We start from the raw sequence: 57,671 nt of genomic DNA, 5'->3' as shown, positions 1-57,671 counted from the left end.
GAAGCCCGCACCTGCCAGGCGGTCCGGGACCACCTGGTCCGGGAGCGCGGCTGGTCCCGCCGGCAGGCCGTGGTCAAGCCGTTCTGGGCGCCCGGCCGGCGGGGGCTCGACTGAGCGACCGATGGGTCACAAGGACGCCCGGGTGCTGATGCCGGACCTCCCGGGACCTGTGTTGGCAGCGGCAGCGGCAGCGGTCGGTGCCGGCCTCCTCCGTCGTCATCCGGTCAGTAGCCGGGGAAGACGCGGCGCAGGTCGTCGAGGGTGAGCGGGCCGGTCACCGTCACCCCGTCCGGGGTGTGCGCCGGTCCGAGTCGACCGGCGGCCAGGCGCAGCCACGTCTCGGCCGGCATCGTCGCCTCGCCGTCCGGCTCGTCGGGTGCCCCGGTCAGCTCGATCCGCTCGCCGAGGCGCAGGCCGAAGGTCTGCTCCGGGTCGTGCAGCCGTACCGCCAGCTCGGCCTGTCGGCCGTCCAGCGCGTCCGGCCGGCCGACCCAGCCGAGCAGGGCGCCGACCTGCTCCAGCAGCAGCGGCACCGCCTCCGGCGCCACGGTCGCGTACGAGTTGAAGCCGACCTCGACATCCCACTGGTGCAGGGCGAACTCGCTGAGTCGCATCCGGGCGGCGGTCGCCAGGTCGACCGGTTCGGGCAGGAATCCGAGGTCGATCCGGATACTCTCCCGGGTGGCGGCGTCGAGGGACTCGTACTGCTCGACCAGGCGCCGGTTGGCGTCGAGAAAGCCCTCGGCGTGCCCGGTCGGGTCCATCGCGTCCCAGCGCGCCCAGACCGACCGGTTGAAGTCCTGGTCGGGGGCGGGCCCGCCGGTCACCGCCGCGGTCAGGCTGGCCTGGTTGATCTCGGCTCCGCTGCCCAGGTGGCTGAGTACCTGCGATATCTGCCACTCGCTGGCCCCGGAGGGACGGGTCAGGTCCGTCGGTCCGAGGTCCCGGACCAGTGCGGCGAGTTCGTCGTGCCCCGAGCGGAGCGCGGCGATGACCTGGTCGGCGAGCACAGCCATGGCGTTTCCCTGTCGTTCGGCGGGCGGGAGCCGGTCGTACGGCCGGCGGGTGGCCACCCCTCCCGGAGATGACCACCCGCCATCATGCCCCACCACCCACCAGCCGTGCCCGGGGCCGACCCGCCTCTCCGGTCGGCCCCGGACGTCCCGGTTATCCGAAGATTCCGGTCAGGGTGCCACCGGCCACGGCGAGACCCTCGACCACCTTGCGGGCCTCGTTCCCCTCCGTGCCGGCGGCAAGGCCGCTGCGCGCCTTGAGGGCGTAGACGTGGAACTGGTAGCGGTGCTCGCCGCTCGGCGGGCAGGGCGGCGCCCACGCCGCCCGGCCGGACGAGTTCTGGCCTTCCAGGACGCCGGCCGGCAGGTCACCGCCGGACAGCTCCCGGGTTCCGGCCGGAATGTCGAAGACCACCCAGTGCAGGTAGGAGCCGCCCGGCGCGTCCGGGTCGTCGACCACCACCGCGTACGACTCCACGCCGTCGACCTCGCCGGACCAGGCGAGCGCGGGCCGCTCCCCCAGTCCCCGGCAGCTGTACCGGGTCGGGATCCGTTCACCCTCCTTGAACGCCGGGCTGGTCACCGTCAGGCTCGCCCGGGCGCCGGCCGGCGTCTCCGGTTCGTCGTCGCCGCAACCGCTCAGGGTCGCGGCGAACAGCCCGAGGGCGAGGAGGGCGACGCCCCGCGGTCCCGGCCGGCGTCTCCCGACCACCCTAAAGCCGTCCACAACAGACAGAACTGTCATCGTCATCCCTTTCTGGGCACCCCGTGGGAGCGCTGCCAGTCAGGGAAACATGCCGCCGAACCTCCGGAACAGCCCTGGTCACAGACTCTGCCGATCCCGCCAACCGATCCCGGACCAGCCAGTCCCCACGATCCGGACGGACAGCCAGAATATCCATGATCATGGAACCTGGCGGCGCCCGGGCCGGTCACTCCCCGGCCGGCTCGGTCACTCTCCGACTGGCTCGGTCGCTCTCCGGCGGGCTCGGTCACTCTCCGGCGGGCTCGGCGTCGAGCCAGGCTTCCAGCAGCAGCCGGTCGATCGAGTCCGGGTTGCCGAGACGTCCCCGCGCCGCGCGGCGGGCCCGCAGTTCGGCCCGGCTGAACCAGCGGGCCTCCAGCAGCTCCTCGCCGTCGACCCGGGTCTCCTCGCTGCCGGCCCGGGCGAAGAAGCCCACCATCAGCCCGGACGGGAACGGCCACGGCTGTGAGGCGACATAACGGACCGAGTCGACCACCACCCCGGCCTCCTCGAACGCCTCACGCCGGACCGCGTCCTCCAGGCTTTCCCCAACCTCCAGGAACCCGGCCAGCAGGGCGAAGGAGTCCCGGTCCGCCCCCGCGTGCCGACCGAGCAGGCACCGGGCCGGGTCCCCCGGCAGCTCCACCAGCATGATCACCGCCGGGCTGATCTGTGGGAACAGCTGGCGTCGGCACCCGGGACACTCCCGGGCCGCCCCGCCCTCGGTCAACCGGGTCGGCTGGCCGCAGGTGGCACAGAAACGCTGGTGCCGGTGCCAGTAGCAGAGGCCCCGGGCGTATCCGAGCAGTGCCGCCTCGGCGGGGTCCAGCCGCTGCACCAACTCGCGTACGTCACGGGTCCGGTCCGCACCGGCCGCCCGGAGCGCTTCGGTTTCCGGCAGCCCGCTCAGGTCGACCGCGAAGACCGGCCGGGTCCCGTCGAGACCGAGGAAGAACGGGCCGGCATCGACGGTGGCCGGCAACCAGACGCCGTCCCCGCCACCGAGGCGGACCACCGCCCCGTCCGCGACCAGGCACCGGTCCCGCCACAACGGGATGATCTCGGTCTGCCCGGCGGTCAGCGCCGTCTGCAGCCGTACCGGGTCGCGGCGGAGTCGGGCGGCCCGATCGAGGCGGCCGTTGGCGTACGTGACGAGGCCGGCCGGGTCGAGGGTCATCGCCGCGCCACCCGACGGCGGTTGTCCGCACCGCCACGGCGGCGAGCCGGACCCCGAGGCAGGGGTGGACGGGGTGACACGCGTGAGCTGATCACCGGCACCCTCGCATGCTATGCGTCGTGCCGTCCCGTCGGCCTGGTGCCGCCGCGTCCGCCACGTCACATCCTCGGCCCGACACCGTCCCGCCCAACCGGCCGGAAGGAATGATCGGCCGGTGAACGTCACCAGACCAGCGACCCTCGACGACGCGCCCGCCCTGGCCGAGCTCTTTGCACTCAACCGTGATTTCCTCGCCCCGTGGGAACCGCTCCGCACCGACGAGTGGTTCACCGTCGCCGGTCAGCGGGCCGACCTGGCGGCCGCGCTCGAGCGACGGGACCAGGGCACGGGCCTGGTGCACCTCATCCTCGACGAGTCCGGCCAGGTGGTCGGTCGGATCGCCCTGAACAACATCATCCGGGGTGCCTTCCAGTCCGTCAGCCTGGGCTACTGGGTGAGTGGCAGTCACAACGGTCGTGGCTTGGCCACCGCAGCGGTACGCGAGATGGTCCGACTGGCCTTCACCGAGCTGGGCCTGCACCGTATCCAGGCCGAGGTCCTGCCACACAACGCCGGTTCCCGACGGGTGCTGGAACGTAACGGATTCGTCCGGATCGGCATGGCGCCGGACTACCTGAACATCGCCGGCAGGTGGCAGGATTTTGTCCTCTACCAACTGCTCAACGCCGGCTGGAGCCCACCCGGCCAGCCCGCCGGCCGTTGACGGACGCCGCATGCCGTTCCCCAGAGTCACCTTGGTGACTCTGGGGAACGTGGCTCCAACGCTGATCGAGTGGCCGCTCCGACCGCCGACCCGGCCGGCCCGTCGACGGGCGGACCAGCCGAGCAGACGACGGCAGCCGGAACCGGCCTAGCTGCCGAGCAGGGTGACCAGGCCCTGGTCAAGGTCGTAGCGGGCGCCGACGACCGCCATCTCTCCGGAGTGGACCCGTTCCGCGATGATCTCGCTGGCGGCGGTGAGGTGCGCGACCTGGGCGAGCACGTTCGCCCGTACCCCGGCCTCCACGACGTCACCGGAGCTGCCGATCAGCGGCTCGACCACCGGGCGTAGCGCTTCGACGATCGCGCCGATCGAACCCGGCGCGTGCCCGCCGCTCTCGATGGTCTCGACGGCGGCCGAGACGGCGCCGCACCGCTCGTGGCCGAGGACGAGCAGCACCGGCGGGACGAAGTGCTCGACCGCGTACTCGATGCTGCCCATCATGATGGTGTCGACGATGTTGCCGGCGACCCGGTTGTCGAACAGGTCACCGAGGCCCTGGTCGAAGAGGACCTCCGGGGAGACCCGGGAGTCGGCGCAACCCACGATGATCGCGAACGGGTCCTGGCCGTCGGCCAGGTTGCGGACGTCACGGGGTGACTGGTGGGGGTGCCGGCTGCGTCCGTTGACGAAACGCCGGTTGCCGTCGAGCAGTCGACGGATCGCCTGCGTCGGGGTGGTCGGGGTGGCGTCGGCCGGCGGTTGGGCGGCGGCCGGGCCGGCCAGGCCGACCGCGCCGACGGCGGTCATCCCGCCGGCGGCCAGCAGAGCCCGCCGGCTGACCGGACGAAGTGGAGTGTTCTTCACAATCGGCGAACCTAGCGGAGCGCCGACGATCACCACGACAGATGAGCGACAGTGGATGAATGATGAGACCCGAATCACCCTCGGGTCTCATTCGCGTACCCCGGCTACGGCAGCGGCGCCCAGGTCACCCCGATCTCCGGCTCCCGGTCGGCGGGTGGGCTGAACCGCTGCAGCCGCTCGTCGAGCACCGTCAGCCGGCCGGTCGGGATGTCGAAGAAGAGCCCCTGTACGGAGACCTTTTCCTCGTCCACGCCCCGCGCGGCCAGGAACTCGCGCAGCGTGGTGACCTGCAACGCCACGTTGACCATCGCCAACTGGTCGACCTCGGTACGGCCCTGGCCGGCGGCGGTACGCCCGATCGGGTGGCCGGCCCGCCACGCCTCCAGGCTCGGCCGTCCCCAGCGCAGCCACTGCCCGAGCGGGCCCTTCTCGTCGCCGAGCCCGCCGAGCTCGTCACACCCCTCCCGCCCGTCGAGCCCGCCCAGCAGTCCCTGCATGGCACCGCACCCGGAGTGCCCGCAGACCAGCAGGGCCCGCACGTCGAGCACCTCGACCGCGTAGCAGACAGCGGCGGCGACCGACGACTCCGCGTCCGGGTCCGCCGGGATCAGGTTGCCGATGTTGCGGACCGTGAACAGGTCACCGGGCCCGCTGCTGGTGATCACATTGGGCACGATCCGCGCGTCGGCGCAGGTCAGGAAGAGGGTCCCCGGCCGGTGCCGGCCACCGAGCTCGCTGAGGTAGGGCAGCAGCCGCGCGGCCGAACGCCGGTGGTACTCGCGTACCCCGGCGTGCACGGGGCGCAGCGCCGCGTGCAGGGAGGCGTGGTGGTCGGCCTGCAGCGCACCGTTCGGCTCGACATGCCGGGCCTGCCAGCTCGACCAGGGCGAGAACCAGCGGGGTGGCACCAGTGCGTGCACCCGCCGGGCCGGCCGGGGCTGGTCACCACGCAGCGCCGCGGGGCCGACCTCGTCGAGGCGTACGCTGCCGCCGGTGGCCTCGTGCTGGCGTACCCACCAGTCCAGGTGGTCGAAGGCGGCGTGGTCGAGGAAGTCGGTGGCGAGTTCGAGGTCGACCACACTGCCCGACGGCACCTTGCCGAGTACGGCGGACAGCCGGGGAATGGCCAGGAAGCTCAGAGTTCCCTCGACGTGCACGGACCAGTGCTCGGGTGCCGGTGGTCGGGTCGACAGCCGCTCGGCGTGCACCCTGGCCCAGACCACCCGCCGCAGGATCAGGCAGATCGCCAGCACGAGGCCGATCAGTACCCCCTCGAGCAGGTTGAAGACCACCACGCCGAGCGCGGTGACCACGTACACGGCGAGTTCACGGTGCCGCCGTACCCGTTTGATGTCGGAGATCTTCACCAGTTGCAGGCCGACGACCACCAGGAGCCCGGCGAGCGCGGCCATCGGGATCCGCTCGACGAGGACCACCAGCAGGACGGCGAAGAGCAGTACCCAGATGCCGTGCAGGACGGCGGAGGCACGGGTCCGGGCCCCGGCGTGGACGTTTGTGGAGCTGCGCACGATGACACCGGTGACGGGCAGTCCGCCGCACATGCCGGAGACGGTGTTGGCGAGGCCCTGGCCGACGAGTTCCCGGTCCAGGTTGGTCGGCTTCGTCGGCGGGCCACCGGGGGTGCCGGCCCCGGCGTCGGTTTCCGCCGCGCTCGCGCCGCGGCCCGCGCGGCCATTGGCCTCGGCGGTCAGCCGGTCGACCGCCGTCGCCGACAGCAGACTCTCCACGCTGGCGATCGCGGCCACGGTCAGTACGGCGGCGGCGATCGCCGCCCAACTCGCCTCCGGCAGGGCCGGCAGGTGTACGGCCTCCAGCAGCGACGCCGGCATCTCGACCCGGGCCAGGTCGACGTCGTCCCAGACGACCGCGGCCAGGGTGGCGAGGGTGACGGCGACAAGCGGGCCGGGTATCCGACGCACCGTCGCCGGCAGGCGGGGCCAGAGCACCAGGAGCCCGATCACCATCAGCCCGATCAGCGTGGCGTGGTCGTGCCGGCCCGCCAGTTGCCCGGGCAGGTCGACAAGGTTCTGCACGGGGGCGGTCCCGGGCTCACCGCCGAGCAGGACGTGCAGTTGGGCGAGGACGATGGTGAGTCCGATGCCGGCCAGCATGCCGTGCACGATCGCGGGTGAGAGCGCGAGGGCGGTCCGGGCGATCCGGCTGAGGCCGAATCCGATCTGCACCAGCCCGGCGGCGGCGGTGATGGCGCAGGTCGCCGCCCAGCCGAACCGGCCGACCAGTTCCGCCACCACCACGGTCAACCCGGCCGCCGGGCCGGTGACCTGCAGTGCCGAGCCGCCGCAGAGTCCGGCCAGGACACCGCCGACCACGGCGGCGATCAGTCCGGCGGTCACCGGCGCGTCGGAGGCGGCGGCGATCCCCAGCGACAGCGGCACCGCGACCAGGAAGACCACCAGCGAGGCGGGCAGGTCGTAGCGCAGATCCCGACGGATCCAGGTGCTGATTCGGGCCGATGCGCTGGCCAGGCTGATCCACGTGGGCGACATGCTGCCTCCTCCGGCTCCGCCGGATGTGTGGCGGCGGAGAGTTGACACCGGGCGGTTTCCGCGACGGATACATCCGGTTACCAGTGATACGGGGGGAAGAGGGGTGATGCACCATTCGCCAGCATCTTATCGGGGCAACCATAAATTCCCAATAGTGAATAACTACCACTTTGGAGAGATGCATCCGCCCAGCACGCGCGCCCGGGATGGCCCACGGACCGCTGCGCAAGTCAACACCTGACAGTCGAACAGACGACAAAATCACGAGATGCCGGACGAAACCGCTGCAACGATTGATAGATGGAGGGAGATTCGTTCGAATTCCGGATTCTGGGCAGGGTCGAGGCATACCGGAGCGGGCGTCGGATACCGCTCGGTCGGCGACGGGAACGCTGCCTGCTCGGGATACTGCTGCTGGAGGCGGGACGGCCAATCCCCACCGACCGACTCATCACCCTGCTCTGGGCGGAAGACCCGCCGACGGATCCCCGGTCGAGCCTGCACACCCACATGTCCAGGCTGCGCCGGCATCTCACGCCGCCGGAACGGAACCGCCAACCGCCGCCGGCGGAACGGAACACCCGCCGTCCGGTACGGCTGCTCGCCCGGCACTCCGGCTACCTGGCCGAGGTGAACTCGGAAGCGGTCGACGCGCACCGGTTCACCGAACTGACCGCGGAGGCCCGCCGGCTGGCCGATCCGGCGGAACGCGCCTCCCGGCTGCGGGACGCGCTGGCGATGTGGCGTGGGCCGCTGCTCGCCGACGTCGCCGACGAACGGCTCCGGAAAAGGATCGGTGCCGGGCTGACCGAGCTGCGTCTGGCCGTACTCATGGAGCGCATCGACGCCGACCTGGCCACGGGCCAGCACCAGCGCCTGATCGGGGAACTGACCACGCTTGCCGCCGAACACCCGGACCGCGAGAGTTTCACGGGTCAGCTGATGGTGGCGCTCTACCGGTCCGGTCGGCAGAGCGAGGCGATCGAAAGCTACCAGCGGCTCCGACAGTGGCTCGCCGACAGCCTGGGCACCGACCCGGCACCCGAGCTGCAGGGTCTCTACACCGCGATTCTCCGCCAGGCCCCCGAACTGGCCGCGGTGCCGGCGCCGGCCGCGATCACCGTCGCCGTCCAGCCCCGGGAGACCTCCCCGGACAGCCGTCCGCCTCCGTCGACGCCGCCCGTGCTGCGGCAGCTTCCCCCTGACACGGGCGAATTCGTCGGACGCGAACGGGAACTACGCACCCAGCATGCTGCGGTCCGGGAAGGGCTGACCCACCCCCGGACGGCCAACAACCTGCTGATCTTCACGATCGAGGGCATGGCCGGGGTCGGCAAGACCCGGCTCGCGATCCGCCTCGCACACGAACTGGTCGCCGACGGGCACTATCCGGACGGGCAACTCTACGTCGACCTGTGCGGATTCACCCCGGGCCAGGGTCCGGCCGATCCGGCACCGGTGCTGGAGGAGTTCCTCAGCCAGCTCGGCGTCGACCGCGCCGAGATTCCCGCCGGGCTCTCCGAGCGGTCCGCGATGTACCGTGACCGGCTCGCCGACCGCCAGGTCCTGGTGCTGCTGGACAACGCCGCCGACGAGAAGCAGGTGCAACCTCTGTTGCCGGCCGGCCCCGACAGTCTGGTGCTGATCACCAGCCGCCGGACGCTCGCCCTGGACGGCGCCCGACCGATCACCCTGCGGACGTTCGGTCGACCCGAGGCCCTCCGGCTGCTGGCCAGCATCGCGGGCCGGCACCGGGTCGAGGCAGAGCCGCAGGCCGCGGACGAGGTGATCACCCGCTGCGGCGGCCTGCCGATCGCCGTCGCCCTCGCGGCACACCGGCTGCGGGCCCGTCCCGCGTGGCGGCTCGCCGACCTCGCCGCCCGGCTGGACGACGAGCGGGGTCGGCTGAGCGAACTCTCCGCCGGGGACCGGGCGGTCGAGGTGGTCTTCGCACTGTCCTACCGGGCGCTCGACTCCGACCAGAGGCGGATCTTCCGCCGACTCGCCCTGCACCCGGGCACCGGATACACCGCCGAGGCCGCCGCGGTACTCGGGCAGACCACCGTCCAGCACGCGGAGGCGCTCCTCGGCCAGCTTCTGTCCGAACACCTTCTGCTGGAGACCACCCCGGGGCGTTACCGGTTCCACGACCTGGTGCGGGCGTACGCGCTGCGGCGTGCCCAGGCCGACGAGCCGGAGGGGGCGAGGGCGGCGGCGCTCGACCGGCTGCTCCGCTGGTACCTGCACACGGCGGACTCCGCCGACCGGGCTCTCGACCCGTCCCGCCGGCGGACCGACCCGACCGCCGCCGACGACGCCGGGGCACCGGTCCCCCTCGACCACCCGGAGGCGGCGATGGCCTGGTTCGAGGCGGAGCGGACGAACCTCGTGGCGGTGGCCGAGACGTGTGTGTCGCACGGTGCGGACGACGTTGCCTGGCAGCTCTCGTCCGCGATGCTGACCTTCCTGTACGTCCGCAGCCACTTCACCGAGTGGCTCGCCGTACACCGGACCGCGCTGGGCGCCGCCCGCCGCTCCGGAAACCGCGTCGCGGAGGCCGGCGTACTCAACCGGCTCGGCGTCGCGCACAGCGGCCTGCACCGCCAACAGGAGGCGATCGCCTGCTACCGGCGGGCACTCCGGCTCCAGCAGGACGCCGACGACCGGCCCGGGCGGGCCTGGACGCTGAACAATCTCGGCGTCGCGTACAGCGACCTGGCCGAGTACCGGGAGGCGCTCGACTGTTTCCGGACCGCCGTCGCGCTGTTCGCCGAGACCGACGACCACCGGGGTGAGGGTCTGGCGCTCGCCAACCTGGCCGACACCCACCGTCGACTGGGTCGGGGCGACGACGCCGAGGACTGCCTTCGGCGGGCGCTGGCCGTACAGACACGTTCCGGAGACCGCCCGGGGCTGCGCTTCACCCGCACCTTCCTCGGCGACCTGCGGCACGACCGGGGCGAGTACGGCCGGGCGGTGGCCGAGTACCGGGCCGCGCTCGATATCCACCGCGAACTCGGCGACCGGCGGGGCGCCGCATCCCTGCTGGTCAGTCTCGGAAGGACGCTGCGGCGCGACGGCCAGGTCGAGGCCGCCCGGGAGTGCTGGCGACAGGCGCTCTCCGGGTACGACGAGATCCGTGACCCCCGGGCCGCCCAGGTGCGTCACCTGCTCCGCGAGGAGTTCGTCGGTCCGACCGGGTGACACCGCGCGCCGGCAGCCCGGCCGGCGGGGTGGTTGGCAAGGTCTCCGGCAAGGTTCCTGGCAGGAGTTCTCCGGGATCGTCCTGTGCACAGGGACCGGAGTCCACAGCGACTCCACACACACGAGGGGACCCCGATGAAACGTACCTTCGCCACACTGGCCGCGCTGCTGGTCACCTTCGGGGTGGCACTCTTCGCCACCGCGTCGCCGGCCAGCGCACACACCGGCAATCCGCCGTCCGGCTGCCACTACACCGACTTCTTCACCGGTGGCGGCACGAACTACGGGCGGGCCTGCTTCGAGTGGGAGGGCGACGACCACTGGGTCGCCGACCTGCAGGGCAACGGCCGCCGGGTGGGCGTCGACATCCAGACCAACTACGGGAAGTACCGCAACTGCGAGAACACCCACGGTGCCGGAACCTGGCACGAGTGCACGTTCGACCACCTCGAGGAGGAGTGCGTGCGCTGGCGTGGTTACGAGTACGACGGTGACACCGGCTCGTTCTACAACATCACGCCGTGGAGTTCGTGGCGCCGGATCGACACCGGCGGCGCCTGCTAGCCGTAGCTACCGGCCCGATGGCCCGTACCGGAGCACCCGACCCGACGTCCGGGTCGGGTGCTCCGGCCTGCTCAGCACGGCAGCCCGGCCCGGCCGTCGGTCGGCGCCTCGCCGTCCTCGCCGGTCTCTGGAGCGTTGCCACGGAGGCCGTCGAGGATGGTGTGCGAGATCGCGGCGAGCTGGTCGATCTGGGCGGGCGTGAGCCGGTCGATGACCAGCTCGCGGACGTGCCGGCTGTGCGCCGGGGCCGCCTCGGCGAGGGCGGCGTGTCCCCGGGGGGTGAGCGCCACGTGGATGGCCCGGGCGTCGCCGCGCTGCCGCTCGACGAGGCCACGTCCGCACATCCGGGTGATCTGGTGGTGCAGGCGGCTCTTCTCCCAGCCCAACGCGGCACCCATCTGGAAGATCCGGAGTCGCCGGTCGGGCGCTTCGGAGAGTACGGCGAGCACGGTGTAGTCGGCGTTCGAGAGTCCACCGCAGGCCTGTAGCTGCTGCTCGATCCGGGCGCGCACGACCTCCTGCATCAGGAAGAACGTCTGCCAGGCGTCGAGTTCGCGCTCGGTGAGGCCACCCTGCTCGTGATCCACGACTCCCATCGTACCGATCAGTTGATGCATCACCTCGTGCTCGCTATCGTCGAGGTGACACGTCAACCCATGGTTGGCCGTGGAACGGGGAGGACAGCATGAGTGGCAGCGGACAGCGCGTGGCGCGACGTACGGTCGCCCGGGTCGAGGCCGGAAACCGGCTGGGCCCGAACGCCCAGGTCGACGACCACCGGCTGCTGATCGCACCGACCCGGCCGGCGCTGACCGACCCGTTCCTGCTGCTCAGCGAGGACTGGTTCTCCGAACCGGGGTTCGAGTGGCACCCGCACCGTGGGCTGGAGACGGTGACGATGGTCCTCGACGGCGTACTCGAACACGGCGACAACATCGGCAACGCCGGTGCGCTCGGCGCCGGTGACGTGCAGTGGATGACCGCCGGACGCGGGGTCATCCACCGCGAGCTGGCGTTCCGCAACGAACGGGCACACACCCTGCAGCTCTGGGTGAACCTGCCGGCCAACAAGAAGATGGTCAACACCCGCTACCAGGACCTCGTCGCCGACCGCCGGCCGGTGGTCGAGCGCGACGGCAGCCGGATCGACGTCATCTCCGGCCAGGTCGCTGGGGTCAGCGGCCCGGCGCGTACCCACTGGCCGATCTCCGGAGCGGTCCTGACCATCGAACCGAACAGCCGACTGGACCACACCCTGCCCGGCCACGACCGCGCCTTCCTCACCGTACTCTCCGGCCGGGTCACCATCGCCGGGCGGAAGATCGGCGAGGGGCAGACCGCCTGGTCCGACCCGGTTCCCCGGGCGAACCTGTCGACAATCGCGCTGGAGACCCCGGAGGGCGACAGCCCCACCGTCGTGATGGTCTTCGGCGGGCGGCCGATCCGGCAGCAGGTCGTGATGGGTGGCCCGTTCGTGATGAACAGCAATGCGGAGATCCACCGCGCGTTCGCCGACTTCCACGCCGGAAAGTTCGGCACCGTCCCCCGCCAGGCCCGGCTGAAGTACCGCTGACCCCGGCCCACCGGTCGCCGGGGTCGCGGTCACCGGTCCGGGGCCGGGTTCACCAACCGGGCCGTGAGGAACGGGCTGGGGGCACCGTGCCAGAAGACCGCCAGGCTGTCCCGGGCCCGGGTGGCGGCGACGAAGAGCAGCGACCGCTGCCGCTGACGTTCCCGCTGGTAGCGCTTCGGGTCGGTGTCCCGATACCGGCCGATCATCTGGTGTGGGACCAGGCCGTCACTCACCCCGGCGATGATGATCCGTTGATACTCCAGGCCCTTGAAGCGGTGCATCGTGCCGATGTGCACACCGTCCCGCCCGTTCGGCCCGTCCGGACCGATCTCCACCGCAGGCGTACCCGCCGCTTCCAGGCGGGCGACGACCTCGGTCACCAGTTCGTGCGTCGGCACCGCGATCGCCACCGACCCGTCGGTCGGGTTCCCCCACTCCACCAACTGTTCGACGATCAGCTCCCGCTCGTCGTGCCACGAGGTGGCGCCCCGGAACGTCGGCCGGCCGCCCCGCAGCAGCGACCGGTAGCCGGCGAGATTTTCCGCTCCCCCGTCGAGGTCGTCGTAGGTCTCCCCACTCATGATCTCCAGGGCGGCGGCCAGGATCTGCCGGGTGGTGCGATAGCTGAGGGTCAGTCGGGCCGACCGGCCCCGGATGTGTACGCCGAGACTGCCCAGCGTCACGTGGTTGTCGTAGATCCGCTGATGGGTGTCACCGGCCAGGAACAGGTCGTCCGGGCCGGGGGCGACCATCGCCCGGAGCATCTTCCAGTGGGCGGCGCTGAGGTCCTGCGCCTCGTCGACCACGATGTGCCGGTAGCGGTGCCGCAGGAACCCTCCGGAGTCCTCGGCGGGCAGGCCCTCGCTGCGGGCCGCCCGGTCCATCTCCAGACGCGCCGCCCGTTCCGCCACCTGACGCCACGTCCACTTTCCCTGGTCGTCCAGCCACGTGCTGAACCGCTCGGTGAGCTGCCACACCTGGTCCCGCTCGGCCCGGTTCAGGGTACGGCCACGGCCGGGTCGGCGGGCTTTGAAGTAGTCGGATCGGGAGCCGAGCACCTGGCCGAGGATCACCTGGGCCCATTCGGCGGCCAGGAACTCCGCGTCCCACCCCGTCTCCCCCGTCTCGACCAGGAAGTCCTGCCACAACCCGGACACCCTGTTGTCGTCGATGATCCGCTTGCCCACCCCGGCCTTCGCCTCGGCGACGACCCGGCTGGCCAGCCGGTCGATGTTGACGATGTCGACCCGGGCGACGAGTTCCTGCCCGCCGAGGGCGATGAGCCGGGTCCGTAGGTCCGCGGCGAGGTTGCGGTTGAAGGTGGTCAGCAGGATCGGCTTGTCCGCACCGGGAGGCAGGTGCCGGACCAGGTGGGCGACCCGGTGCAGCGCGACGATCGTCTTGCCGGTGCCCGGTCCGCCGCCGACCCGAGCCGGCCCCTGGTAGCGCCGCTCGACCAGTTTGCGTTGGGTGGGGTGCAGGAAGATCTGCCAGCGGTCGAAGGACTCGGCGAGCATCGCCTGCAGCGCCTCGTCGTCGGAGAAGACCTGGGTGGCCGGGCGCTCGGCGGCGGCCTGGTAGTCGTCGAGGTCGACCGGTCCGTTCTCCCGTACCGGCTCGGTGACGTGGGCCAGCACCTCCTCGTACGGGCGGCCGTCGTAGAGCGACAGCAACACGTCGGTGGTGAGCTGCGGTGCCCGTTCGGTCAGCTCCAGCAGGGCGGTCTCACCGGTCAGCTCCCGGATCTGCGGCAGGAGCGGCTCGGCGACACCCAACTCGACAAGCTGGGCGTCGGTGAACCGGGCGAAGAGCGGCGCAGGCACCGGAGGCGGTTCCTCCGGCGCCGGCACCGCGACCGGCTCGTCCGGTGCCGGCACCGGAGGCGGCTCGTCCGGTGCCGGCACCGCGACCGGCTCCTCCGGCGACACCACCCGGCCGACGATGCTGTCGCCGACGGGGGCCAGGTCGATCACCTCGATGCCGCCGGTCACCCGGTTGATCCGGTACGAGTAGCGGTCGAGGTTGTCGTACACGTCCTTGCGGTGCCGGACCGCGACGAGCAGGTAGTCCTGGTCGGCGACGTGCAGCAACAGTGCCCGGTGGTCCTGGTTGATCCGGGCCGACCAGAGGCGGGAGTCGCCGCTGAGCTGCTTGAGCCGTAGTCCCGGGCTGTGCGGGTTGTGCCGGAACTTGTGCATGAACTCGTAGACGGCGCCCATCTCGGCGCGGGAGAGTTTCATGACCTCCCGGTCGGCCCGGTCCAGCATCCGCAACGTCGCGGCCTTGGCGATCACTGACCCTCTCCCCCACTCGACTGCGCGAACCGGCGGACCAACTCGTCCGCGGACCACTCCCGGGCTGTCCGGACCGACCAGCCGGCGTTGACGTACGCGTCATCGCGGTCGGCGATCTCGGGATCGTCAGGGGCGCCGGACAGCACCACCGCGATCCGCCGCTCGGGCCAGGCAAGCTCGGCCGGCCAGCCCTGGTCACCGAGCTCGTAGCCGACGACCGGCGCCGGCAGGCCCCGCCGGACGAGGGACTGCACCAGCGTCTCCAACGCCGACTCCTCCCGGTTGATGTACCGGAGGACCTCCTGCCACGGCAGGTCGACGTCGAGGGCTTCCCCGGCCGGCGGTGTCGGCTCCGGGGCGAGGCCGAGCCAGTTGGCCGTCTCCGGGTCGACCGGCATCGGCCGCTGGGTCAGCCGCAGACCGGTGCCCTCGCAGACCGCCATCGACGCCGGGTCGAACCCGTCCAGTGTGGAGAGCGCCAGCTGTGCCCCGTCGCCGCCGCCGGGGGCGAGGAACTGGACGAGGTTCGCCCAGCGCAGCCACGCCGCCCACCGGTGGCGGTGCCGCTGCTGCCCGTCCCCGGTCGGGGCGCCGACCGTCTCCGGTCGGTCGTCGACGACGACCAGCGCCGACCAGGTCGGCTCGGCGTCCCGCCCGTCGAGGACCAGGGTGACCGGACAGCCGTCGGTGTCCACCGCCCGGACCAGGCTGATCCGTCCCGGCACGGGCGGCGGCAGCGGCGAGCCGTGCAGCGAGGCGAGGATCCGCTCCCCGATGCCGCTGGAGTCGGACCGGGTCGGCTTCCCGGTGGCCTGGACCAGCAGTCCGGCGAGCGCCGCCTCGGTACGCCGCCGCCACAGCTCCGGGTCCGGTTCGGCGAGGAACCGCAGCAGCAGTTCGACGGGGTTGGTCCAGACGTACCGTTCCAGGTCGCCGGGGTCGGCTTCCGGCAGCAGCTTCCGGTGGTGGTCGCGGGCCCGCTGCTTCGCCAGCCCCTGGTACGGTGCCCAGCCGTTCCCGCCGTTCCCGCCGTTCCCGCCGTTCCCGCCGTTCCCGCCTTCGCCGCCGGTCCGCCAGCCGTCGACGTCGTCCCAGGTGAGGGCGAAGACGTAGAAGTCGTGGGCGCGCAGCCGGTTGCGTTTCTCCGCGTCGTCGGCGAGCCGGTTGTACTCGGCCGACGCGTGGTACTTGAAGCCGTCGAGGTAGACCGCGATCTCCGGCGCCGGTGTGTCGAGGCGCCGGAAGTGCACGTCCGGCCGGGTGCCCCGGATGGTGTTCTGCAGCTTCATCTGCCAGTGGACGACGCCGCCGCCGTCCGGTGCGGTGATCCAGAAGTCGCGCAGCCGCGCGCCGTCGTGGTCGGTCCGCTTCTCGACGCGTACGCCCGAGCCGGGCTCGCCGGCCCAGGCCAGCAGCTTGTTGAGGAACCGGGCCTCGAGTTCGCTCTCCACCTGGGCGATCAGCGAGATGTCGTCGGTACGGATGCCGGAGTCGACCGCCCAGGTGTCGAGGAGCCGGCTCAACATGCCGAGCGCCTCCTCCCGGCTCATCAGGGCGAACTCGTGGTTCCGGGCGTACCGCAGCAGGCAGCGGTGGCAGGCCGACCGGCCCTCGTGCTGGCAGACGCAGTTGCCGATGATCTGTCGGGCGTGTCGGAGGATCTGCCGGAACTGTTCCGGGTCGGCGAGCCGGTGCAGATAGCCGGTGCCCTGCGGCTGGGTGTCGTACACGACGACGTGGTTGCGGGTCGCGCCGCTGGCCCGGTCCGGCATGGTGGCCTCGACGACCTGGATGTGTGCCGGGTCGCCACCGTACTCGGCGGCGATGCCGAGCCGGACGGCGGCGGCGAACGAGACCAGCCGCTCGCGTACCAGGGCGGTGACCGCCGGGACGAGGATCCGTAGCGCCTCGGTACGCAGCTCGTGGGCGAGGATGAGCGGTACGTGGACGGCGGTGCCGGGTGACCGGCGGTGCGGGCACCAGGGCCGGTGGTGTTCGGCGTCCCGGCTCACCACCGATCCCGACAGGTAGGCGGCGACCTCCTGGCTCGGCGTGGGCTGCCCGTCGATCGTCGTCCCGCCGCAGGAGTCGCAGGTGTGGAACGGGTTGAGCCGTACCTCCTGGCCGGCGAAGTACTCGGTGGCCCGGTCGTAGCGTTGCACCCCGAGGTTGTAGTGCCGGACGGCCGCGTCCCGGGTGTAGTCGACGCCGAAGGTCTCGGCGGTGTGCCGCCAGGCGGATTCGATCCGGTCGGGGTCGACGTCGACGGTGGCCGGGGTGACGTAGAACCGGCGTTGCCGGTCGTCGCTGTCGTCGCGGATCCGTGCGTCGTCGCGGCGGTCCCGGCTGAGGACCCGGGTCGGGCGGAGCACGGTGAAGACCCGGCTCTGGTCGGCGAGCCCGGTGTCGGCGCAGCGGGGGCAGGGCCGGGTGTCCTCCTGGGCCAGGTGGGTACGGGCGTAGCCGCACCGGGCGCAGATCCGCCACCGCTCGTACGCCGGCCGGTTCACCGGTCCGAGGTCGAGTCCGGAGATCTCGTGCTGGTAGCCCCGGACGTAGTAGACGTTGCCGGGGGCGAGTTCGACAAGTGCCGGCCGGGCCGGGCGGTCGTACTCGCGCAGTTCGGTGTGGAAGCGTCGGCTGCCGTCCGGCAGCTTCTCCTCCCAGGTGAGGGTGGCGTCGAGCAGTGTGCGGTGGTCGATCAGCGCGTAGTTGGGCAGCAGTCCCAGCTCGACCAGGGTGGCGTGGGCGGCGGCGCCGGCGAGCCGGTGCAGGAGTTTGCGGACCTCGCGGGCCTCCGACTTCAGCATCCGCAGTTCGCGGGCGTGGTCGGGGTCGCCGCTGATCAGGGTGGCGGCGACGGTCTCGATTCCGGCGAGCCGGCGTCGCAGGTCGTCGCGGCGGGCCTCCCAGTCGGCGTCGGCCCGTTTGACCCGGTCGACCAGGCCGGTGTCGGCGAACTGGCGGAGCTGGTCGGCGGCGGGGGCGGAGACCTTGTCGCCGAAGAGGGTGAGGAAGTCGCCGACGAGTCGTACCGCGTCGCGCTGGCCGGCGTCGGCGAGGGCGGCGAGCCATCCGCCGGGGCCGAAGAGCAGGTGGGCGCGGCGGGGCAGCGGCCGGATCCCGGGCAGCCGTCCCCGGGCGGCGAGGTCGATCAGGTGTGCGAGGTACTGCCGGCGCAGGATCTCGACGGCGGAGAGGAAGCAGCCGGGCGGCACGATCTGCCCGGCGATCATGTTCGTCGGGTCGGTCAGGTAGTAGCGGTCCCGTTCGGTGCGGCCGACCAGGGTGAGCACCAGGGCGTTGCCGCTGCGGCGGCCGGCCCGGCCGGCCCGTTGCACGTAGTTCGCCGGACCGGTCGGCAGGGAGGCGAGCACCACCGCCGAGAGGTCGCCGATGTCGATCCCCATCTCCAGGGTGGGGGTGCAGGAGAGCACGTTCGGGTCGGTGTACCGCTCGCCGGTCCGGAACCGCTGTTCGACAATCTCCCGTTGGGGGCGGGTGAGCATGCCGGTGTGCTCGCCGGTGACCACCCGGAAGACCGGACTGTCGAGGTAGAGCCGCCGGTAGTAGTCGTCGGCGGCGGCCTCGTCGCGGACCGGCCGCAGCCGGCCGCCGCAGCGGTACTGCCGGCAGGGCTGGCCGGTCCAGTCGGCGACCCGGTCCGGGTGTTCGGTCTGCTGCCAGTGGCAGGTGTCGCAGCCGACTCCGGCGATGATCGCGGCGTTGTCGTCGAGTCGGGTCACCCGCAGGTGGCCGGGGAGCAGCCCGTACACCCGGTTGCCGTCCTCGGTGTCGCGGGCCGCGACGATGCCGGCGGTGGCCAGCGCCGGCAGCAGCCGGTCGAGGTAGCCGGCGGCGGCGGGCGGGTCGAGGCCGAGGCAGCGGCCGGTCCAGTCCTGGTACCAGTTGCCTTTGGCGCCGATGGTGTCGAACTCGGACCGTGACTTCGGGTTGGCCAGCAGGAACGCCGGCCCGGAGAGCCCGTGCGGGAAGGCCGGCATCCCCTCCGGGCGGCCGCCCCAGATCTGCCAGCGGGTGCCGCCGCGCCGCAGGTAGGGCGCCAGCCATTCGTGGTAGATCGCGCCCCGGGTGCGGAGCCGTTCGAGCAGGCCGCGCAGGTAGGCGAGGTAGCGGGCGTCGTCGGGTAGCGGGCCGCCGCCGGGGCCGGGCCCGGTCAGGTGTACGTCCCGGCAGAGCGCCGCCGCCCGGTCCGGGTCGTCGAGCCCGACCTCGACCGCGACGGTACGGGTCAACTCCAGGGTCCGGCCCTGCCGGGTACGCAGCCCGGTCTCCAGGATGGCGGCGAAGGCGAGCCGTTCGCCGACCAGGGTCCAGGTCTTCCGGTCGCCGGGGCCCTCGCCGGCGAGCAGGCTGTCGACGCCGGGCTGGTCGTGCAGGTCGGGCGGGACGACGGTGGAGAGGATCTCCGGCTTGACGGCTTCGCCGATCATCTTGACGATCAGTTCGTCCAGCCCGACCGGCACCCCGGGGCGGAGTTGCCGGGCGAGCAGGGTACGCAGCGAGAACGCGTACGACCGGTTGGCGACAAAACCGGCCCGGTGGGCGGCATCCTGCACCGAGTCGTTGAAGAGCAGGGTCTTGCGTTCGGCGGCGTCGAGTTCACCGCCGGTGAAGAGGTGGGTGATGGCGACGGAGGCGAGGGTGGCCAGGCCGGCGCCGAGGTAGCGGATGCCGTGGTCGAGTTCGCAGGAGGGGCAGCGGTCCTTGTCGGCGGCGTCGAGGCTGGAAAGGTCGCCGAGGACGACCACGGACTCGTCGCCGAGTCGGCCGCCCCGGTCCTTGTGCGGGTCGAACGGGCGGACCCGGTGGCCGTACTCGAGAACGAGCAGGCCCCGGTCGCGGTGCTGGATCTCGTCGGCGGTGGCGGCGACGAAGGTCCGGACCCGGCGCTTGTCCCGGCCGACCGACGCCCGGTAGATCCGGTCCGGGTCGGTCTCCAGCTCCTGCGGGTCCTTCTCCGGGGAGAGTGCCGCCCAGCCGGAGCGCCCGCAGTGCCGGCAGTAGACGGCGGGCAGCAGTGGGTGGTTCACGTCCGCGACCACCCGGTCGGCCTCGGGGGCGAACGGGTCGGCGGCCCGCTCCGGCTCGCCGTACCAGCCGAAGGTGACCTCGGGGCCGACGCCGCGCAGCAGCCGGGAGACGGACCGGGCCCAGAGGTGGGTTTCGATGTTGAGCAGCGGTCGGCCGGGGAGGTCCGGGTTCTCGGCCGAGGCGAGCAGGCCGACGAACCGGGCCAGGGCCCGGGCGGTGATCTCGGGCCGGGTTTTCATCGCGCTGCCCCAGCCGGTGGCGTTCTTGCGGGGCAGGACCTCGATGACCTCGTCGAAGGTCCGGGGTGCCGGACCGAGTGCGTCGAGGACCGCCTTGGTCAGCGGGTGCCGGCGCAGCAGCGCGCCGAGCCGGGCCGGGTCGGTCGCGTTCCGGTCGGTCGCGTTCCGGTCGGTCGCGTTCCGGTCGGTCGCGTTCCGGTCGGTCGGGGGCCGGCCGAGCAGGAGGGTGGCGAGCCGGGCGTTCGCCGTGGCCGGGTCGGGGTCGTCGACCGCGGCGAGGGTTTCCGGAGCGGGCAGGGGCAGGCCGAAGTCGGGGTCGGGGATGAACTCGGCGGGTTCGTAGCGGTCCTCGCCGATCAGCGAGTCGGGTGGGAACGGCACCCCGAACACCTGTTCGGCGACCTCGCGGATGGCGGTGCTGCTGTCCCGTCCGGAGCCCTCGCCGAGGGTGGCGGAGGTGGCGACCGGGCAGATCGGCCCGAGCGGTCGCTGCGGGGTGGCGAGCCCGAGGGCGATCGCGAGGCGGCGGAGCAGGATCGCGACGTCGGTGCCCTGGGCGCCGTCGTAGGTGTGGAACTCGTCGAGGACGACGTACGCCGGGGCGGCGTTCTCCCAGAGCGGCAGGTCGTCGGCGCGTTGCAGCAGCAGGTCGAGCATCTTGTAGTTGGTGATCAGGATGTCGGGCGGATTCCGCCGCATTTCCGATCGTTTGGTCAACACCCGGGGATACTCGACCTCGGCCACGTCGCCGATGTAGAGACCGGCGGTGACCTGCTGCAGTTCGGCATTGTCGGCGAGCAGTGCGTTGAGCCGACCGGTCTGGTCGGTGGCGAGCGCGTTCATCGGGTAGAGCAGGATCGCCTTGATGCCCGGCCCGTGCCGCAGGCGGGCCCGCCGGCAGTGGTCGAGGATCGGGATCAGGAACGCCTCGGTCTTGCCGGAGCCGGTGCCGGTGGTGATCAGCGTCGGTTCGGCCGCTCTGTCCAGGGTGGAGAGTCGGGCGAACGCCTTCGCCTGGTGCAGCCAGGGGTTGAAGCCGGCCGGCGCCCAGTCGAGTGTGGAGCGCCAGGCGCCGGGCGCGGGCCGGAACGGGGTACGGATCCGCAGGTACGGCCCCCGGAAGATGCCCTGTTCGGGGTGCGTGAGAAAGGCTTCCAGGCCGCGTCGTACCGGTTCGTCGGTCAGCCCGAACGTGGTGGTCAGGTACTGGGTGAGCGTACGGCGAAGGGTGTCGGCGGCGATCGTCGGCCTCATGAGCAACTCACCGCAGGCATGCTACTCGGACTAAGCCATGATCAATCTGTCGTGAATTTGTCCACGGTAGCCGGACAAACGGCGACAGGTCAGTCCGAGTACGCACACACGTCGAAAACGACGGACCAAACGCCGCGCCGGAAGCTGTCGGCGGCATACGAACCTCCGCGATGGTCACCGGTGGCCCGACCACTTCCGTAGCGGGTCAGGCAGGGGCTTGGCGTGCACAACGGCCAGCTCGCGGTTCGGCCGGGTGAGTGCCGTGTAGAGCGGTCCGTGCCGGCCGAGGTTCTGTGGGAAGTCGGCGGGCTCGACGACCACGACCGCATCAAACTCCAATCCGCGGGCGGTGTCCGGGCGGGCCACCGTCACCTCCCGGCCCGAGTGCCGCCAGGTGTAGGAGCCGCTCTTGACCGTTGCCCAGCCCGCCTGTCGCAGCATGGCCTCCACCGCTTTCGGGTCAGCGGTGATGACGGCGAGCGTGCCCTGTGGATGGGCGGCCTGCAGCCGACCGACGTGGTTGAGCACCACGTCGGGAAGGTCCGACGCCCGGCACTTCTCGACGGTTGGTTCAGGACCCTCCTCCTGGAAGGCCACCACCGCGCGTTCGGTGGCGGGAAGAAGCCGGTTGGCGTACTCGAGGATCGGTCGGGTGGACCGGTAGCCCCGCTTCAGCCGGCGGATCGGCGGATCGGCGTAGGGGATGTCCAGCAGAGGCAGGACCTGTGCCCAGGACGCCGGCGTGTGGTCGGATCGCCGTTGGTTCAGGTCGCCGACGAGCGTCCACGCGCGGGCCTCGTTCATCGAGCCGAGCAGAAACCATTCCAGCGACGTCACGTCCTGGGCTTCGTCGACGATGATGTGTTCGATGCCCACGAGGTCGCGTGGTTTGCCAACCTCCCACTGGATGATGGCGAGCAGTGGGGCGTGTGCCCGCATGTCGAGCGCGTCCCGGGCCGGTCGGAGTCTGTGCAGATAGCTGATCCATTCCGGGTCCCTGGTGAGGGGGTGTTCACTGCTGCCGTTGCGACGCAGGTAGTCGTAGACGTTGTCGCAGTTGACCTTCGTGCCGCTGCTCCGCAGCCGGGTGACCGCCGCCCGTACGAAGAGGCCAAGGTCCTTGTCGACGTCCTGCCAGGAACGGGAGATTCCGCCCCGGAGGGCATGCCCCATGCCGAGGATGCGCAACATCAGCTCGGGCAGCGAGAGAACCAGAACCCGATCCGACCCGCCGGTGAGTCGGTCGACGACCGGCCGTACGTGCTCCGAATAGCCGCTTGTCGGCCCCACGACCAGAACCTTGCCGTCGAGGCTGTTCTCCGGAGGTGTCTCGTCGTTGACGAGGTAGGCCGCCCGGTGGGAAGCGATGATGGTCTTTCCCGTACCGGGTTGGCCTTCGATGATCATACTGTCCATCGCCGGCACGGTGACGAGGTTGTACTGGTCCGGCTGGAGTGTGGCGAGCACGGGGGCGAGACTCTTTGTGCGTGGCGCGGCGAGCCGCGCGCGCAGCAGTGCCTCCGCGCGTGTGGTCGGCGCGGCGGGCGGCCCGACCCGGGAGGCCGGGGACGGGGCGGGCGTTTCGGGTCGTACGGCCGGAGGCGCGGGTTGGGCGGGCGGCGGCGTGGGAACTGTGCCGGCAGCCGGCATGAACACCAACGGTGGCGCCTCGGGCTGCCGCCCCACCGGGGGTCTGGAGCTGACGACCGGAGTCTGCTCCGCTGGCTTCTGCGGTGTCGTCGGCTCCCGCGACGGGGACCGTGCTGGTGACTGTGCCGCCAGCCGAGGTGCTGTCGGTGGGCTCAGGGTGTTCCGACGCTTCGGCGCGGCGGGCACGGTGAGTTCGCGCTTCAGGAAGGGCTGTGCCGGCACGTCGTCGGCCACCTGCTCGTCGTGGAAGGCGACGATGTCCTCGCCTCGGTGCTCGAAGGCGCGGATGACCGCGACCTCCTCGCAGAACTCGTGGTGACGTGACCCGCGAAAGAACGTGCAGGCGACGGGGGCGGCCCAGCTGAAGACGTGGACGCCGTCGAGTTTGGCGTAGGTTTCGCCGATGTAGAAGTCGTTACCTCCGGCGAACAGGTCCGGATGGGGCTGGCGGAGGGCCACGCGGCCGACGAGAGCGCCGAACGGCATGACGGAGTTCTGTGGTAGCCCGGTTCCGGTCCAGAAGTTGTTGCGTGGTCCCTGATGGGTGACGGGCTGACTCGCCCTGTCACGGACCACCCGGCGGTAACGCCGCTGCGCGGTCCTCTCGTCTTCGAGGTCGAGTTGCGTCCTATTCAACATGCTCCGTCCCGTGAGTGATCGTGACAACGCATGCGGCGAGCGGTTCCAGCCGGATCTCGGGTTGGCCCGCGGTACGGATGCTCTCCAGCAGTGCGATGAACCTTTCCTTCGCGCGGCGTTCCTGGCTCTTGAACAGCTCGATGCTCCTGGGCCCACGGCCGCGTGACCGTGCGGTCTCCATGCGCTTACGGATGGCCGCGAGCTTGCGTTCGTGCTGCGCGCTGACGGTGAGGATCCGCGCCTCCTGCAGCGCCTCGAACTCGCCGTCGCGGCGTCCCTGCTCCGTTATGTGCCGCAAGTGCAGGCGGTCCATCGCGCGCTCGGCGAGCGTGGGAAGCCGGCTGATGCTGGGCATCGGCTCGTCGACGAGTCTGCCCTCCGCCAGGGCGGCCAGCAGCGCGTCCACCGGTCCGTCGCCGGCGTCTCGCCCGGTCGCGGTGACGGCGGCGCCCCAGATCTCGTCACCACGCGGGGACGCCGTCGCCGCTGTGGCGAGGACAACAACGTAGCTGCCGGGCGCGACCTCGTCCGGAGCGCCCGAGATCCGCAACGACGCGAATCGCGCCTGCCGGTGTCCGGGGATCGCGGCCGCCGCCATGGTGAGCGGGCTTGTCGCGGTGAGCAGGGTGCCGCCGTGGGTACGGGCGTGCTCCTGTTCGAGGACGAGCGTTACCGGTAGTTCGTGGCGTAGTTGCGCGGAGATCGACCGGATCTCGGTGCGGGAGCGCTGCGCGGACCGGGCGAGATCGTCAACGCGGCCGGCCATGGCCGCGTTGCCCCGCAACTCCAGGGTGAGCCCGTCCGGCGCGACTCTCACACCCGTCGCCCCGTCGGTGCGCGCCCAGTCGTCGAGCAGCAACGCGAGTTCGCGCTGCCCGATGTAGCGGCCCGTCCGGACCAGGTCGTCCTCGAGTCCGGTGACGTCGACGTCGTTGCTCACCAGCAGCGCGCTCGACGCGTCGGAGACGTCCCGGAGGCCGGCGCGCTGTTCCTCGATCGCGGTCAGCGCCTCGTGCAGCTTCTGTTCGCGCTGTTCCGGGGTGAGCGTGAAGTCGAACCCGGCCTGCAGCACCTTCGGCGCGTACGCGGAGATGATCGGCTCCAGCGCGCCGATGGAGGACTCGAAGATCCGGATGCGGTCCAGGAGGCGGGCAAGGATGCGCTCGTCGATGGTGGCCTCGTTGACGAAGTTGACAACGAGGATGGTTTCCTCTTTCTGGCCGATCCGGTCGATACGGCCGATACGCTGCTCGACCTCCATCGGGTTCCACGGCAGGTCGTAGTTGATCACCGCCGAGCAGAACTCGAAGTCGAGACCCTCGCTGGCGACGCGGTTGGCGAGTACGAAGTCGTAGCCGCCGGCACGGAAGTCCGCCATGATCTGGCGGCGTGTCTCGCGGCTGACCCCGCCGTGCATGACCGCGACCTTGAACTCCATACCGAGCCGGTCGGCGAGGTACGCCAGGGTCGGGCGGGAGTGCGTGAACAGCAGGGCGCGACGCTCCTGCCGGTGCAGTCGCCGCAGCACCCTCCTGAGCAGGTCGAGCTTGGTGTCGACGTGCTCGGGCAGGGCCTCGGCCGCCTTGACGAGCTCGGGATGCGGGTCGAGTCGGTAGGCGCGCGAGTCGGAGTCGGCGTCGGTGACGTCGCCGAAGCCGTCCGGGTCGAGCACCGCGTACCGGGCCATCGGCAGGCACGCGCTGGCCAGTCGCAGCGGCATCTGCATCGCGAAGTGGAGCGGGGAGTTCATCGCGGCGGCCCGGTCCCGGCACCAGCGGAGGTACTCCTGGTAGAGGACCGACTCGGCGGGGTTCCAGGTGACCTCCTGCCGGTCCTCGGTACGCGTGGCCTTGCGGTCGTCGACCTCCACCTTTTTGGTCCGGGTGATGACGGTGGAGAGCGTGTTCAGGGTGGCCAGGTAACGCTTGGCGTCGACGATGTCGCGGGGGCCCAGCTCGTCCCTGTCCAGCAGGTCACGCAGCAGCGCGAAGTCCGGCCGGCGCATGAGCGCCGCGCCGAACGACGTGTCCTTGAGTCCGTTGAGCTGGCGGAGCAGTTCTCGGCCCCGGACCCCCTTGTCGACGAGCCGCGCCGTGACGGCGTTGATGACCCGGTTCGGCTCCAGCCGTAGCTGTAGGTCCGCCATGCTCCCGTAGTCCTCGGGCGCGAGCAGTTCGAGCAGGTTGAGGAGGTCCTGCTCGCCGAGGTTGATCGGCGTCGCGGTGAGGAAGACCAGGTTCGCGGCCCACTCCGCCAGCTCCGTACCCAGGGCGTAGCTCTTGGTGTCCTGGTTGCGCATGGCGTGTGCCTCGTCGACGATCACCAGGTCGAACTCGGGAGGCACGGCGCGCAATTCGTCCAGCCCGTCCCAGGTGCGCAGGCGTTCGAGGCTGCAGATGTAGGCCTGCCGGCTGGGCAGCCGGTTCTGCTGGTGGCGGGTGAGGAAGGACTTCAGGCTGGTGTTGTCGAGTTCCGTGAGTTCGAACTCGAAGCGGTCCTCCATCTCCTCCTTCCACTTGCCCAACAGGCTGGACGGACACACGACCAGGACCCGGTCGGCCTCGCCACGGGCCTCCAGTTCGGTCCAGATGAGGCCGGCCTCGATGGTCTTGCCCAGGCCCACCTCGTCGGCGATGAGCAGCCTCGCCTTGCCGGTCTGCAGCAGCTTCAACACCGGCTTGAACTGGTAGGGCCGGAAGGTCGTCCGCGTGGCCCGGAACGAGTAGAGCGTGTTGGCGAACTTGCCCAGCAGCTTGGCGCGGGTCAGGGTCGCACCGAACCGGCTCGCCGGGGTCGGCTCGCGCGTCACCCACGTCGGCGGTGCGTCGATCTCCGGGCGCGGACGCAACCGCGACTCCACGACGTCCTGCTGGCGACCTTCGACCATCACGGAGTAGGACCAGTGCTCGCGAAGGAACTTGCGGTCGCGCACCACCACGTCCACCCCGCCGGGATAGGTGACCGCGGCCTCGTTGACGGCGAACGCCGGGGACGGCACCTGCTCGGCCCTGCCCCACAGTTCCTCAGCCCATTCCCAGGCGGCGAGCAACGGGTGGTCGGCGTCGAGGCCGTACGGCGACTCCACCATGGCCCCACCCGGTGGTGCGCCGACCGCGACCTGCAGGATGATCGGGCCGTCGTCGACCCCCTGGAACCAGTAGATGCCCTCCGGGAGGTCAACCTCGGGCTGCCACAGCACCCGGCACGTGCTCACCTGGTCGGCGAGCAACCGTACGGGGGTGTCCAGGACGAGGGCTCGCTCGAACCGTCCCCGGTCGAACGCGACATCGGTCCGCTCGTGGTCGGGGAAGTAGCCGAACGTGACATCGTGGGTTGAAGGGCTGGGAGTCACTGCGCACGCGCTCCTTGCCGTCCCGCCGGATAGCAGCTGACGGGATCCGGGGTGGAACCTATTGGTCGTCGCGGAGTTTATTTATCCACATGCCACCGGACCTGGGGCGAACAGCCCAATGTGAATGGACGTTACGGCGGCTCCACGCCGGCTAACGGTTCTGAGGACTTCCCGGCCCATGCCTCAGTAGAAGCCGCCAACCGATGGCCTGACCACAGGCGGGTGACCCGCTCGCCGAGCCTTTGCCGGGAGGTCGTCTGCGGGGAGCCGCCGTGCGGCCATCGGACCGAAAACGCTGGTCGGACAGGGTTTCCCGGCTCGACGGGTACCGGCCTGGTTGCGAGAGTCGTCTATAAATGCGTCTGTACTGCCGCACCGGAGGCCGAGGCCCTGGCGACGTGAGGAGCATCCGCGTGGCTGAGGACGAGTCGGACGCCCGGAAGAAGTTCGCCGTCGGCCTCGGTGCGGTTGCCGCCGCCATCAGTGTGCTCACGTTCCTCGGCTGGGACGACGAACTCAAGCAGGCACTTCCGATCGCCGACCGGTCGACGACCGCGCCCGCCGTACCCAGCAGGCAGGCCGTCGTCACTCCGCCGGCTGTCACCCGCCCGGATCCTCAGCCGACCCGGCCGCGACCCCGGCCCACCCCGGAGGAGACCACCCCTGATCCGGAGGACGTCCGCCGGGCGTACGTCAGGCAGGCGGACGAAGCCTGCCTGACGGCCGTTGAGGCACGTCCGGGCCCGGTCAGCGTGCTCAACTACGAGTGGATGATGGACGTGGCCGCGGCACGTGAGCGGATGCTGGCTGACTGGCAGACGGTGTCGGTCCAGCCGTCGGGCGGGTCGAACGTCAACCGGGTGCGGGAGATGTGGCAGGACTTCCACGAGGCGACCACGTACTGGCGCTACATGGCCAACAACCTGCTGGCCCGCAACAAGGACGGGTACAACGCCGAGCTGCGCCGCTTCCAGTACGCGAACACCTCGTTCCTCCAGCGGGCGAACCGGTACGGCTTCCGGGTGTGCAACTTCCAGTGGCCGACGGCGGCTCCGGCGCGCTGAACCCGGACGCGGAGCGCCCCTGCACGACGCACCACCCCACCTGGCAATTCGCCACGCTACTGCGCAGCGTCTTCATGCACCATGGCGTTCAACGGCGGGTCTCGGCCACCGTTTGGGCGGAGGCATGCCACGATGCGGGAAAGCTCAACCGACCGGGGCGCGTCCGGCGGCTAGTCGGGCGAGCACGTCGATGGCGTTTCGGGCCGAGTAGTTCGACAGCCAGGTGCTTACCGCGAACGTGCTGCGATCCGCTTCCTGCTGATCCGGTGGGCGTAGCGTGGTGGGAAGGTCCTTTACCCGGACGACCACCGTCCAGGGGCCGCCCGAGAGGCCCATACGACTGGTCTGGATCGCGAAGATGGACTCGACATGGCTCCAGGGCACCCGGATCGCGAAGGCGTCCGTGCCGGTGCGACTCCGTGCCCGCACCCAGATTCCGCCCGGATCAGCGGCGAGCCAGACTCCGGTCACCTTCGGTACAACGCGGAGGATGGCGAAGAGGACCACGGTCAGGAATGGAAGCACGAACACCAGCAGGGTCCATGGCACCCCAGACGGGGCCACGGCCGGGACGCACAGCGGCGACAGGACGCCCAGCCACACGACCGGCTGCAGGGCCAGTACCCACACGAGCGCCCTGCGGCGTAGGACGAACGGTTGCCCCTCGTCGGGGATGCTCGGCGCGCTCCGAATGATCTGGTCGTCAGGCACCGAACATCTCACGGGACAGTCGGCCGAGCGCTGCCGGGCCGTCGCGGCCGTTCAGAGCAGCAGGATCAACAGTCAGACCAGTGATCCGTTGGTACTCCGACTGGGCGGTCCGACCGAACTCGGCCTGCGCCTCGGCGATGAGTGAGAGGACCGTCTGGGCGATGGCGCGGCCGTCACCCCGGCGGAGCGCCGAGTCGGCGATGTGGAGATCCAGTACTGCACGATCGGGGCCGATCGTGACCTCGACCAGGCGGTCGTCGCTCTGTCGCGTCACCCGTAGCCGAGCCACGGCGTCACCGGCCTCCAGGATGCGAGCCCGGGTTTCCTCGAAGGCGTTCACCATCTCGTCGAGCCGGGCAGCGAGGTCCTCGCGCACAACTTCTCCTAGCTGTAGGGATCCGCGGTCTTCGGGGTCCAGCCCCACGCACGACCGTCAATGCTGGGCAGTGCGTCGACTGGTGAGTTGGAGTTGCGGCCGACACCGTCGAGCGAGCTCTCATGCTTGGCGAGCAGCGCGACACGGGGTCTCGCCATCGACAGGTAGGTGATGACTCCGGAGGCGAGTCCGCCGATCAACCCGAGCAACGACACGATGATGTTGCCGGCTCCGACCAGGCTCACCACGCTCAGAATCAGGCCGACGGCGGTCAGCACCGCACCCACCATCTCCAGCCAGGTGAGTTCGATACCGTCCGCCACCATCACGAGAGCGGCACCGACGATCGGGAGGCTGTCGGCCTCCTGGTGCAGCGCCGCTCTGACCTCGCCGAGGTAGCGTTCGTACGCCTCGCTCGCGCTGCCCTGCCAACGGTTTTCAACCGTACGGAGAAACTCGTCCACCAACTGCTCGGCATGGACGTTCACGCCGGTGAGGTTGGCGAGGAGGTAGGACTCGTGCCCCACACCTCGGTTGCGGCACGCCGGAATTCGTCCGTGTCGACAAACTGCTGAAAGTCCTTGAGCATCTTGATCGGATCGTCGACGCCGACCAGTCGGGCGACTCCGCTGAGGACGTAGGCCGCCTCCGGGATTGCGAGAGTCATCGGCCGACCGCCCCGGTCCGGCCGGCAGCGCCCCGGTCACTGCTGTCGTACTCGTCAGCCGCCTCACCGAGCAGGCGACCGGCTTCCCTGATCGCGTCCCGGATGCGGCGCAGTCGCCACTCCGTCCCAGACTGCGCATCCCCATAGGCATCTCTGAAGGCTCGAAGTTCCTCGGCCATCAAGTGAAGCCAGCCGGTACGACTGCTGAATGCGTCGATCGGGATCGTCGCCGGCCCTCCGATGGAAAACCGCTCCTGTAGCGGCTTGAGTTCCTCTGCGACCTGATCCAGGTGGACCGCATACTTCCGCAGGACGTCCGTATCAGTGACAAATGCCTCTGGCTTCGCCGTCTCGGGCCCCTCCCCCGCTATCCCACACCCGACGATAGTAGTCAATTTATAGATCATCTGGGCTCCCGATTCTCAGCCTGTCTCACGCCTCAACCCTTGGCTGGTCGGAAAGATCGTCGCCGCGGGCAGGGCCGCTGCAGGCCGGGCCTGCCGCGATCCGGGAGTGGCCGTTGGCAGCCAGGCAGGCGGCATGTGCCGTACGCGCAAGGGGTTGACCCGTTGAAGATCGAACCCGACGATGGGTGCCCGACCACAGAGAGGCGCTGAAATGCGACGGGTGGCAATGTGGTTCGTGTCGATGGCTCTGCTTTCGGGAGCCGTTGCGTGCGGGGGCGGTGAGCCGGAAACCTCCGGCTCGTCCGCCAGCCCGTCCGCGGCGGCGGTCCCGGGGCCGGGGCAGCACGAGTTGACGTTGGACCATGGCGGCGTTACCCGCAGATACCGGGTACACGCACCGCCGAGTTACCGGGCGGACCAGCCGACGCCGCTGGTGATAGCCCTGCACCAGTACCCCGGCAGCGGCCAGGGCCTGAGCCAGGCGATCGGCCTGGACGAGGTGGCCGCCCGGGAGAATTTCCTGGTCGCCTACCCGGACGGCGTCAACCGCGGCTTCAACGCACTGGTCTGCTGCGGCACGGCCGACGACGTCGGCTTCCTGTCGGCGCTGACCGAGCACATGGTCACGACCTGGCGGGTCGACCCGGACCGGGTCTTTCTGACCGGCATCTCCAACGGCGGCGACCTGAGCTTCCGGGCGGCGGTGGAGGCCACCGGACGGTTCGCCGCGATCGGGGTGGCCAGCGGCGGCTTCATCGGCGAGCGCGCGGCCGCGGCCGACTACGCGCCCAAGAGTCCGGTCTCGGTGATCACGTTCATCGGCGGCCGGGACGGGTACGCCGACGATTTCAAGGACGGAATCCAGGCCTGGCAGAAGCGGCTCAAGTGCCGCCCGGTGCAGCCGGCGCCGGCCGCGCCCAGCGCGTCGATCTCACTCAGCCGGGCACGGTGTGGCGATGGCAGCGACGTCGAGGTCTACGAGGTGGCGGAGATGGGGCATGCCTGGCCCGGCGCCCGCAGTGGCAGCATCGCGGCGCCCGACGCCGGGATCATGGCCACCGAGCTGATCTGGCAGTTCTTCGCCGCGCATCCCCGACAGCGCTGACCCGTCGCCGATCGGCCCGATCACAAGGCGTCAGGCGCGGGGCAACGCCACGTGCGGGTCCGTGTTAGGACTGTTCCGTGAACCGGACTGCATACCGACTCGCCGTGGTACTCGTCGCGATGGCAATGGTCAGCGCGCCTCAGCCGGCTATGGCTGACAGCGCCACGGCGACGGTGTACGCCGGCACCGGCGAGCCGGGCTACTCCGGTGATGGCGGCCCCGCCGTTGCCGCAGCGCTGAACAGGCCGGGCGGGATTACGGTCGGGCCGGACGGAGTCGTTTATGTGGCTGACACGGAGAACTGGGTCGTCAGGGCGATATCCACGGACGGCGTGATCCGTACGGTCGCGGGCCGGGGACGGTCAGAAGCGAACACACCGGAAACACCGGTGCGGGCGAACGCTGCCGTCCCCGGATCCGGGGTCACCCTGCGCTACCCGCTCAGTGTGGATGTCGACGCGGCCGGCACCGTCTATATCGGAGACAACGGGAACGCTCGCATCCTCTCGCTGTCGCAGGGTGGCGATGTCACCCTGGTGGCGGGAGGTAACGGCGCCGGGTTCTCCGGCGACGGTGGGCCGGCGGTCGAGGCGCGGCTTCGGGACGTCGCCGGCATCGACGTCGAAAGCGACGGCGCCCTGGTCTTCGGCGACCTGCGGAACTACCGGATTCGACGCGTCGACGCCAACGGCCTCATCAACACCGTCATCGGCAGTGGTGACGTCGGACTGGTGGCGGGGGGTGAGGCCGGGGCGTTCACCTTCCCCTACGCACCGATCTCCACGGCGGCCGGCCCTGCCGGGGACCGGTGGGTGGCGAGCACCCTGCTGTATGCCCTGTCCGGCTCGCGGATGCGCGCGGTGGTCCGGGACGGTGACGGCCGCTGGTCCTACTCCGAGTCGCAGAGCGCCTCGATCCCTACCGGCGCCTGGCTGGGCAACCTCTACGTGGCCGCCACCAAGAACGCGGTCTACCTGTCGGCCGACGACGGGCTGTACCGGCTGTATCCGGACGGCGGCGTGGAGACCCTGATCGCCAATCCGCCGTTCGTCGGTCCCCTGACCATGCTGGACGACAAAACCGGCTACCTGACAGATCCTCGGCTGAACAAGGTGTACCGGCTGGATCTTCCGGGGCTGTCTGACGCGGATCCGATCGGCGGTGGTGAGTGGTGGCGGCAGTGGTGGGCGCTGGCGATCGCGGTCGGGCTCACGATCGCCGTGGCGCTCGTGGTGACGGTGGTCGCGGCACGCCGCCGCAGGTCATAGCCGAGTCGCTCGGCGCAAGCTTCCTTGGGCGGTCAGGATGCCCGGCCGCAACACTTCTTGTACTTCGTCCCTGATCCGCACCAGCAGGAGGCGTTGCGCGGCGGCGGCCAGGCGATCACGTCCTGCCCGGTGATCGTTTTGCTGTACCGGCTCTTCACCGCCGAGTCGAGCGGTGACTCTCCGAGCCGCTCCGCGAACTCGCAGAGCCCCGCCACGGTAGCGGGAACCACCCGGATCGACGGCACGCCCTGGGCGGCCAGCCCTCGCCAGCGGCGCTCGGTCGCCGTGTAGTACTCCTCGTCGGTTGCGTCGTAGGCGTCCGGCCACCGCCGGCATGCCTCGGCCCGCTCCGCGCGCTGGAAGACCAACATCCGGACCTGGCGCGGCACCCGGCCGGACGCCACCGCGTCGCTCACGTCGGCTACGTCGAAGACGTTGTCCCGTGGGTCGGGCGGGCCCAGGGTACGGTCTCTTTGCCGGTTGGCACCGACAACGATTTCGTCCGTCGCGTCCGGTGGCAGTCCCAGCTGTTGCCGGACCTGCATGCGCCCACGGAGCGTGATCAGCGACGGCCACAGCCAGCCGTCCGGTCCCCCCAGCTTCGCCAGCTCATCGGCGGACAGCCGGGCGACCGTGCGGTCGTACCACCGTAGTGCTCCTTCGAGATCCTCACGCTCGGCGAGCAACTCGGCGGCCAGGGCGCAGTGTCCGTCGTGCAGGGCGGCGTCGTGGGCCAGCCGGTCCAGCTCGGCGTACGCCTCATCGGCAGCGTCCTCGGCGAACCGGTCCTCGGCGAGCTGCAGCCGGGCGTAACAGCCGTCCTCGCCACCGTCGACGATCAGCCGCCGCAGCGCGGCGTCCGCCCGATCCGGCCGACCCGCCTCGCGCCACGCCCTGGCCGCCTCCAGCAGGATCTCGCCACGCTCGTCTGGATATTCCTCCGCCTCGGCCTCAAGCGCCTCGGCCTCATTCATCGCACGCAGAGCCACGCCGACGAACCTACCCCTGTCGCCCGCCTAGCAAGCGCACGCCACGTCCGTCCGGTCGTCAGGCGCGGGAACGCGATGGTTTCGGCTTTGCCGGGACAGACCAGCCCAGACCCGGAAGCCAGAGCGTGCAGAGCGGGTGTGGTTGGCCGCGAAGCCGCTCCGGGCGTACTAGCGTCAGGGGCGTGACGAGTCCTGGTGCGAGGTACGAGCCGCTGACGGTGGCGCGGCTCGGCGCCCTGTTTGTCGGAGCCGACGAGACGCAACGCTGGCGGTTGGTGGCGGAGTTCCTCGAGGAGTACCGCTGGGAACCGCCGGAGAAGCGTGGTGGTCTGCTGGACGAGGAGCCCGCCCCAACCGGTGACGAACACTGGGATGTGTTCCTCGCGGCGTTGACAGAGCACCTGGCGGCAAAGGACGGGCGTGGCGCACCGTCATGGGTTGAGACACGCTCGCTGCGGCGGTTCTGGTTCCCGTTCAACACCCGTGCGGCGCGGGTCGACGCGGTGGTCCACGCCCCGGCGGCGTTCCGACGACGTGGGGTGTTTGTCGCAGCTCAGGAGTTGAACGTCGCGTGAGCGCTGACGATCCGCTGTTGGACCGTGCCGCGATCGAGGAAGCCTTCCGGCGGCTCGGCAATCGACTACAGAGGCGAGGCGTGGTCGCTGACCTCTATGTCTTCGGTGGAGCGGCCATGCCCTGGCCTATGAGGCACGCCGGGCGACGGCTCGTCCCGGGCGTGACCCGTCGGAGAGGATCGGTCACCACCGCTCGGCGAATCCGCCGAGTTCGTCGAGTTCTTGACGGGTCATACCCGTCAAGAGGGCAACAGACGCGGTGACCGAGCCATCGAGCTGCCGGAGCGTACGGCGGACTTCCGCCTGTAGTTCCGAGCGATGATCCTCGACGTACTCGCATGGCGACCTTGGATCAACAGCGGTGGGGGTTGAACGGTGATCACCATATGGCTGGGCGGTCAGCGGCCAAGGAATCAGATTGTCATGCGGCCCACTGCATAGATATGCTCGGGGCATGATGATGCCGCCACCGGAGGAGCCCGGCGCGACGGGCTCGCCGTGCGACCTGCGGGTGTGCTTCTTCGGTGACTCGTTCACGGCGGGGGTTGGCGATCCGTCCGGTGTGGGCTGGGTGGGGCACGTGGCCGCTGCCGCCCGTGCGCAAGGCCATGATCTGACCGTCTACAACATGGGGGTTCGCCGGGACACATCCCTGGACGTGGCCCAACGTTGGCTTCCTGAAGCCCGTGTCCGCCTCAAGGACGGGCAGGCTTTCGGGGTCGTGTTCGCGTTGGGGACCAACGACGTGGACATGCAGCTCGGCCAGGTTCGTGTCCCGCCGGGCCGATCGCTCGCGCTGCTTGCCGCGATGCTCGATGACGCCCACGCCGCACGGTGGCACACGCTTGTCGTTGGGCCGCCGCCGGTGCTGGACCGGCAGGCAAGCAAACGGGCTGCCGATCTCGCCGCCGCGATGGCGCAGGTGTGCACCACCCGAAGCGTGCCGTTCGTCGATGTCACGGCGCTCTCAGCGGACCCGGTCTGGAGCCAGGAGATCGCTGCGGGTGATGCCTATCATCCGTTCGCGGCTGGTTATGCCCGCCTCGCCGCCCTGGTAGAGCCGGTTCTCCTGCGGTGGCTGGCCGGCATGCCAGCCGACCTGATGAAACCAACTGACCCACCACAATTGCTCCCAAGGTCGTAAGGCCGGGTCGACTCGCCTGGTGAGCGATGGCTGGGTGCCCACCTAGCTGAGTCAACTGTCAGAGCCCGAGGGCGCCGACGGCGGCGGGGAGGGTCGGCGCGGTGGCGAGTTGGCGTACGCAGTCGCGGTCGCGGAGCCACACCTGGCAGGTCGTACCGGTGTAGTGGACGGCGACGGGCTGCCCGGCGTGGTGGCGGGCGAGCCGGCGCAGGAACGGTACGGGGTCGTCGACCTCGATCGGGGTCGGGGTCTGCGGCACCGGGATCGACTGCTCCGGGTCGGCGGGGACGTTGCCGGCGATGGCCAGGTCGAGGTAGTCGAGGCAGAAGGCGGTCGCGGCCTCCGGGGTGGGTCGGCCCGGCGGGTCGGCCGGGGCGGGTTCCCGGCCGGCGCAGTCTATGGTGACGTCCCAGCTCTCCCCCTGGACGAGTCGGAGGTCTCCGGCGTTCGGCGCGTGGTCGGCGACGGTGACGGTGATCCCCAGCCGCAGTCCGAGGACGAGCCGGACAACGTCGGCCAGCGGCGGTACGTCGGGTCGGCGGGCCAGCAGGAACAACCGGGCACCGGGCCGGCTCCGGGCGGCGTGCGTGACGTACTCGGTGAGCGGGTCGGCGCCGAGGTGGTGCAGGGTGACGGTGCCGTACCGCAGATCCTGGTCGAGCTGTCCGCGGCCGTCGAGTTCGACCAGGTCTTCGGGGCGGATGTCGAAGGTGTCGGCCCAGCCGCCGAGCCGGAACTGCCCGGGGAGCTGGTGCAGGGGTTTGCCGCCGGGGTGGGTCGCCACGTGCGGCGCCGGCACCTGTTCGCCGGAGCGCCACAGCTCCTCCCCCGCTGGCCGGGCCTGGCCGGCAGCCTTGTCGAGGCGCCAGAGGCGTACGCCGGTCCGCCAGCCGGGGCCGCCGGCCGACCAGGTCAGGTGGACGACCCGGCCGGCCAGGTCGGTGATCGTGACCGTCACGTCCCGGTGGATGCGCCGGGTGCCGCCGCAGGTGAAGCAGCGCATCAGTGACGGGCTGCGGCCGGAGCCGGCGCAGCGGACACAGTCGGGGTCGGGGCGGTCGCCGAAGAGTCGACAGTCGCAGTGCTGGAGTCGGCTGTTCGGGTCGCAGTCGGGGCAGTCGACGTACTCGATGGGTGGGCCGAGCCACGACGGGGCCGGCGGCTGCCAGCCGCGTCGCAGCAGGGTGGTGTGCCGGCTGAGGATCTGGCCGGTCGACTGTTCGCTGAGGGTTTCGAGGGTGCCGGCGTCGCGGAGGCTGGTGTGCCACCAGCCGCCGTCGCGCCAGATCGCCTGGGCGCCGGGGTTCTCGGCACCGGTGGTGAGGTCGACGCAGTCGGCGAGGATCCGCCGTTCGAGCTGGTCCAGGTCGATGGTCGGCGGTTCGGCCGGCGGCGGTCCGCTGGGGGTCAGCTGGTGGGCGGCGACGGTCCGGCCGCGTTCGTCCAGGCCGTAGCAGGCGTCATGATCGCTGGTGGTGGTGATCGCGGTGGCGAGGTCGGCGGCGTAGCCCCGGGGTTCGGCCGGGACCGGCCCGCCTGGCAGCTCGTAGCGGAGCGACCAGGTCAGGCCGGCGCCGTACGGTTGCCGCCGGACCTCCACCACCAGGTCGAGGCAGAGCAGGTCGGCGAGCCGGCACCGTCGGCCGAGGTCGGCGGCCGGGTCGGGCGGCGGCGGGACGGCGGTACGACCAAGGTAGAGCCGCCACGCGTCGCTGCTCTGCCACGCGATCGCCTGCGCTTCCAGCACCTTCCGGTGTGATGCGGTGTGCTCGGGTCGCCAGCCGGGCGGCAGCGGGATCAGCGGCCCGTCCGTCGAGTGGGGCTCTCGGACGTCGGTCCACGAGCCGGCGCCGACGGTGGCGGCCAGCTCGTGCAGCAGCGGCGCGAGCGGCAGACACCAGCTCTTGTCGCCGTCGTCGGGCCACGGCTCCGGTCGCACCACCCCGGGTACGACACTCGCCGAGGCGACCGCCCCGGTGTCAACATTGACCATGGTGAGGACACGCTGGGCGCGGCGCCGCCCGGTCTGCCCACAGTCGTGACAGGGCCGGCCGACGGTGCCGACCCCGTCACATTCGAGACAGTCGTGGTAGGGCTCCCCCGGCTGCCAGTCGTCGGCGTCGACCAGCAGCCGGTTGCCACCGTAGGTGCAGGAGCAGCGCACCAGGGTGAAGGAGAGCCCGTCACACGAGCGGCACAACACCACGTGCGGCCCGGCCGGTACCGTCCCGGTCACCGGACCACCTCCACGCTCGCGCACGGCACGTCGTGCTCGGCGCGGAGCACACAGCGCCGGCCGCCGCCGAGCAGCCGGTCACAGAAGAGCCGGGACTGCACGCCCTGGGCGTCCTCGGCGGAGACGGTCGCCTCGGCCGCGTCGACCTGCGGCAACCGGTCGAGAGTCCGGGCCAGCGTCCGCCCGAACTGCCGGGCCGCGTCCGGGTCCGGCGCGGTGAAGGGCACGTGTACGACGTACCGCTCGGCCATCAGCGCCCCGCCAGCTCGTGGGCGTTCGGCGTGTGCCGCGACTGCCAGCGGCGCAACGCGTCCTTGATCCGGGCATTCTGTTCGCGCAGGCTCGCCACCTCGGTGTACGCCCGCGCCAGGTCCCCGGCCACCTGGTCGAGGAAAACCGTCACCTCGCCGGGGTCAACTCCCCGCCGCCCGAAACGGACCGGGGTGAACCGGCGCGTCCGGACCTGCGACGGCCACAACGGCCGGTACGCCGCCGACCGGTACGACGTCGGCCGGGGCTCCGGCCCGAGCAGCCGCTGTAACGGCTCCCGATCCCGCCGGAACACCCGGCGGAGCAGAGTACGCACAACCTCACCAACCCTTCGACAACGTGCAGGACATGGATGGGCGGCCCCGGCCCGACCGAGGGGCGTGCTCCGGACCAGGGCCACCCCGCCCCACCACCGCAGCCCTTCAACGGCCGTACGACAGCAGGGCGTGACCAGGGGCCGGGACGGCCAACGCGTACAGCCGACCGTCCCGACCGGGAGGTGAACGCCCCGCGTGCCATGCAAGGAGCGCTCGGGAGTGAACCTAGGCGCAGTGGGCGCCTATGTCAACGAAAGCTTGTCGGGATCTCGCTCTTCGTGATCAAATCGGGGTGCCATGCAAGGAGTGCCCCATGCCCACACAGCCGGACTACGTTCGGATCTCAAACGCATATGCGTCCGCCATCGTTGAAGGGAAGTTGAAGCCTGGAGACAAGCTGCCCTCGATCGCAGAGATGACGCAGCGCTACAGCGTCGGCGCGACGACCATCAAGATGGTGCTCGTACGCCTCGAAGCCCGACGCCTCGTACGGCGCCACCAGGGCAAGGGCACCTTCGTGGAGCCGCGCGAGAAGTGGCTGCTCCCCGAGGATGACGACGAGCCCGTCATCGAGATCTAGCATCTGCCCCTCGCGACCGCCTCGTATTGATCCTGCGCACACCATCTCGCGGGCGCCTCATGAACAATCTGCGAACGACGACGGCTGTCGCCGCACACATGGAAGGCATGCAGGGTTCTGAACAACCCGTCCATGCCACCACAGCTATGCATGGGCATGTATCGCCGGGAGAAGTTGCGTAAGCTGCTGCAGACCTACACGTTCGGCGATCCGCCGAAATGTTGGATGGGGGAGGACATGAGCGCGGCACAGATCATCGCGCAGTTGCAGGCGGCGTTACGGAAGCTGGAGGAGGCGGAGCACCACATCGGTTCCGCAGGGAAGGCTGCGTCTGAGGCACGGCACCTCGCAGCGGGCGCTCTAGAGGGCAGCTCGGGGCAACTTGTCGCCCAGCTGGACCAGTTGATTCAGACACTGGGCCAGGTGTCACAGATGCCGGCGAAGACGAAGGAGCAGGTGCACATGACCATCACGAGGACTCAAGCCCTGGGAAACTAGACGGGGGCGACGGCGGCGAGATAGGCCAGTCGCCCCCGACTAAACAGGCGCCCGCCCCCAATGCCACGGCACCCTCGAGGTCTCGACGTGACGCCGATGCAAGCAAGCAGGGAAGAGCGCGACCGCGCGAGATGATGAGCCCAGAAGCACTCAGCTTCAGCGCAGCTACGGCCGCTGCTTTCTGGGCTGGGCTTTCGGAATTCATGCCTGTCGCACTCAAGGCAATCGTTGGATCAGTGCTGGCAACCATGGCGGCCGGCGGCGCTGGCAGAGCATGGCTTGACAAACGAGAAGAGCGGAAGAAGAAGAATGAAGATCAGTAGCCGGGTCGAACCCTTGGTGCGGGACGCGCTGGACGCAGCCGTCAAGCGGGACTTCGCGAAACTCGATGCAGCGCTGAAGGCATTCCCGGATGACCAGACGACGCAGCAGGGCGTCGAACTCGCCCTAGCCGTGACGGTGTACGTCCTGCACGACATCCATCAGGGTAAGCCAAGCGAGGCTGAGACCCGCAGCGTCGCCGAAGAAATCGCTCGGGCCGAGGCATGGGCCCAGCCCACGGCAGAGGAGACTTCCGAGTTCCTGCTCAAGCTGGTAAGCGGTCAACCGTTCGCGCCATCGGTGCCATCGGAGAACGTGTTCATCCTGGCATTCGTGTCCGCCGCCAACCTTCTATCCTCCTGCCGCCGAGATGACGAGGAGTGGTGGAACTACCTTGACCGGGCGGAAGCAGCTATCGAAGCCGCCTGACTTCTACTGTTGCAGCGGTTCACGCCTTGCCGGCTCGAAGACGCCATTACCGTTACCTCACGCCCTTGACCTGGGCCGGCGAGGTCGCGCGCCGACAGCAAGGCACCATCGGTAGCGCTTGGGGGCCACTACCGAGAAGTTCAGCGCACGCTGTGGCCGGAGCGAGAACATTGTCGCGCTACACACAGCCCCGCTACAGTGGATCAAGAACCACCCAGGGCATCTATCAAAGCATCAATAATGGATTGAATCCCAGACCAATCCTGCCATTCTATGGCTTTCGGGTTCCCACTGGCAACGGCCATCTTCCGCTCAAAGGCCTTCTGCACCGCGCTCTTGTCAAGAATCTCACCCTGATACGCCTTGATTCTGCCCATATACCCCTTCCATTGCACAGGCAAAAGGGAGCCGTCCTTACGGGTAAGCACATCCCTGCCCAAATATAACTCAATAGACCCCGCAAGGCCATTGACGTTCATATCGACGTTACCCTGAGGGCCAAGCGTAGGGTAGATATTGGCAAGTTCCAGATCAGGGTAGTGCATTACCCGGAAATGACGCGGGAGATTGCTAGCACTGAATCCAAGCACCGCCTCACGCGCAGCGCTATCGTTATCAAACAACGCGAGAACGGGATTAGAGATGCCGGCCGCCGCGAAGCTCTTCACCATTCTTACTGCCGCCGCCGCGCCTCCCTCATTGCCAACGTCATAGTCGAGGAACCGGACATAGCCCACAAGGTGGGGCTTTAACAGTTTTAACGATTCTTGAAGTACTCTGGTATCAAAGCGACCCTCTGTAATTATGATTGGTGGTCCCGCATTTGGTTTACCATCAATGTCCGGTCCCGTAATCGCCGGCTTCTCGTCGTCAAGCCAGCCCTCCTCCGCAAGCTCAGTCAAATCTAAGGTGAATACATCACCGGGTTCGGCAAGCTCAGACAGGAGACGCATGATAACGCGCTGATCTACGCTCTCGAATAGGTAAAGCGCGCCCAGATCCCGTTCGTCCGGCGCTCCTTGTCGCATCTTATCCAGAAGATGCAATTTTACATCCTCGAGCCATCGTGAAAACGTCAGCTCCTGGTAGTATTTTAGAGTCTGCCGCAACTGCTGCAGATATTCCTGGTGGTCAGGGTCAGATTCTATTACTGAAAGTCCTTCAATGGCTTTCGTTGACGATTCGATCGAAATTTGGCGAGCCTCCCCGAAGACGTCTTCTACCACTCGCATGCTATAGCCCAAGACGGTAAGGCGCTCACGCACCACTGCAGCTGACGCTTGGTAGGCCACCACTTCTAGACCCTCTAACTCGTCCTTCTCATACTCTTCCAACCGAAAGTACCCATTAGCAAATTTAATCGCCTCCTCCCCCGTGATTGTCATAACGTCGCTCGGCGAAAAGAAGTAGTTGACCTCAGGGTGGATCTCGTTCCGATACGAAAATATTTCCTTCTCGTTCAAGAAGATGCTTGCATAGCTCGCCATCCAGCCATGATCCCGAACGGATATCGTACCCCGCAAGCCCTACAATCCGTCGCACTTATGAGGCGATGAGCGGACGTAGCTGACATACCCCCAAGAAACGGTTAAGTCGGCAGAGAAGCGTCAATTGCACCCTCACTCATATCGAACGAATTCGCCCTGCTGTCTCGGGTCAAGCGTAATGCACAATTGGGATCAGAAGATGCCGATGACGAGCGACAGGCGCTGCGCAGCTGTCGCTGCACGTAACCGCGAGCGGCGGACTCGTAGCGCGAGCGGCCCGTTCGGTCTCATGGTTCTGCGTATTCCCGCACACGGAGAGACAACTCCGGCAGAGCGGGTAAACAATTCAATCCACAAGCCTCTTGAGATGGTGCTGTCGCTTTGCGCGAGTGGACTCGCTTATCGACGGCGCGAGAGCTCACATCGTCCGCAACTGTTCGGCGAGTCGTCGACTAAACTCCGCGTGCGCCTGTCGGTACTCGCCCTCCCGGTCTGCTTTGTAAAAGGGAGCCGAATACCCCGCCGGCACCGGATTCCGGCCATCATTCAGATGAGCCATCAACTGTTCATAGTGATCTTTAGTCTGACCAAACCCGAAGGCATAAGGGTCGGCGGCGACCCTACGCCCATTCGCATCGAACCACATATTCGACTCCCTCCCGGTAAGAATGGGGTATCTCGATCGCAGCATGGCGAGCAGTTCCTCGATCCCGATCGACAACCAAACTGCGACCAGCGCGTCAATTTCAACGAGAGCAGCGCGTCGCTCAAACTCCGTTCGCAGAGGGCTCTTCCAACTCCAGGTAGAGTCAACCTCAGCAAGGCCAGTCAGACCAGGCCATCCAAGCGCCCAATCCTCAGATGTTCGCCAAGAACTGCTGACTAGTTCGCTCCAGATTGGTGAATAATGTTCGGTTAAGCAGTTGAGCCTGAGACACCGGATAAGAAGGGCGTTCTCGAGGGGATGATTAGCCATGACCGCCGGCATCCCTTTGGCCTCAGCAGACCGGAGGTCAGCTCGTCCCAATATACGAAGTAGATAGTCGAATGGCAGGGAAGCCCAAGCGCCAGCAGCGAGCGCGGTGGACCGGTTATCCGCGAGGCGCAACGAATTTACTGCATCCACATGAGTCGGCCCAGGAGGGATAAGGGCAGCGAACAACGATCTTTCCGTATTGAAAGCTACCATGCGGCGCCACGCCAGACGGAAGTATTCGCTATACCGCCGCCCATCCCAGATATCCTGGGAATCATCAAACACCTGCCGATCGCAAGACCTGACGTAGGAGGTTTTGGCGATCGCACTCGAGGAAAGTTCAGTCAGGCTGAAGGGATCCCAACCGTTGCCACGACCCGCCTGTTCGGTAGGCTGCTTAGCGTACGGATTTGCCACAGCAAGATGCGTCCCCTGCAGGATAACCTCGTTGAGGTCGTCGGGACGCCCGGCCCAATGAGCAATAAGGCCGTTGCGCTTGGCCTGACCTTCATCGAATCCGAGACTAAATACCGGATGCTGGTCCTTCATACGCCAGGGATATTTAGAGATCGCAGCAATCGCCTGTTGCTCGCGGGCTGTTATCGGTGCCAACAAAGCCCCGCCGTAGGCATCCTTTACAACATCACCCTGAACCATCCGCCAGTTTCGGAGCACCTCGGAGTTGACGCGAATAATTCGAGCCCGATGCGGCCTCCTATCCCAAGAGTCACGGAACTTCTGCCCAGGAATGTCTCCCTCGCCGCCATGCTCCAACGAGGCGGCTAATACACTTGCAGTGTAAAGTTGGCTTAGGTGAAGAAAATTTGGCTCCCTTGCTCCGCCGTATACATGGATGCCGAAGTCCATCGTCCTACTCGCGTCAGCGAAGGCCCAGTTGCCAACGTTGACAAAGCCCGCGTGAAGCCGAAGATGGCAGTAAGCAGCGTACCGAAGCGAGGCTTCGCGCAGTCCATTGAAATGCGTGTCAGGATGGACCGCGCCCGCTGTCCCTCCCGGGCGCAAGTGATCCCACATTCTACACATGAAGCCGCGATAAAGGTTGGGACGAGTACCAGCCAGAAGAGGGTAGTTGGTCCCCGACCCCACAAACTCGGCTATTCCAGAAACGACGGCAAGGTCACCTAGATAAGCAGAACGCGCAAGTTTCAACACCGAAGATTTTTTTAGCTTTCGAACGCTTTCTCCGCGCTTATCAACCAATTTAAACCAGGGCTCCTGCTCCGCAAGCACAAGGTCTTCCTGCCAGGACGGCCGTACCCAGGGTGGGTTGCCGACCTGGAGGTCGAAGCCGCCCCTGCCGAACGCCTGGGCGAAGGTCAGTTCCCAGTGGAAGAAGCCCTGCTCCTCGGCGATCCGGGTGGCGGTGTGTAGCCAGGGGAAGCGTTCCTCGAACCGGAGGGGATTTTCCATCCCCATCAGGCCCTCCAGCCTGCCCTCGTACTCGGTCATCTCGGCGAGGGTGGTGAGCTGGGAGAAGAGTGATTCGGCCGGAAGGTCGGCCCGGCCCAGCAGGGCCTCGGCGAAGGTGAGCCAGTCGTCCAGGTTTGCCAACGGCACCGGGCGGCGGAGCTGCTCGGCGAAGCTCACCTTCCGGGTCGCGGTCGGCTTGACCGGCATCGCCAACTGGACCGACTCGACACCCCCGAACAGGTCCTGCTTCTGGTACGACACCGGGTCGTCGTACGCCGGCACCTCCCGGACGTGGGTGACCTCGACCGGCTCGGCCGGGTACGCGTCCGAAGAGCCGTCCAGCAGCTCGGCGGCGTCCAGCGGCCAGAACCACAGCGCGCACCAGACGTCCATCACGGTCTTCAACCGCCAGTACGGTGTGCCGGTCGCCGTCAGGTCGGCGAGGATCTTCTCTCTCGGCACCGCCCCGTCGGCCGGCGGCAGCGGCGATTCCGGCTCCCAGACCGGGATGTCCCGACGGATCTCCCGCTCCGAGATCTCCAGCCGGAGTCGTACCAGTTTCCACAGGAACTCGACCCGGCCGGCGAGCGCCTGGAGGCGGGCCACCTGCGACGGCTGCTTCCGGGAACCTTTCGCCGACGGCGCGCGCTTGATCGCCGTACGCCATTTTTTGAGCTTGTCGGCCTCGATCGGCGCCAGCTCGCGGGCCTCCTTCTCGGCGGCGACCGCGCCCCAGCCGTCGGCCGGGAGCAGGAAGTGGTGGACGGTGCCCGGCGTGATGTCGCCGTCCCGGAACGGCCGGTCCTCGGGTGCGGTGGTCAGCCACGACTTGTCGGTGAGCTGTTCCGGCCGGTAGAGCCGCCGGCCGCCGCCGATCAGCGAGTTGCCACGCTTGAGGTGCAGGCCGAACCAGGGTGCCCGCAGCCCGGCGTGCATCACGTTCAGCCAGAGCGACACCTCGGCCAGCTCGACCGCGGTCCGGTTCAGGTCGACGCCGTAGCAGTTGTGCAGCGCGATGTACGCCTTCACCCGCTGGAGTTCCAGGTGGTAGTCCTCGGGTTCGAGGGCGACCCCCAGCTCCTCCTGGCGGCGGCGCAGATACTCGGCGGCGACCTGGTTGATCGCCTCGTTGAGGAAGGCGCCGGAGCCGAGCGCCGGCTCGCAGATCGTCCAGTCGAGCAGGTCCCGGGCCCGCAGGCCGTCGCCGGCCTCCTCGATCCGGTACTTGAGGGCGAGCTGGACGGTGACCTCGGTCAGCGACTGCGGGGTGTAGTAAGAGGCGCTGGTCTGCCGGTCCCGGCCGGCGAGCCGGTAGACGAACTGCCCCGGTTCGTACGGGATCCGGCTCTTGTGCCCGGTGACCGGGTGCTCCTTGAGCACAAAGACGTCGTCGTCGTAGTCGTCCACCTTGGACTCGGGGATCATCCACGAGCCGTCCTTCGGGTCGCCGTGCTTCGCCACCTCGAAGAGCCGTTCGGTGGCGACAAACCCGGTGTACGACATCAGCCCCTCGTAGACCGCGCCGAGCTGGTTGATCCCGAGCTGGGCGTACGAGATGAAGCCGCCGCGTCGCCGCCGCCCACCCTTGGTGATCATCAGGCGGCGCAGCACCTCGTAGAGAGTCTCGTTGCGCAGCCGGGTGTCGAGCTTCGGGCCGTTGACGTCGTCGTCGCAGTCCGGCTGCGGGATCCGCTCGCCGATCAGGGTGATCGCCTCCGGCAGGAACAGGTCGGAACGCAGCGGCTCGAACCGCAGCCCCTCGCCCGCGCTGAGCGTCTCCCCCTCGTCGGTCTCCTCCTGCGTCGGGTGCCCGTTGTTGACCATCCGGAACAGCAGGTCCAGCGACTCGTAGAGGTGGAAGCCGTCCTTCGCCGACGGCGGCAGCCGGCGGGCGACCAGGTCACCGAGCCGGGCCATGCTGTAGCCCTCCAGGTATTCCGGATCCTTCGTCGGCAACACCCCCAGCTCCGGCCGGGCCTCGGCGTAGAGCAGGAAGAGAATCCGGTACAGGTAGCGCAGCGCCTCCCGGCCCAGGTCGCGGGCCAGCTCGTCCAGGTCGGCGACCTCCTCCGGCCGGTAGCCGGCCTGGCGGATCCGGTCCAGCACCTCGTTCGCGATCAACTCGACCGAGGTACGCAGCCCCTCCCGCAACTCGCCGCTGACCCCGACCGCGTGCTGCCGGGAACCGGCGACCAGGTCCGCCAGCGGCTCACTGCCGCCCTCGGCCGGCGGGCGCAGCGAATCCGCCCCGAACAGTGCGGCGACGACGTCGTACTCCCGCTCGTCGTTGCGGCCGTAGAGCACGTCGAGGCTGACCGCCAGATAGCGCCCCTCACCCCAGACACTGCGGTCGGCGAGGGTGACCACACCGCCGCCGAGGATCAGGACATACCGGGGTGGGTCCTCGGCGGCGAAAAGCCACGAGGCGAGCTTCGCCCCGGTCTCGATCCGCTCCCCGCCGGCCAACTCGACCGGGTCCAGCAGCCGGCCCGCCTCGGTCGGATCCTGGGCGGCGTCGGTGTCCACCGCCCAGCCGCACTCGATCGCGACGATGCCGTGCCCGGTGCCGCCGCTGCCCGGCTCGGCGTACGCCACCCGGATCTGCTGCTCCTGCCCGGCCCGCTCGACCGTGATCGTCCTCGGTTCCGGCCCCGGCCCCGGCCCCGTCCCCGACTCCGGGTCGCCGAAGCCGAGCACCTTCAACAGCTCGACGTGCACCTTGCGCAGCCGCTCCGGGTCGAACAGCTCCCGGTCGGCCAGCTCGGTCTTCCGGTCGAAGTAGTCGCGGCGGAAGCCACGCAGCGCGGCCCGGGGAGTCAGCCGGCCGCCGCGCTCCTCCTCCGCCCACTTCTTGGCCAGCCCACCCTTGAGGGTGGTCGGCAGCACCTCGGCGAGGTAGTGCGCGGAAAGGTACTCGCCCCGGTTGGTCAACGACTCGAAACTCATGCCCCCGCCTCCGCTCCACTGCCAGCCCCGATCGCCGGCGTGTGGTCCGCCGCCGCCGCCGCCGGATTCACCAGTACGCCGAGCAGCCGCAACAGCGGATCACCGGCGGTCTCCAGGCGGGTCACCAGGTCGGTCTGCTCCCGTACCGTCCGGTGCACCCGCTGACGCCGGCGCTCCCGCTGCGCCGCCGGCAGCTCGTCGAGCAGGCTCGCCTGCGCGAACCGCTCCACCTTCTGCCGGTGCTCACGCAGCGGGGCGGCGATCTGGGCGTCCCACTCGGCCCGCCGGGCCGCCAGATCGGCCCGGGCCGCCTCGATCGCCGCCGGCACCAACGCCCGCAGCCCGTCCAACGGCACCGGCCGGCCCGGGTTCGCCAACTCCGGGCCGACCCCGGCCGCGGCCAGCGCCGCCACCATCGGCCCGACCCGGGGTACGGCCGGCAGCCCGGTCACCGCCATCCACTCCACCACCGTCGGCTGGCCGAGCCGGTTGCAGTAGACGCCCTGCACCAGGAAGGTCGGCTCGTCGACCTCGGCGGTCAACACCAGCGCCTGCTGCCGGCCGAGCCGGGCCAACACCTTGTCGACCAGCCACTCCACCATCGGGTGTACGTCGCTGAGGAACGCGATCTCCGGCCAGACCGGCTGCTCCGCGCTTCGGGCCTCGTCCAGCTTGCGCTGGGCGAGCCGCCGGTCGAACGTCATCTTCAACCGCAGCTCGTCACCCTCGGCATGCGCCCGCAAATATGACCTTGGCAGGTCGGAGAGTCGGTGCACCAGGTCGGCCGGGGCGAGCAACGACATCAGCTCGTCCTCCCGGCGCAGCCCGATCCGGTCCTCCGGCCGGTCGTCGTAGAGCTCGGCCAGGGCGGTGTCGACAAAGTCGCTGGTCGAGGCGAAAAGCTTCGGCACCTCCACCCGCTGCGGCTCGACCGCGATCGGGGTCTCCCCCACCCCGGCCATCAGGGCGGCGAGCGGATCGTCCTCGGCCGGCTCGTCGGGATAGCTGCGCTCCACCGTCTTGCCGTCCATCAGGTCCCGGACCAGCCGGTCCTCCTCCACCTTCGCGTCGTAGAGGCCGATCGCCGCCGAGACGCTGCCGAGGCTGCGGTGCGCCGCCTCCTCCCGGGCCACCAGCTTCTCCGCCACCATCCGGTCGTCCTTGGCGTTCGGCACCGACGAGGTGAGGATCAGCGCCCGGAACTGCGGCTCGTGCCGCTGGCCGTACCGGTCGATCCGGCCGTTGCGCTGCTCGATCCGGATCAGACTCCACGGGATGTCGTAGTGGATCAGGTGGTGGCACTGCTGGTGCAGGTTCACCCCCTCCGAGGCCACGTCGCCGGTGAAGAGCAGCCGTACCTCGCTGCCCGCCAACTCGAACTCCTGCAACACCTGCTGCTCCTCGGCGTCCGGCAGGGTGCCGTGCAGGACCCGTACCGCCGAGGGGCGCAGCCCGAGCCGGGCCGGCACCACCTCGGCCAGCCACTTGAGGGTCTGCACCCGCTCGGAGAAGACCACCGCCCGGACCGGGCTGCCGGGCCGGACGCCGATCTCGTCCCGCAGCTCCCGGACCAGCCGGTCGAGCTTGCTCGACTCGTCGTCGGTCATCGCCGAGGTCAGCTCCGCGAGCTCCTCCAGCGCCTCGCGCTCCCGCCCGGTGGCCTTGTCCATCCGCGCCTTCACCGTCGCCGCCAGCGCCCGGTGCGAGGAAAGAAACGACTTCAGCAGGGTGTACGGAAACAGCCGGTCCTGACCGCGTACCGGATGGTCACTCCACTGCCCGGCGAGCCACACGTCGGTCAGCTCGGCGAAGATCCGCTCCTCGGCGGCGCTGGCCGCGCAGTGCAGTGCCCGCGACGGGCCCCGGTCCGCCCAGCGGTTGCCGATCTGGTCCCGTACCTCCGGGCTGATTTTGGTCCGGCGCAGGTAGAGGTGGTTGATGTCGTCCGCCGAGTAGTTGTCCGGGTCGGTGATCGCGGTCGGGTCGAGCAACGAGATCAGCTCCGCGAACGACCGCCGGTCGCCGTTGTGCGGGGTGGCGCTGGCCAGCAGCAACGCGTCACTCCGGGCGGCCAGCCGGCGGGCCAGCTCGTTGCGCTGCGTCCCCCGGTTGATCAGGTTGTGCGACTCGTCGATCACCACCACGTCCCACTCGATCGCGTCGAGATGGTGGCCGAACTGGCCGGCGTCCTTGAGGGTGTCGACCGAGATGATCGCCCGCCGGAAGTAGGTGAACGGGTTCCGCCCCGCCGGGATCTCCTGCTGGATCCGCTGGATGCCGGTCGAGTCGAGCCGGACCAGCGGAATCGCGAACCGGGTCCACAGCTCCCGCTGGAACTGCTCCAACACCTGCTGCGGAGAGACGACCAGGATCCGGTCGCCCCGGCCCCGCCGGATCAGCTCGGCCAGGATCAGCCCGATCTCCAGCGTCTTACCGAGCCCGACCACGTCGGCGAGCAGGATCCGGGGCCGCAGCCCGGAGAGCGCCAGCTCCGCCGGCCGGAGCTGGTAGGTGAGCGGATCCAGCAGGAACCGGTCCGCCAGCGCCAGGCCGCGCTCCGACTGCGGCAACGGAGTACGCCGCAGCACCGCCTCCAGGAACAGCCGGCTCTGCCGGAACCGGGCGGAGGTGTCCTGCACCAGGACCGTCTCCTCCGGCCGCATCGTCCGGACCGGCTCCAGGTTGGTGAAGAACGTCGCCTCGACGTCCTGGACCAGCTCGGAAACCCCGACCGCCTTCACCATCATCGCTTTGCCGTGGACCGGTTTTGCCGTCCGGACCAGCCACTCCTCGTCCCGGACCACGATGCGTTGCCCGGGCGCGAACAGTGCGCCGGTGGGCACCTCGGCGGCCGTCGGGTCAGGGTCGCCGGCCGACGGGTCGGATTGCGGGTCGGCCGGGTCGGCGTGCCGGGCCGTCGCACCGGCGGTGGGAACGGTGGAGAGAGGCGGAGGAGTCATGGGTGGGGGGCGTCCTTCGCGGCGAGGGGGATGTTCAGTTGTCCTGCGGTGGTGCCGGGGGTATGGGGTGGTTGTGGGGATCGTCAGAGGGTGGCGCGGCGGGCGTACTGGCGACGCAACTGGTCGATCAGCCAGCCGACGTCCGGTGCTGCGGTCTCCGGGGAACCGTGTCCCGGCTCCGTCACCCGCTGCTGGTCGGATGCCGGCGCCCGATCATCGAGATCCGGGTCCGTGTCCTGGGCGGGGTCCGGTGGGGTGACGGCCGGGTCCTCGTCGGTGCTGCCCCCGCCCCGGTCGACCTCCTCGGGATCCCGAAGCGGATCGTCCAGCACCGGCGGCACCACGGGTTCGCCACTGCCGTCGAAGGTCAGCGCGGTCAACCGCTGTCGTACGTCGGCGGCCGGGGCGCCGTCGGCGGTCGCCACCGCCAACAGCCGTTCCCGTACCGCCGGCAGACCGGGCCGGGCCGACGGGTCGTACGCCAGCATCGCGCCGAGCACCGGCGCCACCTCGGCCGGCACCCCCGACATCTCCGGCAGCACCGCCGGGTCGGCGATCTGGAACAGCAGCGCCGGCAGGGTCTTCGCCTGCGGATAGAGCCGGTGCCCGGTCAGCGCGAAGACCAGGGTCGCGCCGAGGCCGTAGACATCCGACTCCGGACCGGCGTCCGGTTCACCCCGAACCCGTTCCGGAGCCATGTAGTCGGGGGTGCCGACCACCCCGCCCGGAACCGTCAGATAGTCGTCCCGGTCGGCGATCACCGCCAGGCCGAAGTCGATCAGCACCGGCCCGTCGCCGCCGAGGATGATGTTGCTGGGCTTCAGATCCCGGTGCAGCAGCCCGGCCTGGTGCACCCGGTCCAGGCCGTCGACGAGCATCGCCCCGAGCATCGCCACCACCGCCGGCGGCAGCGGGCCACGCCGTTCGACGTACTGGGCCAGGGTCAGACCGGGGACGTACTCGACCGCGAGCCAGGCCGGATCGCCGAGCGGATCGGCGTCCTCCAGCCGGGCCACCCGGGAGCCCCAGACGAGTCGCAGGCTCTCCACCTCGGCCGCGAAGCGCTGTCGGGCCGTCGGGTTGTCGAGCAGATGTGGACGGATGACCTTGACCGCCACCCGGTCCGCGGTCGAGGACACTCCGAAGTAGACGTCACCCATCCCGCCGTGGCCGAGTGAGCTGACGAGTCGGTAGTCGCCGAGCCTCCGCATCGACGGCAGCGTCACCACAGCCTGATCGCCTCCCCCACCGATGACCCTGAGCACATTACCCGTCATCACATCGACGGTGGAGTCCGCTGAATCCGCCTTAGGGTCGGACTGTGCCGGTCCGGACGGAGCCGACGTACCGCCGAACCGTCCCGGCCGGATGGGCTGATCGCCTCCTGCCAACGCCCCAGCGCCGGCAAGCAGGCGCCCCGGCTCCGCCGTACCGGCGGGCGTCCCGATTGGATCGGGCAATCGAAGCCGGCCTTCTTCATGAGATGACGCGCCCATTGGTGAACACCGGACGGGTTTCCCCGCTCTACTCGCTATCCGCTGTCGCAGCTTCGGCGGGGCGGAAACCGCCAGGATTCGCCGACGGTTTCCGCACGAACGCAGGTTCGCCGAGCCCTCCCGGTCGGCAGCGAACCCCGACAGGCGGCACGAGCCGTATCTGATCGCGTACGGATGCTCCTGACAGGAGCTTGCACTTCGGAGGTTGTCCGGCAAAATCCTGCGTTACAGTACCTTTGCCGCTTTCCGCAGCACGGCGGACCTTAAATCTTTTCACGATATCGGGAAGGCGTAGAAATATGGAGCCAGCAACGATCCGGCCCCGCTCGGCAACGGGAACCACACTCGACCTCGAAGACAGCGAGAGCTTGCGAAACGCGAGGGATCTCTACCTCAACCTCATCCGCGACACACTCACCGGCACCCTGTCAGAGGACTCGGATGTGATCCCGGGGATCAATACATCATGCTCGACAGGCCTGGCACGGCCTGCCGCCCACAGGATTGCCGCGGCGCTGAGGAGGGCTGGAATCGAGGTTGTCCTCAAGCGGCCGTACGACCCCACCAAGCGCGAGGGCGGCCTGGACTGGCCAGCTCGAGCCGAGTCGATGATCGGCATCAAGCGAATGGACAACATCCGCTTCTGCATCGAGACGGCGATTCGAGAAGGCGTTCCCGGTGATCTCATCGAAACCGGCGTGTGGCGGGGCGGGGCCGTCATCTACATGCGAGCAGTACTCAAGGCGTACGGTGACACCACCCGCAGGGTGTTCGCCGCCGACTCGTTTCAGGGGCTGCCCCCGGCGAAGCCGAATCAGCACCCTGCCGATGCCGGCGACGTGCACTACCGCGAGGACGCACTGCGGATCGGTGTGGAGCAGGTACGTGACAACTTCCGGCGTTACGGCCTGTTGGACGATCAGGTTCGGTTTCTCGTGGGCTGGTTCAAGGACACGCTACCCAAGGCCCCCATCGACCGGCTCGCGGTCCTGCGGCTTGACGGCGACATGTACGGGTCGACGATGGACGCCATCTCGGCCCTGTACCCGAAGCTCTCGCCCGGTGGCTTCTGCGTCGTCGACGACTACTTGACACATGCCGCCTGTCGACAGGCGATCAGCGACTACCGTGAGGCAAACGCGATCACCGACACGATCGTGTCGATTGACACCGCTGGCGTGTTCTGGCGCAAGCAGTCGTAACCTGAGCAACGGCCCAGGCGTGCGTTCGCAGCGTCTCCAGGAGTCCGCCGCGGGCCCGTCGGAACGCCCCGCCGCCCAGGTCACGGTGCAGGTGACTGTCGCGAGCCGAGCTTCGCGGCAGCCTGCCTGCCACGTTCGAGGCAGCGGACGCGGCCGACACGGGCCCCGGCGGGCAGCACCCAGACGGTACGGCTCACCGCGTACGGGCGGTCGTCGCCTCTGCGATGTCGGCGAGGAAGTCCAGCTCCGCCGGGGCACCCGGGCCACCGCCAGCGACGGCGATCAGCTTGGCGAACTCCTCGGTTGAGTCCAGCCGCCTGTCGCCAAGCTCGAATATCCGTGGAATGGCGTTTCGACCGGGCTGCTCTTCACCCGGTTGTGGTCGCGGCGAGGGCGGTGCCAGCCACCGTCACAGCGGTCCCAGCACCACGTCAGGATCCGCGTCCAACGCCAGGGTCTCCAGCACCGTCAGGAGCTGACGTTCCTCGTACCTGAAGTGGGACTCCATGATCGCCGCCACGCCCTCCAGGTGCCGATGCAGCTCGGCCGGCGAGGCGGCCCGGGTCACGGCGGCCTGGAGGCCGCCCAACAGATGCGCGATCATCGAGTGGTCCTGCCGCAGGCGGCGCAACGTCTCCCGCAACTCGGGGTACTGCTCGGCGATCGCCGGGAACAGGTCCCGGTCCTCGCCCTCGTGGTGTGCGGTCAGCGCGGTGCAGAACCCGTGGCAGAACAGCAACAGATCTCTGGTCGCCGACTCCGCCGGCGCACCATCGGCTGGAGCAATCGGCGAGCACCGCCGTACCGGTTGGTGGGTTGGGCGGTCCTGCGCGAGCTCTGAGTCGGTCGCCTCAGCCACGAGCGGGGTCGGGGACCCCTGACAGGAGCGCCAGTCGGAATTTGGTCTCGTCTTCGGTGTCCGGGTCCGCTGTCAGGATGACGATCTTCCTTTCCGCGTCGCCGTCGGTGATCACGTCGCAATCCACCACGATCGGGCCGGCCACGGGGTGTTGGACGATCTTCTGGTCCTCGCGATGCGCACCGACCGCGCCGGAGGCCCACAACTCGGCAAAGCGTTCGTTACCCGTGGTGAGTAGCTGGATCAGGTCGGTCAACCGGTTGCTACCCGGAAAGCGTCCCGTCGCACGGCGCAGGTCGGACACAACGGCGGACTCAACCGTGTCCTGGGCGAACGAGGTCACCGGCCAGCACGACAGGCGTGGGCCCTCACCGTCGGTCGAGAAGGTGTCGCGAGCGAAGTTGCGACGGTGCGGCGGCGTCGACGACGGGTCGCCCAGGAGCGCCGCCCAGCCGCGGTTCCACCAGATCATCTGCCAGTCGGCGGCGAAGACCGCAGCGGCGGTGTCATCCAGTCGGTTGAGGAGGCGGCGAAGACCTGGCGGGATGTGGTCGGAGATCTCCGCGTGGGACGGAGGGACAAGACCGGCCAGCCGATAGAGATGATCTCGTTCGGAATCCGTGAGCTGCAGGGCGCGTGCGAGTGCGGCGACCACCTGCGCCGATGGGGTGGTGGATCGCCCCTGCTCCAGACGTACGGCGTAGTCGACCGAGATCCCGGCGAGCTCCGCAAGTTCCTCCCGACGCAGTCCCTTCGCTCGGCGCGCGCGCCCACTCGGCAGCCCTGCTGCTGCTGGAGAGAGACGGTCGCGCCAGGCGCGCAACGTCGCACCCAGCGTCGTCTCGTTCGTGGTCATACCGTTGATTCTCGCTCCTGACCCCCAGTCAAGGGTGGTACCCGAGTTCCTACCGTCGACCCGTCTCTGGTTACGGCCTCGACCGCCGGCAAACCTCGGTGGCGTGAGTATTTCTTTCTCCCACGACCATATCGGCATAAGCGTGACTTCCGACGACCTCGACACCACCGTCGAGTGGTACTCGAGCAAGCTCGGCTTCACCGTCGACCAGCGGTTCGACTCCCACGGCACGACGTTCGTATACATCGTCAGCGGTGACGTCAAGATCGAGCTCCTCGCCGGCGCATCAAACCGTCAGGCGCCGACCGACGACGTCCTGACGAGCATGGACCCGTCGCGCCTGCACCACTTCTGCATCGCCGTCGAAGATCTTGACGCGACCGTCTCCCAGCTGCGCGACCTCGACGTAAGGCTGATCGGTGGCCCCATGGAGGTGACAGAAATCGGTCAGCGCATCGCGTTCATCACCGACAATCTCGGCAACATCATTGAACTCGCTGAGCCTGGCACCTGGCCCGCTGGTTTACGCGACTGATCGTTCTGGCGCCCCACCTCGCTGAGAAACCACAACGCGTACGCACGCTCCGGCCTGCGATCCGGGACGCCGGAGATGTCAGCGATGGTGTTCAACCCGGGCGATCGTCCGGCCACTGTTGCCGCGACGGCCCCGACACCGCGTGCGGGCTCTCGCCGGCCGGCGGGAGCCCGCACCCACCGTACTCGTCAAGTCACTCGGCGCACAGGTGATCGATGTCATGGGTACCGGGGCTGCCCCAGAGCTGGGTGTTCGTAGAGTTCTCCGACCTGCCCTCCGGAGACCTGCTCCGCTACCTGGGCGACGCCGGCCGCTGCGTTCGTGTCGACGATGCCGTCTGTCTCGACGCGGAGGCGATGTCGGGGTGGCTCACCCACCCCGACTTCCACGTCGTCAGGTAGGTGCCGTCCGCGCTACCTCACCGGCGGCCCGTCTGACGGTCACAGCGGTCCCAGCACCACGTCAGGATCCGCGTCCAACGCCAGGGTCTCCAGCACCGTCAGGAGCTGACGTTCCTCGTACCTGAAGTGGGACTCCATGATCGCCGCCACGCCCTCCAGGTGCCGATGCAGCTCCGCCGGCGAGGCGGCCCGGGTCACGGCGGCCTGGAGGCCACCCAACAGATGCGCGATCATCGAGTGGTCCTGCCGCAGGTAGCGCAACGTCTCCCGCAGCTCGGGATACTGCTCGGCGATCGCCGGGAACAGGTCCCGGTCCTCACCCTCGTGATGCGCGGTCAGCGCCGTGCAGAACCCGTGGCAGAACAGCAACAGATCCCTGGTCGCCGACTCCGCCGACGAACCATCGGCCACGGCCTGCCGGGTGACACGCAGCGCCTCGCGAAGCCTCTCGTGCACGCGGCGCAACTCTCGACTCCAGGCCACCAGCCTGGTCGGCTCACCCTCACGCATAGGTGACGGGCGAAGGGACGACAAGCATCGTCGTATCCTCTTCGGTCCGGCGCCTCCATGCCTGACACGGCCTGCCACCGGCACGCGACGCTGGGGCCGAGGTTACCAGGGAGCACCCCTGGAACAATGAGCGAACCCGCCCCACCTCACGCAGCCGACGATGCGATGGGGTTCTCCGGAGGATCGACCACAAAGCAGGCCATCTGCAGAATCTCCAGGAGCGCGGCGCGAGCCCGTCGGATCGCCTCGTCATCGACGTCAAGGTGCAGCTGGGTGATGCGCGGAAAGCCGAGGGTTGCGGCGGCCTGTCCGTGGAGTTCGAGGGAGAGGACGCGGCCGACAAGGGACCAGGCGCTCACCGCCCAGATGGCGACCACGCCAGCACCGTTGATCATTCCGTCAACCCAGCCCTCGGGTGAGCTCGTCGTCGGTCTGTCGGACATCGACCCGGTCGACGCGGCGTGGCATGGTGTCCACGCCGGCACGGTACCCCTGTTGCCTATCGACCACGAACGAATAGGTCGCCCGTCGACGGCCAGCCGGCACGGGTACCGGCCGCCTACCCTGATGCAATGGCCGACCCTGCTGTCCATGGCTTCCTACGGCGCCATGCCCCACAGGACGTTCGGGACACAGTCCGGTGGCTGGAGGAGCACGGTTACCAGCTGACCTCGTCGCCGCGCGAAGCGGTAAGCAGCTTCGGGGCGCTGTTGGTCTTCACCGGTGACGCGGAAATAGAGATCGTCTGCGATCGGTCCCAGTGGTTCATGGAGATCGCCGCACCCCCGGCGGCGAGCGGATGCAGTACGACCTGTTGATCGCGGCGAGCCGTGGCCTCGACTACCCGGACTGCTTTCCCGAGCACGCCGGCATCCCCCGCTTCCCGCTGCCCGAACAACTGCCCGTGGGCGTGAGTTGGCGAAGCACGCTTCCCGCCGTGTTGGATTGGATCAGCGGGCCCGGTGTCGCGGAAGCGGTCCAACGTGCCAACGACCAGCGGTACGTCGTGATGTGGCCCGACTCGCCCACGGCCCGGCAGTTGCGGCGCACGTGGCGCAGGCAGGCACGGCGGGCGGACGAAGAGCCCGGATAGGCCAGCACACCCAGACCCTGGCCGCCCCTCTTCCGGATGCCCCGGGCCCAGATGCTCATCGCACAGCTCACGATGACGGCGGTCTCCCGCGACGAATCGACCCGGGCCCCGTGCCCAAACGGCCCCCAGCCCTCCTGAGGCTCCCCGGGTTGGGGACATCGGGTGGCGCCGCGATCTTGGTATTCCAGCGTGGTTGTGACCACCCTGGAATACCAAGATTCAATTTGCCGGCACCGAGCCTGACCGGGGTCACATCGATGGCGGAGTGGCCATGCTCGCCCTGGCCGTCCTGACCATCCTCGCCGCCACCACCGCGCAGCAGCCCGACCCCGACGATCATCGCGTTGACCGTCGCCGAGATCCGCCGACGCCTCAACGCCTTCGTCCTCGCCACACCACTACCCCCAGCGCACACCCTGCACTGGTCGATCTGCGACGAACATCCCAAGTCCGCGCCCAACGGGCCCACTACCAGCGCAGACTCGGCCACTTAAGCTTGAGACTTACTCGTCTAGGGCTCGAGCGTGGCGGGCATGCTGAAGGCGGCGACGTGACGGGCACCGATAAAGGCGTTGCTTTCTACGATCTTCCCGTTCTCGATCCGGAGTACGTCGACGACCAACGCCTCGTAGTGCGGGCTGCCGGGCCGGCGGAGATAGTTGATCAGTGCCGGGCGCCCGTTGGCCGAGGTGGGGAACGTACGCCAGTCGAGCGGTCGGCCGAGGAACTCCGCGGCCGCGTCGATCCCGACGACCGGCGGCTCGGGCGGCATCGTGATCCGTACGTCCTCGGCGAGCAGTGCCCGGATCGTCTCCGGGTCCTTCGCGTTGGCGTAGCGGCGCAGGATCTCTTCGTCCTCGCTGCTGAGCTGCGGGCGGCGCCAGTCCTTCGGGTCCGACGGAGCGCGCCGCCGGAGGGTGTGGCGGCAGGTACATGAGCGCTGCGATCACGGCCAGCTCGACGGTCTCCCGGGCGGCGAGACCGGTCTGCGGATCGTCGGCCAGCAGGGCGTCGGGATAGGGACCGAGCTCGGTGGACCACTCCAGCG

45 protein-coding genes (1 of these 45 running past the window's edge) are annotated in these 57,671 nt (G+C 69.3%); 17 read left to right on the top strand and 28 right to left on the bottom strand.

What is annotated here, in order from left to right; genetic code table 11:
- A protein-coding gene (locus ABGB21_RS32360; RefSeq protein ID WP_347657998.1) for a siderophore-interacting protein crosses the window boundary here: on the top strand, positions 1-114 show its end. The gene continues 207 nt to the left of window position 1, outside the view; the window shows 114 of its 321 coding nt (coding positions 208-321); its start codon lies off the left edge, out of view; it ends in the stop codon at positions 112-114.
- 110 nt (positions 115-224) lie between these two features.
- Here the strand turns inward: ABGB21_RS32360 and ABGB21_RS32355 are convergent, their stop codons facing one another.
- The 3 genes from ABGB21_RS32355 to nudC form a co-directional block, all read right to left on the bottom strand.
- A complete protein-coding gene (locus ABGB21_RS32355; protein WP_347657999.1) occupies positions 225-1,016 on the bottom strand; it encodes a maleylpyruvate isomerase family mycothiol-dependent enzyme in 792 nt (263 codons plus the stop codon).
- 151 nt (positions 1,017-1,167) lie between these two features.
- On the bottom strand, positions 1,168-1,725 hold the full coding sequence (locus ABGB21_RS32350; protein WP_347658000.1) for a YbhB/YbcL family Raf kinase inhibitor-like protein: 558 nt from the start codon (positions 1,723-1,725) through the stop codon (positions 1,168-1,170).
- Between the two features lie 280 nt (positions 1,726-2,005).
- Positions 2,006-2,935: an NAD(+) diphosphatase gene (gene nudC / locus ABGB21_RS32345; protein ID WP_347681051.1), complete on the bottom strand. Its 930-nt coding sequence runs from the start codon at positions 2,933-2,935 to the stop codon at positions 2,006-2,008.
- Between the two features lie 214 nt (positions 2,936-3,149).
- On the opposite strand from nudC, the gene ABGB21_RS32340 reads away from it, so the two are divergent.
- A complete protein-coding gene (locus ABGB21_RS32340) occupies positions 3,150-3,698 on the top strand; it encodes a GNAT family N-acetyltransferase (RefSeq protein ID WP_347658002.1) in 549 nt (182 codons plus the stop codon).
- A 147-nt stretch (positions 3,699-3,845) separates the two neighbouring features.
- Here the strand turns inward: ABGB21_RS32340 and ABGB21_RS32335 are convergent, their stop codons facing one another.
- Together ABGB21_RS32335 and ABGB21_RS32330 are read right to left on the bottom strand one after the other, a co-directional pair.
- The gene (locus tag ABGB21_RS32335; protein ID WP_347681049.1) at positions 3,846-4,562 is read right to left on the bottom strand and encodes a carbonic anhydrase; all 717 of its coding nucleotides are present in this window, start codon (positions 4,560-4,562) and stop codon (positions 3,846-3,848) included.
- A 104-nt stretch (positions 4,563-4,666) separates the two neighbouring features.
- Positions 4,667-7,090, bottom strand: a complete 2,424-nt coding sequence (locus ABGB21_RS32330) for a SulP family inorganic anion transporter (RefSeq protein WP_347681047.1) — start codon at positions 7,088-7,090, stop codon at positions 4,667-4,669.
- Positions 7,091-7,390: 300 nt separating this feature from the next.
- On the opposite strand from ABGB21_RS32330, the gene ABGB21_RS32325 reads away from it, so the two are divergent.
- Together ABGB21_RS32325 and ABGB21_RS32320 are read left to right on the top strand one after the other, a co-directional pair.
- Positions 7,391-10,294 carry a tetratricopeptide repeat protein gene (locus ABGB21_RS32325; RefSeq protein ID WP_347681045.1) on the top strand — a complete coding sequence of 968 codons (2,904 nt, stop codon included), beginning with the start codon at positions 7,391-7,393 and terminating at the stop codon, positions 10,292-10,294.
- Positions 10,295-10,429: 135 nt separating this feature from the next.
- Positions 10,430-10,858: a hypothetical protein gene (locus tag ABGB21_RS32320; protein ID WP_347681043.1), complete on the top strand. Its 429-nt coding sequence runs from the start codon at positions 10,430-10,432 to the stop codon at positions 10,856-10,858.
- A gap of 71 nt (positions 10,859-10,929) precedes the next feature.
- Here ABGB21_RS32320 and ABGB21_RS32315 read toward each other — a convergent pair whose 3' ends face one another.
- Complete coding sequence (locus ABGB21_RS32315; protein WP_347681041.1) at positions 10,930-11,445, bottom strand: MarR family winged helix-turn-helix transcriptional regulator; 516 nt, start codon at positions 11,443-11,445, stop codon at positions 10,930-10,932.
- Between the two features lie 98 nt (positions 11,446-11,543).
- Between ABGB21_RS32315 and ABGB21_RS32310 the strand changes: the two genes are divergently transcribed.
- Positions 11,544-12,431, top strand: coding sequence for a pirin family protein (locus ABGB21_RS32310; protein WP_347658009.1), 888 nt, complete (start codon positions 11,544-11,546; stop codon positions 12,429-12,431).
- A gap of 29 nt (positions 12,432-12,460) precedes the next feature.
- Here ABGB21_RS32310 and ABGB21_RS32305 read toward each other — a convergent pair whose 3' ends face one another.
- From ABGB21_RS32305 to ABGB21_RS32290, 4 genes are all read right to left on the bottom strand, one after another.
- The gene (locus ABGB21_RS32305) at positions 12,461-14,698 is read right to left on the bottom strand and encodes a UvrD-helicase domain-containing protein (protein WP_347681059.1); all 2,238 of its coding nucleotides are present in this window, start codon (positions 14,696-14,698) and stop codon (positions 12,461-12,463) included.
- A 23-nt stretch (positions 14,699-14,721) separates the two neighbouring features.
- Positions 14,722-21,273, bottom strand: coding sequence for a DEAD/DEAH box helicase (locus ABGB21_RS32300; protein ID WP_347681039.1), 6,552 nt, complete (start codon positions 21,271-21,273; stop codon positions 14,722-14,724).
- A 174-nt stretch (positions 21,274-21,447) separates the two neighbouring features.
- The gene (locus tag ABGB21_RS32295; RefSeq protein ID WP_347681037.1) at positions 21,448-23,589 is read right to left on the bottom strand and encodes a hypothetical protein; all 2,142 of its coding nucleotides are present in this window, start codon (positions 23,587-23,589) and stop codon (positions 21,448-21,450) included.
- Positions 23,552-26,914 (bottom strand): helicase-related protein, encoded by a 3,363-nt coding sequence (locus ABGB21_RS32290; RefSeq protein WP_347681035.1) that lies wholly within the window; start codon positions 26,912-26,914, stop codon positions 23,552-23,554. The genes ABGB21_RS32295 and ABGB21_RS32290 overlap by 38 nt, the downstream gene beginning before the upstream one ends.
- Positions 26,915-27,327: 413 nt before the next feature.
- Here ABGB21_RS32290 and ABGB21_RS32285 point away from each other — a divergent pair, with 413 nt between their 5' ends.
- Complete coding sequence (locus ABGB21_RS32285; RefSeq protein ID WP_347681033.1) at positions 27,328-27,978, top strand: hypothetical protein; 651 nt, start codon at positions 27,328-27,330, stop codon at positions 27,976-27,978.
- Positions 27,979-28,122: 144 nt separating this feature from the next.
- On the opposite strand, the gene ABGB21_RS32280 is transcribed toward ABGB21_RS32285, so the two are convergent.
- The 5 genes from ABGB21_RS32280 to ABGB21_RS32260 are packed head-to-tail and all read right to left on the bottom strand — an operon-like array spanning position 28,123 to position 30,139.
- Positions 28,123-28,689, bottom strand: coding sequence for a hypothetical protein (locus ABGB21_RS32280; RefSeq protein WP_347658014.1), 567 nt, complete (start codon positions 28,687-28,689; stop codon positions 28,123-28,125).
- A complete protein-coding gene (locus ABGB21_RS32275) occupies positions 28,682-29,065 on the bottom strand; it encodes a YbaB/EbfC family nucleoid-associated protein (protein WP_347658016.1) in 384 nt (127 codons plus the stop codon). The genes ABGB21_RS32280 and ABGB21_RS32275 overlap by 8 nt, the downstream gene beginning before the upstream one ends.
- Positions 29,066-29,073: 8 nt before the next feature.
- A complete protein-coding gene (locus ABGB21_RS32270; protein ID WP_347658337.1) occupies positions 29,074-29,553 on the bottom strand; it encodes a hypothetical protein in 480 nt (159 codons plus the stop codon).
- A complete protein-coding gene (locus ABGB21_RS32265; RefSeq protein WP_347658336.1) occupies positions 29,550-29,732 on the bottom strand; it encodes a hypothetical protein in 183 nt (60 codons plus the stop codon). The genes ABGB21_RS32270 and ABGB21_RS32265 overlap by 4 nt, the downstream gene beginning before the upstream one ends.
- Positions 29,729-30,139, bottom strand: coding sequence for a hypothetical protein (locus tag ABGB21_RS32260; protein ID WP_347658335.1), 411 nt, complete (start codon positions 30,137-30,139; stop codon positions 29,729-29,731). Before ABGB21_RS32260 ends, ABGB21_RS32265 begins: the two co-directional genes overlap by 4 nt.
- Positions 30,140-30,488: 349 nt before the next feature.
- Here ABGB21_RS32260 and ABGB21_RS32255 point away from each other — a divergent pair, with 349 nt between their 5' ends.
- Together ABGB21_RS32255 and ABGB21_RS32250 are read left to right on the top strand one after the other, a co-directional pair.
- Entirely contained in the window at positions 30,489-31,244 is a 756-nt protein-coding gene (locus ABGB21_RS32255; RefSeq protein WP_347658334.1) for a PHB depolymerase family esterase, read from the top strand.
- A gap of 389 nt (positions 31,245-31,633) precedes the next feature.
- Complete coding sequence (locus tag ABGB21_RS32250) at positions 31,634-32,512, top strand: hypothetical protein (RefSeq protein WP_347658333.1); 879 nt, start codon at positions 31,634-31,636, stop codon at positions 32,510-32,512.
- Positions 32,513-32,544: 32 nt separating this feature from the next.
- Here ABGB21_RS32250 and ABGB21_RS32245 read toward each other — a convergent pair whose 3' ends face one another.
- Positions 32,545-33,501 (bottom strand): SEC-C domain-containing protein, encoded by a 957-nt coding sequence (locus ABGB21_RS32245; protein WP_347658332.1) that lies wholly within the window; start codon positions 33,499-33,501, stop codon positions 32,545-32,547.
- Between the two features lie 182 nt (positions 33,502-33,683).
- On the opposite strand from ABGB21_RS32245, the gene ABGB21_RS32240 reads away from it, so the two are divergent.
- The gene (locus ABGB21_RS32240) at positions 33,684-34,076 is read left to right on the top strand and encodes a hypothetical protein (protein ID WP_347658331.1); all 393 of its coding nucleotides are present in this window, start codon (positions 33,684-33,686) and stop codon (positions 34,074-34,076) included.
- Between the two features lie 454 nt (positions 34,077-34,530).
- Complete coding sequence (locus ABGB21_RS32235) at positions 34,531-35,220, top strand: GDSL-type esterase/lipase family protein (RefSeq protein ID WP_347681032.1); 690 nt, start codon at positions 34,531-34,533, stop codon at positions 35,218-35,220.
- A gap of 58 nt (positions 35,221-35,278) precedes the next feature.
- Here the strand turns inward: ABGB21_RS32235 and ABGB21_RS32230 are convergent, their stop codons facing one another.
- From ABGB21_RS32230 to ABGB21_RS32220, 3 genes are read right to left on the bottom strand one after another with little or no spacing between them, the layout of a single operon-like run.
- Entirely contained in the window at positions 35,279-37,456 is a 2,178-nt protein-coding gene (locus ABGB21_RS32230; protein ID WP_347681030.1) for a hypothetical protein, read from the bottom strand.
- On the bottom strand, positions 37,453-37,707 hold the full coding sequence (locus ABGB21_RS32225; protein ID WP_347681028.1) for a hypothetical protein: 255 nt from the start codon (positions 37,705-37,707) through the stop codon (positions 37,453-37,455). Before ABGB21_RS32225 ends, ABGB21_RS32230 begins: the two co-directional genes overlap by 4 nt.
- Entirely contained in the window at positions 37,707-37,988 is a 282-nt protein-coding gene (locus ABGB21_RS32220; RefSeq protein WP_347681057.1) for a DivIVA domain-containing protein, read from the bottom strand. The genes ABGB21_RS32225 and ABGB21_RS32220 overlap by 1 nt, the downstream gene beginning before the upstream one ends.
- Before the next feature lie 368 nt (positions 37,989-38,356).
- On the opposite strand from ABGB21_RS32220, the gene ABGB21_RS32215 reads away from it, so the two are divergent.
- From ABGB21_RS32215 to ABGB21_RS32205, 3 genes are all read left to right on the top strand, one after another.
- Complete coding sequence (locus ABGB21_RS32215; RefSeq protein WP_347681026.1) at positions 38,357-38,623, top strand: winged helix-turn-helix domain-containing protein; 267 nt, start codon at positions 38,357-38,359, stop codon at positions 38,621-38,623.
- Positions 38,624-38,773: 150 nt separating this feature from the next.
- Positions 38,774-39,121, top strand: coding sequence for a DUF6244 family protein (locus tag ABGB21_RS32210; RefSeq protein ID WP_347681024.1), 348 nt, complete (start codon positions 38,774-38,776; stop codon positions 39,119-39,121).
- 309 nt (positions 39,122-39,430) lie between these two features.
- Positions 39,431-39,871, top strand: coding sequence for a hypothetical protein (locus ABGB21_RS32205; RefSeq protein ID WP_347681022.1), 441 nt, complete (start codon positions 39,431-39,433; stop codon positions 39,869-39,871).
- Between the two features lie 203 nt (positions 39,872-40,074).
- On the opposite strand, the gene ABGB21_RS32200 is transcribed toward ABGB21_RS32205, so the two are convergent.
- From ABGB21_RS32200 to ABGB21_RS32185, 4 genes are all read right to left on the bottom strand, one after another.
- Positions 40,075-41,358: a HEPN/Toprim-associated domain-containing protein gene (locus ABGB21_RS32200; protein WP_347681020.1), complete on the bottom strand. Its 1,284-nt coding sequence runs from the start codon at positions 41,356-41,358 to the stop codon at positions 40,075-40,077.
- Positions 41,359-41,776: 418 nt separating this feature from the next.
- Positions 41,777-46,711: a class I SAM-dependent DNA methyltransferase gene (locus ABGB21_RS32195; protein ID WP_347681018.1), complete on the bottom strand. Its 4,935-nt coding sequence runs from the start codon at positions 46,709-46,711 to the stop codon at positions 41,777-41,779.
- Complete coding sequence (locus ABGB21_RS32190; protein ID WP_347681016.1) at positions 46,708-49,671, bottom strand: helicase-related protein; 2,964 nt, start codon at positions 49,669-49,671, stop codon at positions 46,708-46,710. Before ABGB21_RS32190 ends, ABGB21_RS32195 begins: the two co-directional genes overlap by 4 nt.
- An 83-nt stretch (positions 49,672-49,754) precedes the next feature.
- Positions 49,755-50,882 carry a serine/threonine-protein kinase gene (locus tag ABGB21_RS32185; protein ID WP_347681014.1) on the bottom strand — a complete coding sequence of 376 codons (1,128 nt, stop codon included), beginning with the start codon at positions 50,880-50,882 and terminating at the stop codon, positions 49,755-49,757.
- Positions 50,883-51,466: 584 nt separating this feature from the next.
- Between ABGB21_RS32185 and ABGB21_RS32180 the strand changes: the two genes are divergently transcribed.
- Positions 51,467-52,369: a TylF/MycF family methyltransferase gene (locus ABGB21_RS32180; RefSeq protein ID WP_347681012.1), complete on the top strand. Its 903-nt coding sequence runs from the start codon at positions 51,467-51,469 to the stop codon at positions 52,367-52,369.
- 409 nt (positions 52,370-52,778) lie between these two features.
- Here the strand turns inward: ABGB21_RS32180 and ABGB21_RS32175 are convergent, their stop codons facing one another.
- On the bottom strand, positions 52,779-53,228 hold the full coding sequence (locus ABGB21_RS32175; protein WP_347658318.1) for a hemerythrin domain-containing protein: 450 nt from the start codon (positions 53,226-53,228) through the stop codon (positions 52,779-52,781).
- Positions 53,221-54,084, bottom strand: coding sequence for a helix-turn-helix transcriptional regulator (locus ABGB21_RS32170; protein ID WP_347681010.1), 864 nt, complete (start codon positions 54,082-54,084; stop codon positions 53,221-53,223). Before ABGB21_RS32170 ends, ABGB21_RS32175 begins: the two co-directional genes overlap by 8 nt.
- A gap of 103 nt (positions 54,085-54,187) precedes the next feature.
- Here ABGB21_RS32170 and ABGB21_RS32165 point away from each other — a divergent pair, with 103 nt between their 5' ends.
- Positions 54,188-54,619 carry a VOC family protein gene (locus ABGB21_RS32165; RefSeq protein ID WP_347658316.1) on the top strand — a complete coding sequence of 144 codons (432 nt, stop codon included), beginning with the start codon at positions 54,188-54,190 and terminating at the stop codon, positions 54,617-54,619.
- Positions 54,620-54,834: 215 nt separating this feature from the next.
- Entirely contained in the window at positions 54,835-55,020 is a 186-nt protein-coding gene (locus ABGB21_RS32160) for a hypothetical protein (RefSeq protein WP_347658315.1), read from the top strand.
- Between the two features lie 39 nt (positions 55,021-55,059).
- On the opposite strand, the gene ABGB21_RS32155 is transcribed toward ABGB21_RS32160, so the two are convergent.
- Together ABGB21_RS32155 and ABGB21_RS32150 are read right to left on the bottom strand one after the other, a co-directional pair.
- Positions 55,060-55,476 carry a hemerythrin domain-containing protein gene (locus ABGB21_RS32155; protein WP_347681008.1) on the bottom strand — a complete coding sequence of 139 codons (417 nt, stop codon included), beginning with the start codon at positions 55,474-55,476 and terminating at the stop codon, positions 55,060-55,062.
- A 200-nt stretch (positions 55,477-55,676) separates the two neighbouring features.
- The gene (locus tag ABGB21_RS32150; protein ID WP_347681006.1) at positions 55,677-55,925 is read right to left on the bottom strand and encodes a hypothetical protein; all 249 of its coding nucleotides are present in this window, start codon (positions 55,923-55,925) and stop codon (positions 55,677-55,679) included.
- Between the two features lie 404 nt (positions 55,926-56,329).
- On the opposite strand from ABGB21_RS32150, the gene ABGB21_RS32145 reads away from it, so the two are divergent.
- On the top strand, positions 56,330-56,623 hold the full coding sequence (locus ABGB21_RS32145; protein ID WP_347658313.1) for a hypothetical protein: 294 nt from the start codon (positions 56,330-56,332) through the stop codon (positions 56,621-56,623).
- Positions 56,624-57,134: 511 nt separating this feature from the next.
- On the opposite strand, the gene ABGB21_RS32140 is transcribed toward ABGB21_RS32145, so the two are convergent.
- Positions 57,135-57,395, bottom strand: a complete 261-nt coding sequence (locus ABGB21_RS32140) for a hypothetical protein (protein WP_347681004.1) — start codon at positions 57,393-57,395, stop codon at positions 57,135-57,137.
- Between the last annotated feature and the right edge of the window lie 276 nt (positions 57,396-57,671).

This window comes from Plantactinospora sp. B24E8 (assembly GCF_039871735.1).
Lineage (GTDB): Bacteria > Actinomycetota > Actinomycetes > Mycobacteriales > Micromonosporaceae > Plantactinospora.
Note: the sequence above shows the minus strand (reverse complement) of the source record. Positions and strands in the feature narration are given on the sequence as shown.

Coding starts and splice junctions, on each gene's coding strand:
- ABGB21_RS32355 (WP_347657999.1), bottom strand. CDS start 1,016: ATGGCTGTGCTCGCCGACCAGGTCATCGCCGCGCTCCGCTCGGGGCAC.
- nudC (WP_347681051.1), bottom strand. CDS start 2,935: ATGACCCTCGACCCGGCCGGCCTCGTCACGTACGCCAACGGCCGCCTC.
- ABGB21_RS32330 (WP_347681047.1), bottom strand. CDS start 7,090: ATGTCGCCCACGTGGATCAGCCTGGCCAGCGCATCGGCCCGAATCAGC.
- ABGB21_RS32325 (WP_347681045.1), top strand. CDS start 7,391: ATGGAGGGAGATTCGTTCGAATTCCGGATTCTGGGCAGGGTCGAGGCA.
- ABGB21_RS32320 (WP_347681043.1), top strand. CDS start 10,430: ATGAAACGTACCTTCGCCACACTGGCCGCGCTGCTGGTCACCTTCGGG.
- ABGB21_RS32310 (WP_347658009.1), top strand. CDS start 11,544: ATGAGTGGCAGCGGACAGCGCGTGGCGCGACGTACGGTCGCCCGGGTC.
- ABGB21_RS32305 (WP_347681059.1), bottom strand. CDS start 14,698: ATGCTGGACCGGGCCGACCGGGAGGTCATGAAACTCTCCCGCGCCGAG.
- ABGB21_RS32300 (WP_347681039.1), bottom strand. CDS start 21,273: ATGAGGCCGACGATCGCCGCCGACACCCTTCGCCGTACGCTCACCCAG.
- ABGB21_RS32265 (WP_347658336.1), bottom strand. CDS start 29,732: ATGACTCTCGCAATCCCGGAGGCGGCCTACGTCCTCAGCGGAGTCGCC.
- ABGB21_RS32260 (WP_347658335.1), bottom strand. CDS start 30,139: ATGATCTATAAATTGACTACTATCGTCGGGTGTGGGATAGCGGGGGAG.
- ABGB21_RS32235 (WP_347681032.1), top strand. CDS start 34,531: ATGATGATGCCGCCACCGGAGGAGCCCGGCGCGACGGGCTCGCCGTGC.
- ABGB21_RS32225 (WP_347681028.1), bottom strand. CDS start 37,707: ATGGCCGAGCGGTACGTCGTACACGTGCCCTTCACCGCGCCGGACCCG.
- ABGB21_RS32215 (WP_347681026.1), top strand. CDS start 38,357: ATGCCCACACAGCCGGACTACGTTCGGATCTCAAACGCATATGCGTCC.
- ABGB21_RS32210 (WP_347681024.1), top strand. CDS start 38,774: ATGGGCATGTATCGCCGGGAGAAGTTGCGTAAGCTGCTGCAGACCTAC.
- ABGB21_RS32205 (WP_347681022.1), top strand. CDS start 39,431: ATGAAGATCAGTAGCCGGGTCGAACCCTTGGTGCGGGACGCGCTGGAC.
- ABGB21_RS32200 (WP_347681020.1), bottom strand. CDS start 41,358: ATGGCGAGCTATGCAAGCATCTTCTTGAACGAGAAGGAAATATTTTCG.
- ABGB21_RS32195 (WP_347681018.1), bottom strand. CDS start 46,711: ATGAGTTTCGAGTCGTTGACCAACCGGGGCGAGTACCTTTCCGCGCAC.
- ABGB21_RS32190 (WP_347681016.1), bottom strand. CDS start 49,671: ATGACTCCTCCGCCTCTCTCCACCGTTCCCACCGCCGGTGCGACGGCC.
- ABGB21_RS32185 (WP_347681014.1), bottom strand. CDS start 50,882: ATGCGGAGGCTCGGCGACTACCGACTCGTCAGCTCACTCGGCCACGGC.
- ABGB21_RS32180 (WP_347681012.1), top strand. CDS start 51,467: ATGGAGCCAGCAACGATCCGGCCCCGCTCGGCAACGGGAACCACACTC.
- ABGB21_RS32170 (WP_347681010.1), bottom strand. CDS start 54,084: ATGACCACGAACGAGACGACGCTGGGTGCGACGTTGCGCGCCTGGCGC.
- ABGB21_RS32160 (WP_347658315.1), top strand. CDS start 54,835: ATGTCATGGGTACCGGGGCTGCCCCAGAGCTGGGTGTTCGTAGAGTTC.
- ABGB21_RS32150 (WP_347681006.1), bottom strand. CDS start 55,925: ATGATCAACGGTGCTGGCGTGGTCGCCATCTGGGCGGTGAGCGCCTGG.
- ABGB21_RS32145 (WP_347658313.1), top strand. CDS start 56,330: ATGCAGTACGACCTGTTGATCGCGGCGAGCCGTGGCCTCGACTACCCG.
- ABGB21_RS32140 (WP_347681004.1), bottom strand. CDS start 57,395: ATGCCGCCCGAGCCGCCGGTCGTCGGGATCGACGCGGCCGCGGAGTTC.